Origin of the sequence: Hydrogenovibrio marinus (assembly GCF_013340845.1) — a bacterium.
In the GTDB taxonomy this organism is placed as follows: domain Bacteria; phylum Pseudomonadota; class Gammaproteobacteria; order Thiomicrospirales; family Thiomicrospiraceae; genus Hydrogenovibrio; species Hydrogenovibrio marinus.
In genome coordinates this window covers 2,419,641-2,477,311 of the sequence record NZ_AP020335.1, presented here as the reverse complement: position 1 = coordinate 2,477,311, position 57,671 = coordinate 2,419,641, and the positions used below count along the sequence as shown (strand labels likewise).

General features: G+C 44.9%; 55 protein-coding genes (2 of these 55 cut by a window edge). 34 read left to right on the top strand and 21 right to left on the bottom strand.

Annotation, left to right across the window (positions count from 1 at the left end; translation table 11 throughout):
* Positions 1-218 carry the 3' portion of a winged helix-turn-helix transcriptional regulator gene (locus tag HVMH_RS11700; protein WP_029911568.1) on the top strand. The gene continues 157 nt to the left of window position 1, outside the view, so only the last 218 of its 375 coding nucleotides appear in the window; its start codon lies beyond the left edge, outside the window; its stop codon occupies positions 216-218.
* Positions 219-259: 41 nt separating this feature from the next.
* On the opposite strand, the gene HVMH_RS11695 is transcribed toward HVMH_RS11700, so the two are convergent.
* Positions 260-844, bottom strand: coding sequence for a transglutaminase-like domain-containing protein (locus HVMH_RS11695; RefSeq protein WP_029911573.1), 585 nt, complete (start codon positions 842-844; stop codon positions 260-262).
* Between the two features lie 93 nt (positions 845-937).
* On the opposite strand from HVMH_RS11695, the gene rlmD reads away from it, so the two are divergent.
* A complete protein-coding gene (gene rlmD, locus HVMH_RS11690) occupies positions 938-2,170 on the top strand; it encodes a 23S rRNA (uracil(1939)-C(5))-methyltransferase RlmD (protein ID WP_029911576.1) in 1,233 nt (410 codons plus the stop codon).
* Between the two features lie 18 nt (positions 2,171-2,188).
* On the opposite strand, the gene HVMH_RS11685 is transcribed toward rlmD, so the two are convergent.
* The 4 genes from HVMH_RS11685 to HVMH_RS11670 all read right to left on the bottom strand — a co-directional run bounded on the left by HVMH_RS11685 (position 2,189) and on the right by HVMH_RS11670 (position 5,622).
* Positions 2,189-3,013 carry a TIR domain-containing protein gene (locus tag HVMH_RS11685; RefSeq protein WP_029911579.1) on the bottom strand — a complete coding sequence of 275 codons (825 nt, stop codon included), beginning with the start codon at positions 3,011-3,013 and terminating at the stop codon, positions 2,189-2,191.
* 157 nt (positions 3,014-3,170) lie between these two features.
* Complete coding sequence (cynS, locus tag HVMH_RS11680; RefSeq protein WP_029911584.1) at positions 3,171-3,611, bottom strand: cyanase; 441 nt, start codon at positions 3,609-3,611, stop codon at positions 3,171-3,173.
* A gap of 95 nt (positions 3,612-3,706) precedes the next feature.
* Positions 3,707-4,459, bottom strand: coding sequence for a TSUP family transporter (locus tag HVMH_RS11675; RefSeq protein ID WP_029911587.1), 753 nt, complete (start codon positions 4,457-4,459; stop codon positions 3,707-3,709).
* The gene (locus tag HVMH_RS11670) at positions 4,459-5,622 is read right to left on the bottom strand and encodes an SO_0444 family Cu/Zn efflux transporter (RefSeq protein WP_029911590.1); all 1,164 of its coding nucleotides are present in this window, start codon (positions 5,620-5,622) and stop codon (positions 4,459-4,461) included. The genes HVMH_RS11675 and HVMH_RS11670 overlap by 1 nt, the downstream gene beginning before the upstream one ends.
* A 182-nt stretch (positions 5,623-5,804) precedes the next feature.
* Here HVMH_RS11670 and HVMH_RS11665 point away from each other — a divergent pair, with 182 nt between their 5' ends.
* From HVMH_RS11665 to queF, 11 genes are all read left to right on the top strand, one after another.
* Positions 5,805-6,194, top strand: a complete 390-nt coding sequence (locus HVMH_RS11665) for a hypothetical protein (protein ID WP_029911593.1) — start codon at positions 5,805-5,807, stop codon at positions 6,192-6,194.
* 102 nt (positions 6,195-6,296) lie between these two features.
* Positions 6,297-7,586, top strand: a complete 1,290-nt coding sequence (locus HVMH_RS11660) for an efflux RND transporter periplasmic adaptor subunit (protein WP_029911596.1) — start codon at positions 6,297-6,299, stop codon at positions 7,584-7,586.
* Between the two features lie 12 nt (positions 7,587-7,598).
* Positions 7,599-10,775 carry an efflux RND transporter permease subunit gene (locus HVMH_RS11655; protein WP_029911599.1) on the top strand — a complete coding sequence of 1,059 codons (3,177 nt, stop codon included), beginning with the start codon at positions 7,599-7,601 and terminating at the stop codon, positions 10,773-10,775.
* A complete protein-coding gene (locus HVMH_RS11650; protein ID WP_029911603.1) occupies positions 10,775-12,100 on the top strand; it encodes a TolC family protein in 1,326 nt (441 codons plus the stop codon). Before HVMH_RS11655 ends, HVMH_RS11650 begins: the two co-directional genes overlap by 1 nt.
* A 150-nt stretch (positions 12,101-12,250) precedes the next feature.
* The gene (locus HVMH_RS11645; protein WP_029911605.1) at positions 12,251-13,183 is read left to right on the top strand and encodes a cation diffusion facilitator family transporter; all 933 of its coding nucleotides are present in this window, start codon (positions 12,251-12,253) and stop codon (positions 13,181-13,183) included.
* Positions 13,183-13,782, top strand: a complete 600-nt coding sequence (locus HVMH_RS11640; protein WP_029911608.1) for a YigZ family protein — start codon at positions 13,183-13,185, stop codon at positions 13,780-13,782. Before HVMH_RS11645 ends, HVMH_RS11640 begins: the two co-directional genes overlap by 1 nt.
* 193 nt (positions 13,783-13,975) lie before the next feature.
* A complete protein-coding gene (locus HVMH_RS11635; protein WP_029911611.1) occupies positions 13,976-16,072 on the top strand; it encodes a TonB-dependent receptor in 2,097 nt (698 codons plus the stop codon).
* Between the two features lie 9 nt (positions 16,073-16,081).
* The gene (locus tag HVMH_RS11630; protein WP_029911614.1) at positions 16,082-17,440 is read left to right on the top strand and encodes a 4Fe-4S binding protein; all 1,359 of its coding nucleotides are present in this window, start codon (positions 16,082-16,084) and stop codon (positions 17,438-17,440) included.
* Positions 17,441-17,712: 272 nt separating this feature from the next.
* Positions 17,713-19,245, top strand: coding sequence for a hypothetical protein (locus HVMH_RS11625; protein WP_174403350.1), 1,533 nt, complete (start codon positions 17,713-17,715; stop codon positions 19,243-19,245).
* A 110-nt stretch (positions 19,246-19,355) separates the two neighbouring features.
* Entirely contained in the window at positions 19,356-20,276 is a 921-nt protein-coding gene (locus HVMH_RS11620; protein ID WP_029911622.1) for a CHAD domain-containing protein, read from the top strand.
* 74 nt (positions 20,277-20,350) lie between these two features.
* Positions 20,351-21,193, top strand: coding sequence for an NADPH-dependent 7-cyano-7-deazaguanine reductase QueF (gene queF, locus HVMH_RS11615; protein WP_029911625.1), 843 nt, complete (start codon positions 20,351-20,353; stop codon positions 21,191-21,193).
* 26 nt (positions 21,194-21,219) lie between these two features.
* On the opposite strand, the gene HVMH_RS11610 is transcribed toward queF, so the two are convergent.
* Together HVMH_RS11610 and HVMH_RS11605 are read right to left on the bottom strand one after the other, a co-directional pair.
* Positions 21,220-25,848, bottom strand: coding sequence for a transporter substrate-binding domain-containing protein (locus HVMH_RS11610; protein ID WP_051682473.1), 4,629 nt, complete (start codon positions 25,846-25,848; stop codon positions 21,220-21,222).
* Positions 25,820-26,875, bottom strand: coding sequence for an HD domain-containing phosphohydrolase (locus HVMH_RS11605; RefSeq protein WP_332102808.1), 1,056 nt, complete (start codon positions 26,873-26,875; stop codon positions 25,820-25,822). The genes HVMH_RS11610 and HVMH_RS11605 overlap by 29 nt, the downstream gene beginning before the upstream one ends.
* Positions 26,876-27,140: 265 nt before the next feature.
* On the opposite strand from HVMH_RS11605, the gene HVMH_RS11600 reads away from it, so the two are divergent.
* Complete coding sequence (locus HVMH_RS11600; protein WP_029911634.1) at positions 27,141-28,298, top strand: NnrS family protein; 1,158 nt, start codon at positions 27,141-27,143, stop codon at positions 28,296-28,298.
* A 27-nt stretch (positions 28,299-28,325) separates the two neighbouring features.
* On the opposite strand, the gene HVMH_RS11595 is transcribed toward HVMH_RS11600, so the two are convergent.
* A complete protein-coding gene (locus HVMH_RS11595; protein WP_029911637.1) occupies positions 28,326-28,946 on the bottom strand; it encodes a hypothetical protein in 621 nt (206 codons plus the stop codon).
* A gap of 183 nt (positions 28,947-29,129) precedes the next feature.
* Between HVMH_RS11595 and mnmG the strand changes: the two genes are divergently transcribed.
* The 17 genes from mnmG to ubiA all read left to right on the top strand — a co-directional run bounded on the left by mnmG (position 29,130) and on the right by ubiA (position 43,542).
* Entirely contained in the window at positions 29,130-31,067 is a 1,938-nt protein-coding gene (mnmG, locus tag HVMH_RS11590) for a tRNA uridine-5-carboxymethylaminomethyl(34) synthesis enzyme MnmG (RefSeq protein ID WP_248618487.1), read from the top strand.
* A 15-nt stretch (positions 31,068-31,082) separates the two neighbouring features.
* On the top strand, positions 31,083-31,712 hold the full coding sequence (rsmG, locus tag HVMH_RS11585; protein ID WP_051623077.1) for a 16S rRNA (guanine(527)-N(7))-methyltransferase RsmG: 630 nt from the start codon (positions 31,083-31,085) through the stop codon (positions 31,710-31,712).
* A 14-nt stretch (positions 31,713-31,726) separates the two neighbouring features.
* A complete protein-coding gene (locus HVMH_RS11580; RefSeq protein ID WP_029911646.1) occupies positions 31,727-32,494 on the top strand; it encodes a ParA family protein in 768 nt (255 codons plus the stop codon).
* 32 nt (positions 32,495-32,526) lie between these two features.
* Positions 32,527-33,390, top strand: coding sequence for a ParB/RepB/Spo0J family partition protein (locus tag HVMH_RS11575; protein WP_029911649.1), 864 nt, complete (start codon positions 32,527-32,529; stop codon positions 33,388-33,390).
* Positions 33,391-33,604: 214 nt separating this feature from the next.
* On the top strand, positions 33,605-33,916 hold the full coding sequence (locus HVMH_RS11570) for an AtpZ/AtpI family protein (RefSeq protein WP_029911652.1): 312 nt from the start codon (positions 33,605-33,607) through the stop codon (positions 33,914-33,916).
* A 19-nt stretch (positions 33,917-33,935) separates the two neighbouring features.
* Entirely contained in the window at positions 33,936-34,271 is a 336-nt protein-coding gene (locus HVMH_RS11565; protein WP_232087839.1) for an ATP synthase subunit I, read from the top strand.
* Positions 34,272-34,282: 11 nt separating this feature from the next.
* Entirely contained in the window at positions 34,283-35,098 is an 816-nt protein-coding gene (gene atpB / locus HVMH_RS11560) for a F0F1 ATP synthase subunit A (protein WP_081822741.1), read from the top strand.
* Between the two features lie 132 nt (positions 35,099-35,230).
* Positions 35,231-35,515: a F0F1 ATP synthase subunit C gene (gene atpE / locus HVMH_RS11555; protein ID WP_024852123.1), complete on the top strand. Its 285-nt coding sequence runs from the start codon at positions 35,231-35,233 to the stop codon at positions 35,513-35,515.
* Positions 35,516-35,569: 54 nt separating this feature from the next.
* Positions 35,570-36,040: a F0F1 ATP synthase subunit B gene (locus HVMH_RS11550; RefSeq protein ID WP_029911663.1), complete on the top strand. Its 471-nt coding sequence runs from the start codon at positions 35,570-35,572 to the stop codon at positions 36,038-36,040.
* 9 nt (positions 36,041-36,049) lie between these two features.
* Positions 36,050-36,586, top strand: a complete 537-nt coding sequence (locus HVMH_RS11545; RefSeq protein WP_029911666.1) for a F0F1 ATP synthase subunit delta — start codon at positions 36,050-36,052, stop codon at positions 36,584-36,586.
* 15 nt (positions 36,587-36,601) lie between these two features.
* On the top strand, positions 36,602-38,143 hold the full coding sequence (gene atpA, locus HVMH_RS11540; RefSeq protein WP_029911669.1) for a F0F1 ATP synthase subunit alpha: 1,542 nt from the start codon (positions 36,602-36,604) through the stop codon (positions 38,141-38,143).
* A gap of 12 nt (positions 38,144-38,155) precedes the next feature.
* Positions 38,156-39,016 (top strand): F0F1 ATP synthase subunit gamma, encoded by an 861-nt coding sequence (gene atpG, locus HVMH_RS11535; protein WP_029911672.1) that lies wholly within the window; start codon positions 38,156-38,158, stop codon positions 39,014-39,016.
* A 29-nt stretch (positions 39,017-39,045) separates the two neighbouring features.
* Positions 39,046-40,428, top strand: a complete 1,383-nt coding sequence (gene atpD / locus HVMH_RS11530) for a F0F1 ATP synthase subunit beta (protein ID WP_029911674.1) — start codon at positions 39,046-39,048, stop codon at positions 40,426-40,428.
* 6 nt (positions 40,429-40,434) lie between these two features.
* On the top strand, positions 40,435-40,869 hold the full coding sequence (locus tag HVMH_RS11525) for a F0F1 ATP synthase subunit epsilon (RefSeq protein ID WP_029911677.1): 435 nt from the start codon (positions 40,435-40,437) through the stop codon (positions 40,867-40,869).
* A gap of 121 nt (positions 40,870-40,990) precedes the next feature.
* On the top strand, positions 40,991-42,364 hold the full coding sequence (glmU, locus tag HVMH_RS11520) for a bifunctional UDP-N-acetylglucosamine diphosphorylase/glucosamine-1-phosphate N-acetyltransferase GlmU (protein WP_029911680.1): 1,374 nt from the start codon (positions 40,991-40,993) through the stop codon (positions 42,362-42,364).
* Between the two features lie 42 nt (positions 42,365-42,406).
* Entirely contained in the window at positions 42,407-42,676 is a 270-nt protein-coding gene (locus HVMH_RS11515) for a hypothetical protein (RefSeq protein ID WP_029911684.1), read from the top strand.
* 2 nt (positions 42,677-42,678) lie between these two features.
* Positions 42,679-43,542: a 4-hydroxybenzoate octaprenyltransferase gene (ubiA, locus tag HVMH_RS11510; protein WP_029911686.1), complete on the top strand. Its 864-nt coding sequence runs from the start codon at positions 42,679-42,681 to the stop codon at positions 43,540-43,542.
* 14 nt (positions 43,543-43,556) lie between these two features.
* Here the strand turns inward: ubiA and HVMH_RS11505 are convergent, their stop codons facing one another.
* Complete coding sequence (locus tag HVMH_RS11505) at positions 43,557-44,054, bottom strand: hypothetical protein (RefSeq protein WP_155837680.1); 498 nt, start codon at positions 44,052-44,054, stop codon at positions 43,557-43,559.
* Between the two features lie 73 nt (positions 44,055-44,127).
* Here HVMH_RS11505 and HVMH_RS11500 point away from each other — a divergent pair, with 73 nt between their 5' ends.
* Positions 44,128-45,201: a hypothetical protein gene (locus HVMH_RS11500; RefSeq protein WP_155837681.1), complete on the top strand. Its 1,074-nt coding sequence runs from the start codon at positions 44,128-44,130 to the stop codon at positions 45,199-45,201.
* A 68-nt stretch (positions 45,202-45,269) separates the two neighbouring features.
* Here the strand turns inward: HVMH_RS11500 and HVMH_RS11495 are convergent, their stop codons facing one another.
* The 3 genes from HVMH_RS11495 to HVMH_RS11485 form a co-directional block, all read right to left on the bottom strand.
* Entirely contained in the window at positions 45,270-46,568 is a 1,299-nt protein-coding gene (locus HVMH_RS11495) for a porin family protein (RefSeq protein WP_029911694.1), read from the bottom strand.
* A gap of 98 nt (positions 46,569-46,666) precedes the next feature.
* Positions 46,667-47,146 carry a DsrE family protein gene (locus tag HVMH_RS11490; RefSeq protein WP_051623243.1) on the bottom strand — a complete coding sequence of 160 codons (480 nt, stop codon included), beginning with the start codon at positions 47,144-47,146 and terminating at the stop codon, positions 46,667-46,669.
* Positions 47,147-47,187: 41 nt separating this feature from the next.
* A complete protein-coding gene (locus HVMH_RS11485; protein ID WP_051623078.1) occupies positions 47,188-47,646 on the bottom strand; it encodes a DsrE family protein in 459 nt (152 codons plus the stop codon).
* A 219-nt stretch (positions 47,647-47,865) separates the two neighbouring features.
* Here HVMH_RS11485 and HVMH_RS11480 point away from each other — a divergent pair, with 219 nt between their 5' ends.
* Positions 47,866-48,438: an RNA polymerase sigma factor gene (locus HVMH_RS11480; RefSeq protein ID WP_051623079.1), complete on the top strand. Its 573-nt coding sequence runs from the start codon at positions 47,866-47,868 to the stop codon at positions 48,436-48,438.
* 2 nt (positions 48,439-48,440) lie between these two features.
* Positions 48,441-49,151 (top strand): hypothetical protein, encoded by a 711-nt coding sequence (locus HVMH_RS11475; RefSeq protein WP_029911705.1) that lies wholly within the window; start codon positions 48,441-48,443, stop codon positions 49,149-49,151.
* On the opposite strand, the gene HVMH_RS11470 is transcribed toward HVMH_RS11475, so the two are convergent.
* From HVMH_RS11470 to kdsB, 9 genes are all read right to left on the bottom strand, one after another.
* Positions 49,148-49,720 (bottom strand): chorismate--pyruvate lyase family protein, encoded by a 573-nt coding sequence (locus HVMH_RS11470; RefSeq protein WP_081822744.1) that lies wholly within the window; start codon positions 49,718-49,720, stop codon positions 49,148-49,150. The two genes, HVMH_RS11475 and HVMH_RS11470, sit on opposite strands and share 4 nt — an antisense overlap.
* A gap of 5 nt (positions 49,721-49,725) precedes the next feature.
* Positions 49,726-51,819, bottom strand: a complete 2,094-nt coding sequence (gene recG, locus HVMH_RS11465) for an ATP-dependent DNA helicase RecG (RefSeq protein ID WP_029911710.1) — start codon at positions 51,817-51,819, stop codon at positions 49,726-49,728.
* 93 nt (positions 51,820-51,912) lie between these two features.
* A complete protein-coding gene (locus HVMH_RS11460; protein WP_051623080.1) occupies positions 51,913-52,824 on the bottom strand; it encodes a TraB/GumN family protein in 912 nt (303 codons plus the stop codon).
* A 17-nt stretch (positions 52,825-52,841) separates the two neighbouring features.
* Positions 52,842-53,228, bottom strand: a complete 387-nt coding sequence (locus HVMH_RS11455; protein ID WP_029911724.1) for a RidA family protein — start codon at positions 53,226-53,228, stop codon at positions 52,842-52,844.
* Positions 53,229-53,348: 120 nt separating this feature from the next.
* On the bottom strand, positions 53,349-53,735 hold the full coding sequence (locus tag HVMH_RS11450) for a SpoIIAA family protein (RefSeq protein ID WP_029911727.1): 387 nt from the start codon (positions 53,733-53,735) through the stop codon (positions 53,349-53,351).
* 123 nt (positions 53,736-53,858) lie between these two features.
* Positions 53,859-56,018 carry a RelA/SpoT family protein gene (locus HVMH_RS11445; protein ID WP_029911728.1) on the bottom strand — a complete coding sequence of 720 codons (2,160 nt, stop codon included), beginning with the start codon at positions 56,016-56,018 and terminating at the stop codon, positions 53,859-53,861.
* A 23-nt stretch (positions 56,019-56,041) separates the two neighbouring features.
* The gene (rpoZ, locus tag HVMH_RS11440; RefSeq protein ID WP_024852100.1) at positions 56,042-56,266 is read right to left on the bottom strand and encodes a DNA-directed RNA polymerase subunit omega; all 225 of its coding nucleotides are present in this window, start codon (positions 56,264-56,266) and stop codon (positions 56,042-56,044) included.
* A gap of 129 nt (positions 56,267-56,395) precedes the next feature.
* Positions 56,396-57,637: a 3-deoxy-D-manno-octulosonic acid transferase gene (locus HVMH_RS11435; protein ID WP_029911731.1), complete on the bottom strand. Its 1,242-nt coding sequence runs from the start codon at positions 57,635-57,637 to the stop codon at positions 56,396-56,398.
* A 25-nt stretch (positions 57,638-57,662) separates the two neighbouring features.
* On the bottom strand, positions 57,663-57,671 hold the final stretch of the coding sequence (gene kdsB, locus HVMH_RS11430; protein WP_029911733.1) for a 3-deoxy-manno-octulosonate cytidylyltransferase. Its footprint extends 738 nt past the window's final position; the window shows 9 of its 747 coding nt (coding positions 739-747); the start codon falls outside the window, past its right edge — the gene reads right to left on this strand; its stop codon occupies positions 57,663-57,665.

Here is a 57,671-nt window from a genome sequence, read left to right as displayed (position 1 = left end):
TTCCCAGCATTACCCAGAAGATGTTGACGCAAAAACTCCGCGAGTTGGAGGATGAAGGCATTGTTTATCGAACCGTTTACCCGGTGGTGCCGCCTAAGGTGGAATATAGCTTGACCGAGCAAGGTGAAAAACTCATTCCAATCCTCAAGTCACTCTATGAATGGGGTGAAGACTATATTGTCGAAAGGCAAGCAGAAGACAAAGCGCAAACCGCTTAAACCACTGAAAGACACTATAAAAATCTACCAGGTTGGGGGTGTTAGTCCAGCTTTTCCGGGTCTATATCCGGTAAATGCGCCGCGACTTCCAAATAAGTTTGGTAGGTTGTCAGAGCTTCAACCACCTGAGGCAGAGGATCTGCATAGATTTCCGGTAAATCCATTTCGCCTGCTATCTTGATTGGAAACGCCAGTTGTTCATCCGGCGGGCAAAACTGTGCATTCACCCCCGGTTTATTGCCCCGCGCATCTATACGATACCAGCCGAAATCTTCCAGAAAAACCGCATTCAAGCCATGCAGGCAAAACGGTGGCGTTTCGTCATTGATGGGGAGTCTTTGATAGCAAAGTCCTGCCGGAATGCCATTGGCTCTGAGCAGTGCCGCCAGCAAATGACTCTTGGCATAGCAATAACCGGTGCCATATTTCAATACATCCGAAGCCTTGCAGGTGACTGGGTTGCGCTTGAAGTCCACACTATGCGCGATTTCATCCCGTACGAATTCAAAACAGGCTTTGGCAACTGCGGTGTCATCTTTCAAATGGCTTGCCAGTTGTTTCGCTTTCGCCAAAACGTCCGGGTGTTCCCAATCAATGATGTCGGTAGAGAGTAAATAGGCTTTCATGGTATATCTCGTATCTTTCGGGTTGGTTTTATCCAAAAGGGTTTGAATGTAGTTAAGTTATAATGCCCTCAATCAAAAATAAAGACAAGAATCATGATTTTAGAGCAGATAGAAGTAATTGATTTATCCCATGATGGACGTGGTATCGGTCGTGTTGAAGGTAAAACCGTTTTTATCGAGGGCGCGATTCCCGGTGATAAAGTGACGGCGAGAATCACTCAGTTACAAAAAACCTATGACGAAGCCGTGTTGGTGGAAGTACTGTCTCCGTCCGAACATCGTATTGAACCTTTTTGTTCGGTCTATGGCGAGTGCGGCGGTTGTCAGTTGCAGCATGCTGATATCAATGCCCAGCGCGAATGGAAAGCCAAGCATTTTCTGACGGCGCTCACCAAAGCGGTTGATGCCAAAAAATGCAAAATCGTCGAGCCTTTGGTGGGTGACGATCAAGCCTATCGTCGTCGCGCACGTTTTGTTTTCGGCAAGCACAAAGCAGATAAGATCGCTAAATTCGGTTTTCGTGCCAAAGCCTCCAGTGAGATGGTGGATATTGAATCCTGCCCGCTGCTCACTGCGGAAATGAACCAAGCGTTACACGTGAAACGTGAGCAATGTTTACCGCTAGCCAGCCGCGCATTGAAAGAAGTCACCTTGGTCGAATCAGTATTGCCCGGTGAACCACCGCAAATGATTTGGTCGGATGATGATTCCGTTTCAGCAGCGCACTATGCATTGAACGACCTGGTGTTTGATTTTCCAAAAGATGGTTTCATTCAGGTCAATGCCGAAATCAACCAGAAGATGGTGGCACAGGCAATGGATTGGCTCGAGTTGGAAGCAAGTAATGCCGTACTGGATTTGTTCTGCGGTGTGGGTAACTTCACGTTGCCGATTGCGCAAAAAGTATCCAAAGTCATCGGTGTGGAAGGCGACCCCAACCTGGTAGATTTTGCACAAAAGAACGCTGAGAAAAACGGCTTGTCGCAAGCGACTTTCTACAAAGCCGATTTGTTCGAGTCAGCCAAAGATTTTCATTGGTTCCACCATCAGAAGTATGACCGAGTCTTGTTGGATCCAGGCCGTCAGGGCGCCATGTCTATTTGTCAGCAAATGGGTAAGCTCAATGCACAAATTATCGTCTATGTTTCCTGTAATGCTTCGACTTTGATTCGAGATGTGCAGCTATTGGAAAAGCAAGGCTACCAATTGCGCAAAGCCGGATTTATGGATATGTTCCCGCACACATCGCATGCAGAAGTCATGGTGCAGTTGGTGAAAACCAAAAAAACTGCTAAGAAAAAATTGCCAGGTGTTTTTAGAATTTAGTAGTAAAGAGCTCGAGGTTTAAAATGTTATGTTATTCAAATCAATATTATAACCAGCACTTCGCATTTCTTGAGCCACTTTCATTTTCCATGCTCCATGGTCATCAAGGGGAATATATGCGATGCCGCTAATATCGTTAGGTTTTTCGACTTGACCTTTCACTAAAGCACAGACATTGCTTCTCCCTAATTTTCCGATTAGAAATCCGTGTTCAAAAACGACATTCTGCCTCGCTCGAGGTCGTTGTTCTCCATTTTCGAGCCCCCCAATATCACAGGGAGTGTATAAGACAATAGCAAATCCGACATTTGTGTATGATTCAATTTTCTCAATAATGGTTTTACCGGAATTTGTTTGCTCGTGAAGAATAATAGCTTTTAATCCCAAGCTTTCGATAAAACGAGCGGCATCTATTTTGGCATGCTCATCTCTACCGTGAACTATAAAAACTTCATTTTTATCCACGGATGAAGTTTGTGCTGGTGAGCTAGGATTTAGAATGCCTCCTGAAGATTTCAGGGTTTCTTTTGTAATATCTGTCACATATCTACCATTATGAACAACGTTTGTTGTTGTATAGACTGCCAATACGTTATGAGGAACATTGCTTTGTGCAATCGCTTTCAACTCTACAGTAGGTCTTTCTGAGCTTTTAATTTTTAAACTTATGATGTCCTTTCTTTTTATGTATGCACCATCTATGTAAATTTCGTTATTTTCTTTATAGGGGATAACAATGAGCTCCTTAATCTCTTCAAGATCAGGATTGTCAAACTCATAGTAATGTTTGTTGTTGCCTTTTTTGTCTTTTCCATTTGTTTCGACAATAACATGGTAATACATAGTTCATTCTCGCCTTTAATGCTTAATTGAAGAAGTGGCAGTTAATTTTAGTCGGTAAAAATATTAATGTGAGGAAAATCTGCCAGGTTGGGAGTTCGAGGAACAAAAAACCCCGCGAAAGCGGGGCAGAGCTTATGACAACTAGTAGTTTAAAGTCTTACCAAGACTTATAAGGTAGGAACTTACCGTTCATTGTTACGACCACACGGTCACCCGCTGGGTTTTCTTCTTTATCAATATGCATGCTGAAATCAATGGCGCTCATAATGCCGTCACCGAATTTTTCGTGAATCAACTCTTTCATAGTCGGTCCATAGACGCCGACGATTTCATAGAGGCGATAAATCAAAGGATCAGTCGGTACCGTTTTCTCCCAACTTTTGTGCGGAAAAGTCTGTAATGCACCAATAGCTTCCACAGGCAGTTTCAAAAATGCACCGAGTTTTTCTGCCGGTTCTGGCTGCAAACTATTCATGCCCAAGCAAGCGGAAGTGGTGAAAACTTCGCTCAACCCCGCTGCATCGGCGATTTGCGCCCAACTGACGCCCAATTCATTTTTTGCCAGAATAATCGTTTCGGTCATTTCAACTTTATTCATGGGTTCCTCCTCTGTTGATCTCAGAGAAAAAACAGCAACCGCCATACCAAGTATGACATCTATGCCAATGGCTAAAAATTGACGGGGTCATCAGCTTAGCTAAGAAGGGTTTTTGCCAGCATTGCCAAACACATCAATGCCACCAGATAACGCAAATGTGTCGGATTGACGCGGAACAAAAAATGCGAGCCTAGCCATGCGCCGATAACCTGCCCCAACATCATCACCGCGCCCAGCAGCCAAGCGATATGTCCGGCGAAGATAAACACAATTAGCGAAGCGATATTGGTAGCGAAATTCAGTGTTTTTGCCGTGGCGGTTGTCTTAAGTAACCCTTGTCCTTTTAATGACACGCCAGCCAAACTGAAAAAAGAGCCGGTGCCCGGGCCAAACATTCCGTCATAAGCGCCAATCAAAGGGAGTACGAATCGTCGGTAGGTGTTGTCCGACACTTTATGGGGTCTATCCGGTTCATGTGGAGCCTTGGCGAGCACGAAATAAACGGCGATGACAAACAGTACCACTGGTATCAACCAAGACAGGAATTGTGTATCAAGAAACTGGATGATGAGGGTGCCAATAGCAGAACCGATAAACGCCGTCAGCATCAAGGGTCTTATTTGCTGCCATGTCACGTGCTGGTGTTTGAGCATCATGTAAGTTGCAGTGGCAGTGCCCATTGAGGCTTGGAGTTTGTTGGTGGCGAGAGCACTTAAGGGTGGTAATCCGCTGACAATCAATGCTGGTAGCGTTAGCAAGCCACCGCCGCCAGCAAGGGTATCGATCATCCCTGCCAGTAAAGCGATAGCGAATAAAAAGGAGACCAGCTCCAGTGAGAGTTCGGGCATTAGCGCAGGATTTTGTTACGAATCGCCTGAATACCGAAGGCGAACAAAATCACCACACTTACCGCACTGACCCAACCTGGCAGAAATTCATGGCTGTGCATCAATTGTTGATGGAAATCCAAGTGCCAGTCACGGGCAATCCAGTCCACAATAACCCCCAGTGCAATACTGCTGATTGCAAGCGTCGCCACGTAAAGTTTCATGGCTTGGCTTCCCAATTCCTGTTTCAGGATACCCAATGTCGCGATATTGGTGGACGGGCCTGCCAACATAAAAATCAATGCCGCGCCCGGGGATAACCCTGCCAACATTAAGCCCGCAGCCACCGGCGTTGATGCTGAAGCACAGATATACACCGGGAAACTGGCAACGAATACCAGCAAATAAATCCACCAAGTGTTTTGGTACTGCAATAAGAAATCATTAGGAATAAAGGTCATCACCAATGCAGACAAAATCAGACCGATCAACAGCCATTTTTTCATGTCGTCCAGCATTTGCGTAAAGGCATAATGCACCCCTTGCAGAATGGTCATCTTTGCTGCGTCATCAGGTTTTGATGTGCCACAACAACTGCTGGTTTCTTGCTCTTGCGAGCAGCAACTGGTGTCTTTTTTGACCGATTCTTGGGCACTGCTTGAGCAGCAGCTGGTTGTGGCGTTTGATGCAGGTTTGTGTGCTTCATGTGAACAACAACTTGTTCCAGATGGCTGAGGGGTTTTGGTATCTGTTCCGACGTCTTGGGTGGTGGATTCGTGCTTGGCGAACCAACTGATGCTCAGTCCGGTGACCAGCGCGGATATAATGGCGGAAATCGGACGAATGATTGCCATAAACGGACCGAGTAAGGCATAACTTAAAGAAATGGAGTCCACACCTGTTTCCGGTGTGGATACCAGAAAAGCAGCAGTCGCGCCTTTAGAGGCTCCGGATCGGTGTAATTGGGTAGCCACCGGAATGACTGAGCAAGAACACAATGGCAAGGGCGCACCGATCAAGGCGCCTTTGACGACAGGTGTCGCGCCTTCTCCAGACAAGTGTTTTGCTACCCATTTGTTTGATACTTTCGCTTTGATGACACCTGCAATCAATAAGCCAAAAATTAGCCAAGGCGCAGCAATGGAAAGGGTCTGCCAAAGATTTTCCCAAAAAGAAATTAACATAGAGAACCTGTAAGAAATTGTTTGAAAATCAGGTCTTATTCTACGCCGCTAACAACAAAACAACAAGTGAGAATCATTTTTGTTATTAAAAAATTCAATGGGTTGGTGGTTTATTTTTAATTGCAAAATATAAGCATTCTCTTAAAATTGAACTTATGAAAAAGCGACTAAGACATTATTTCATGGCCTATATGGTTCTGTTCTCTGCCCTGTATTCTCATTGGGCGGCGGCTATCCCTTTGCCTGAAAGCGGTCAGAATGTCGAAATCTCAATGCATCATAATATGAATCATCAAGGCATGATGATGGGTGATATGACGATGTCGGGCTCTATGCATATCGTTGCGATGACTCAAGATTTGCCAAAAATGTCCTATGCACATTATTGTCCTTATTGCCACGGTCCCTGTGATTACGATATGGATACGTGTCATGTTATCTATCCTGTCGCTGACCTGGTGATGCAGGAATTCCATTTTGCCGTGCCATCTGAGATGCCGGTTTTCGCTTTGCAAACAACCTTACCGGTTGCGCCTACCAGCAAACACATCCGTCCTCCAAAATTCGCCTGAATTCGCTTCACTGTGCCTTTTGAACCCTGTTTAAGCGTTCAGCACACAATCGTTTAGTCAATTTTTATACTTTCGAGAGACTCTCGAAAAAAGGTGAATTCTATGAAAACTCGTAGACAATTTCTTTCCGGCATGATTTCAGCGGTACTGAGCGGCGTACCTGCATTGGCGTTGGCGGATACTGCCGACGGCAAAAAACTCATGACCCTATCGCCAGGCAAAGGCGATGACAAGATTCTTTATAAATATGTTTGTCCGATGCATCCGCAGATTGTGCGCGACCACCCCGGTACTTGCCCTATTTGTGGTATGACGTTGGTGAAACAGGCTTTCAAGGCATCTGAAGAAGCTCCTAAGATTTTCGCTGGGCAAGGCGGGGCTTCCGGTACGAAACAAGGGTTTGCCATCCGAACCACCAAAGTACAGAAAACCACGCTTTGGAAATATATTCCGACATTCGGAAAAGTCGTGGCAGATGAAAGCAAAGCGGTGCATATTCACCCAAGAGCATCAGGCTGGATTAGCGATTTGGCGGTGCGAAGCAATGGTGAAAGCATCAAAAAAGGTCAGTTGCTTTATCGTATCTATTCCCCGGAAATCGTATCCGCCGAGCAGGATTTGTTGCTGGCTGTACAGAACCGTAAACGCATCGGTCGATCCGCTGATTCATTGGTGCAGTCCGCTGAAATCCGCTTATCGCTCTTAGGGCTGGATAATTCCGTCATCCGTAAAATCGAAAAAACCGGAAAAACTATCAATCAGGTACCGATTTATGCGCCGCAGGATGGTGTGGTATCGAGTCTTATTGTGCAGGACGGCATGTATGTACAACCGCAAACCGAGTTGATGAGTGTCGCTGACTTGTCGAGTGTTTGGATAGAAGCCGAAGTCATGCCTTTGCAACAAAGCTGGATTAAAGATGGTTTGACCGCGGACATTTCTACAGAAGCTTATCCGAGCCGCAAGTGGGAAGGTGTGATTGATTATATCTACCCGGTGACGGATGTCGCTTCGCAAGCTTTGAAAGTGCGTCTTCCAGTGGAAAACAAGGATTTAGCGCTTAAGCCGAACATGTTTGTCAATGTGGCGATCTATGGTGGACCGAAACACAATACCTTAGCCATTCCGCTTAGCGCTGTGATTGACGATGGTCATGAAAAACGCGTGGTGAAAGAGCTGGATAATGGCGAGTTCCAAGTGGTGAAAGTCGTCACGGGTATGGAAACGCAAGGCATTGTCGAAATCTACTCCGGCTTGGATGAAGGCGACCGTATTGTGGTTTCCGGTCAGTTCCTGTTGGATTCTGAAAGTCAGATTCAAAGTAACCTCAGAAAATTGATGTCGACTAGCAGTGCGTCCGAGAAGCCGGCTCACACTGACCATCAACATTAATCGGGAGGTTTTATGATTAATAAAATAATTGCCTACTCGATTCAAAATCGGGTGCTGATACTGTTGTTGAGTGTCGCAGTCGCCATAACCGGCTGGGTGTCATTTCAAAAAACACCGTTGGATGCGATTCCTGATTTGTCGGATGTTCAAGTCATCGTCAAAACACCTTATGCGGGGCAAACGCCTCAGGTGGTGGAAGATCAGGTCACCTATCCGATTTCCAAGTTGATGATGTCCGTTCCTAAAACCAAAGCGGTTCGTGGCTATTCGTTTTTCGGCGACTCGTATGTTTATGTGTTGTTTCAGGATGGTACCGACCCTTATTGGGCGCGTTCTCGTGTTCTGGAGTATTTGAGCCAGGTTAAGGGGGCCTTGCCAGCCGATGTTCAGCCGACCCTTGGGCCGGATGCTTCTGGTGTGGGCTGGGTGTACGAATATGCTTTGGTCGATAAGACACACCACCATGATTTGTCGCAACTCAGAACCTTGCAGGACTGGTTCTTGAAGTATGAGTTGCAATCGGTGCCTGGCGTGTCGGAAGTCGCTTCTGTCGGCGGGATGATCAAGCAATACCAAGTCACCATTGACCCTAATAAACTTCGCGCCTATAACCTGAGTTTGCAACAGGTGGAAAAAGCCATTCGCAACTCAAGTGTTGAAATGGGGGCGTCGGTCATTGAGCAAGGCGAAGCCGAATATATGGTCGCGCTCAAAGGCTATGTCACTAAAGTGAGCCAGTTGGGTGACGTGCAGGTTGGAATTTTCTCCAAAGATAAAACGCCAGTGATGTTGAAGGACATCGCGCAGATTAAACTGGGGCCACAACCGCGTCGTGGTATTGCTGAACTGAATGGGGAAGGCGAAGTGGTTGGCGGCATCATTGTGATGCGTTCCGGTGAAAATGCCTTGAAAGTGATTCAAGCGGTTAAACGTAAGCTTGCCGAGTTGAAGCCGGGGCTGCCAAAAGGCGTGGAAATCAAGGAAGTTTATGACCGCTCCGGTTTGATTAACCGCTCGGTAGACACCCTGAAAGACAAGCTGATCGAAGAGATTCTGGTGGTTGCGCTTATTTCACTGGTGTTCCTGATGCATTTGCGTTCGGCGCTGGTGGCAGTAGTTTCCTTGCCTTTGGGAATTCTCGGTGCGTTTATCATTCTTGAAAAACTGGGGGTTTCCGCCAATATCATGAGTTTGGGGGGGATTGCCATTGCCATCGGAACCATGGTCGATGCCTCTATCGTGATGATTGAAAACGCGCATAAGCATCTTGAGGCCTATCATCGTGAAAACGGTGAGGTTGCAAAAGGTGAAGTGCACTGGCAGTTGATTTTGGATGCGTCGAAAGAAGTTGGTTTGCCATTGTTCTTGTCATTGCTGATTATCGCCTTGAGTTTTATTCCGATCTTCTCTCTGCAAGAGCAAGCAGGACGTTTGTTCACGCCATTGGCTCTGACCAAAACGCTGGCGATGGCGGTGGCAGCCGGGTTGGCGATTTCTCTGGTGCCGGTGCTGATAGGCTACTTCGTGCGTGGCAAGGTTCCACATGAAACGAACAACCCGATTAACCGTGTGTTGATTGCAGGTTATCGTCCATTGTTGGATAAGCTATTGCACTGGCCGAAAAGCGTGTTGGCGGTGTCTTTGGTACTTTTCGTCACGGCATTCTACCCTTGGCAAAACTTGGGCTCAGAGTTCATGCCGGAACTGGAAGAAGGCGACTTGTTGTATATGCCGACTACTCTACCCGGGTTGTCGATTGGCGAAGCACAAACGCTTTTACAGGAAACGGATGCTTTGATTAAAAGCTTTCCGGAGGTGAAAAGCGTGTTCGGTAAAATCGGTCGTGCGGATACCGCAACTGATCCCGCGCCTTTGACGATGATCGAAACCACCATTCAGCTCAAGCCTAAGTCAGAGTGGCCGCAGGGTATGACCTTGGAAAAACTGATTACTCAGTTGAACGACAAGGTGAAATTCCCTGGGGTGACGAATGCTTGGGTACAACCGATTAAAACCCGGATAGACATGCTTTCCACCGGGATAAAAACACCGATTGGTATCAAGGTCGCCGGTGACGACTTACACCAAATCGACAAAATCGGTCGTCAGTTGGAAGCGGTATTGAAGCAGGTGCCAGGGACTTTGTCGGCCTATTCCGACAGGGCGGAAGGCGGTCGCTACATGGATATTCTGCCAAACCGAAAAGCCATGGCGCGCTATGGTTTGAGTATGGCAGAACTGGCGGATATTCTGTCCACTGCAGTGGGTGGTAAAGTGTTGAACACCACCTTGGAAGGGCGTGAACGCTACACCATGAACCTGCGTTACCCTCAAGTCTGGCGAGACTCTTTGCAAAAACTACAGACTTTACCGATTGTCACACCGAAAGGTCAGCAATTGGAGTTGGGTCAGGTGGCTGATGTGGTCGTTAAGCTTGGGCCTCCGATGATCAAATCCGAAAACGCCCGTTTGAACGGTTGGACGTTTGTCGACTTGAACAAAGGGGTGGACTTAGGCGATTACGTTGCGCGTGCGCAGAAAATCGTCGAGCAAAAGGTCAAACTGCCTGCCGGTTACAGCATCAGTTGGACAGGGCAATATGAATATCTGCTCAAAGCGCAGAAATCACTTGAGCAAATTGTTCCTCTGACGCTGTTGATCATCTTCCTGTTGCTTTACTTCATTTTCAAAGATGTGGTTGAGGCGGCGATGATTCTGCTGGTGATTCCGTTTGCCCTCTTAGGGTCGCTTTGGTTCCTGTGGGGATTGGGCTTCGCTTATTCTGTCGCGGTTGCGGTCGGGATGATTGCCCTTGCCGGGGTGTCCGCCGAGTTTGGGGTGGTGATGTTGTTGTATCTCAAGCAAGCGATCAATCATGCGAAAGAAGCCAATCAATTGAACTCGATTCAAGACCTACGTGCTGCGATTATGCAGGGTGCGGTGCAACGTGTACGACCTAAAGCCATGACCGTAGCTGTGATTGTCATAGGGCTGTTGCCAATCCTGTTTGGTGAAGGCACGGGTGCGGATGTGATGAAACGTATCGCCGCACCGATGATTGGCGGCATGATTTCTGCGCCAATCGTGTCGATGATTTTGATTCCGATACTCACCTATTTGCTTTATCGCAGACGACTGTTTGGCAAACATGCCAACAATATTGCTCCACAAAAAGAGGAGACACGTTAATGAAAAGTTTATTGAAACAAGCCGTACATACGGTGGCAGTCGCTTTGATGTTGGTTGCAAGCTCGGCCTTTGCCGAGCCGCAAATGGCGGTGACAGCGCCGGAAAAAGTGCTGCAAAAAGATGCGCAGTTGATGCAGTTATACCAAACCGCTTTAAGCAATAACCCCAACCTAGCAGTTTTTTCGGCACAGGCGCAGGGGGCGTTGAGCCAACAGAAACAAGCGGCATCCTATGAAAAACTTCAGGTTCAGCTGCAATCAGAGTTGAGTTATGCCTGGATGAAGAAAAAGGACTTCGGGCGTACCGCCAACCAGTTGAAGGCAAGCTATCCTTTGTATCAACCGGATAAAACCGATTTGACGCAAGTGGCGACTTTTCAACATGATGCGGCGCAATGGCAGCTTGAATCCCAAAGACAAAAGCTGATGTTGCAACTGTCCGAGCTTTATTACCGCTATTGGTCGCAGCAGGCGCAAGTGGACTTTTTGGTCAAAGAGCAAACGTCCATTTCTTCAATCATGACGCAAGTGCGTAAGCGCTTTCAGGTTGGTTATCAAGATTTGAACGATATCGCCGAGATTCGCGCAAGGCTGGATAACAACCGTGCTGATTTGCTGGCGGCTAAGCAGGCGTTGGCGATTACCGAGTCGGATTTATCTGCTCTAGTTGGAGAATCGGTCGATTTGCATCGAATGAAGATGCCGGAGGATTTGCCGAGTGATACTTTGCTTAATAGAGTGTCGTCCAGCCAGAAAGTAGATGCCAAAATTCAACCGGATTGGTTGTTGCAGAATCCACAGGTGAAAGCTTTGGAGCAACAGATCATGGCAGCTAACCGACAAGTGGATTATGAAAAAAACAAGAATGGTGTTCAGCTAGATGCCTTCGGTGCTTATGTGTATAACGATAGTGATGGCAATTACTACGATGATATGCAAGGTGTCAAAGGCGGCTTGGAGTTGAAGTATCCTTTGTACCTCGGCGGCCGAACCGATGCTGCGGTTTCCAAGTCTCGCGCTCAAGTGTCTGCGGCACAAGCGCAGAAACGTCAATTGGTGTTACAACTGGAGGCAACCATCAGAAACAGTTTGCTCAGTTATCAAGCCGGTGTTGAACGCCTTGCTGCTTTGAAAGCAGCACTGTCATCCAACCAAGAAGCGGTAAAAGCCACAGAAAACGGTTTGCGCACCGGCACGCGGAATATTCTCGACTTGCTCAATGCGCAACGTAGCTTGCACAAAGCTCAACGAGATGTGCCTTTGACCAAAGCGAAGATTTGGCAAAGCTGGTTTGAGTTTTATGGCGCTTTGGGCTTGTTGAAATAAGTTTGAACGCGTAATTCCGCTTAAGCAGGAGTAGTCTACTGTCTTAAAAAAACAAAAAACTGCCCGGAAAACCGAGGTGCCGGGCGGCTTTTTACGTTAAAATAGGCGATCTTGATAATTTAACGTAATGAATGATTTTTCCCTGTAGCCATGGACAGAACCTTAGAAGTTGAAAAGAAAGCCATCAAACTTGTAATGATTGGTGACGTCGTGATGGCGGTGCTGGGTTTGAGTTTTTATTATCTGACACATTCTCAGGCAATCTTGATGGATGCTATCTATCCGTTCATTGACATGACTGCGGGGTTATTGACCTTGCGCGTTGCCACCCTGATTTCCAAGCAAGCCAATCAAAACCAGCCATTCGGCTATGCCATTTATGAACCTTTGCTCAACTTCATCAAAGGGATCATGATTCTGGTGGTGGTCATTTTCGCGATCTATGCATCGGTGCACGCCCTGTTAAACGGTGGACGTCATGTTGTGGCGGATATCGCTGTTTTCTATGCCGTTGTGGCGTCTTTGCTCGGGTTTGTGCTGTCTTATTTCCTCTACCGTATGAACAAGAGCGTTAAATCCGATTTGATTGAGGTCGATTTGCAAGGTTGGCTAATCGGCGGCGTGTTGAGTTTAGCGGTTGGGATTTCCTTTGGGTTCTCTATGTGGCTGGCTGGTACCGAATATAAAGATTGGGTGCCATATACTGACCCGATCGTTATCCTCATGTTAGTTGTGGTGATGCTGCCATTGCCGATTAAAGTCGTGAAAGAAAACGGCTTGCAGTTGATTGGTCGCTTCGAGAACTCCGAGATTTCCAATGATATTGAAGAGTTGGTGCGCCATGAATTGAAAGAAGATCGTTTTATCGGCTTCGAGAAACGCTATCTTCAATTAGGTCGTTCCATTTATGTTCAGCTTTATATTCAAATGAAAGCGGACAGTGACTTCAATTTACAAGAAGCGGATTTGTTCCGTACCCATCTTTACCATAAGTTGAAACAACGTTATGAATACCTCGCGGTGGATGTTATTTTCACTGCCGACCCTGTGTGGGCGAAGCGTAGCGTTGGAGACCCTGAGTAATGTCCTACCCGGTGCCCGCCGAGCTGACGCACGCGGAAATCGAAATCAAAAAAAGCCGTTTCATCGCCTATGCGCAAACCATCGAAACCCGTGAACAAGGCATGCAATGGCTAGACGAAATCAAAACACAATATCCTGATGCACGACACCACTGCTGGGCTTATTTAATAGGCAATCCTGCCTGCGCTTCGAATGCAGGGATGGGCGATGATGGCGAGCCTTCCGGCACTGCTGGCAAACCTATCTTGAACGTGTTGCAACACAAAGGCGTGGGCGATGTCATGGTCATCGTTGTGCGTTATTTCGGCGGTATCAAACTCGGTGCCGGCGGGCTGACCCGTGCCTACGGACAGGCGGCACAAGCGGTGATGGAAATTCTGCCTATCATTCAGCAAGTGGAAATGGTGTCGATAGAAGTGACCTGCGATTTCGCTTTGGAAAAGCAGGTACGCCACTTTTTGGAAGAAGCCGAGGGCAAGTTGGTTTCTGTCGATTACGCTAATCAAGTCACACTTCAATTACAGCTCCCTTTGGAGCATCAAGCAGCATTCTGCCAGCGATTGGAACAAAATCGCTGCACCTATCGTTTACCCTCGTAACGCATTTACATTTTTCCTAGCGCGCCAAGTCTAAAATCTGCCAGGTTGGGGTGCGACAATTTGTCACATTGTCTTGGTTCTAAGCCTCCCGTAAGATTCTCCACAATTTTTTTAAGGAGTTATTCCCCATTTTCTAAATCGAAGGTTTGGAAGTGAACAGAGGGAATGCATGAAAATCTTGGGAGGACAAAATATGCCTAAATTAAAAAAACTTCCCCTTGGAATCTGCCTAGCCATTCTATCCATGTCGGCTAAAGCGGAGACTTCATTGGATGCGGTTACCGTCACGGCGACTAAGCAAGAAAGAAAAGCGTTGGATGTTTCTCAAAGTGTTGACGTGGTGAAAAGTGAAACCATTCAGAAGAAGAACGCACGAAACATTAACGACATCATCAAAACCATGCCGGGTGTAATTGCTGTCAGCAAAAACGGTGGTTATGACTCGCGTTTAATTATCCGTGGTGCCGGATTGAAAGCGCCTTATGGTGTGCGTGAAATCATGGTGTTGCGCGATGGTGTGCCGATGACTGATCCGGACAGTTTTACCCGCTTTGATTTTGTCGATATTGATGACATCAGTTCGGTAGAAGTGTTCAAAGGCCCCGGCTCTATTGAGGCGTCTAATGCCAGTGGCGGCGTGTTGGCAATCAACTCCATTTCCGTATTTGATGGCACCAAAGACTATGTGAAGTTGGGCGCGGGTAGCGAGACCAGCCGTAATGCTGCGTTGCACAAAACTTGGGAAGCCGGGCAAAATGATAATATCTCCATCCAGTTGTCGCGCCGCCAAGCGGATAATAATTGGCGTCAGTGGAACCAGTTCGATACCACGCAGTTCTCCATAAAGGAAGGACATTTCTTCAAGGGTGAGTCGACGCTTGAAACGGAATTGAGCTATCAGGAATCCAACCTTCAGCTACCGGGGTCATTGAACGCGGCGGGTTATGCAAAATATCTGCAAAGTGGTCAAACGTTAAATGACAAAGCCAATACCGGATCGGCGTTTTCCAAAAGCGCTCGTGACAGCAAAACCTTGTTTTTCAATACGCGATATAAAACGAAATTAAGTAAAACGCTGGAATTCAAACCACAGTTTTATGTCAACAAATGGCAGCATTTTCACCCAGTAACGGGCATCATCAACGATGCGAAAGACAATTATGTGGTGGGTACGGATTTGATGTTTGACCGTAAGCATCAACTGTTCGGTCACGACGCGAGCCAGGTGTTTGGGGTGACGGTGAGAGGGGATATCCGTAACCAAGGTAAGAAGTATCAGTATCGTGACACGGTCATCAAGTTTGGCAGAATTGTTGATGTCACTTCTGATGCGAAAGGGACATTGGCCAGTGTTGAAGACTCTTCCAACCTGTTGAGTGGTGCTTACTTCCAACAAACCTTCTCTCCTGCGGAACGCTGGCAAATGGACTTGGGTGTGCGTTATGACCACTTGAATATGGACATTTCCGGTGATGAGTACTGGAAGTACGATTATGCCGGCGCTAAGTATGTTGCGGGGCAAGGTCATTATACGACGCGTGCAAACTATGACTTGTTTGCGCCAAAAGCATCGGTGAACTATGAGCTTGCGAAACTGTCGCGTTTGTATGCAACGGTGAGTGGCGCACAACAAGCACCAACGGAAAGCGAGATCAGCAACAACCGATCTTATGGTCATGCGACCAATCTTAAAGCTTCAACCGCAGTGCAATATGAGGTGGGTTATAAGCACAATGCTCAGAAGTTGCAGACAACTTTTGCGCTTTACCAAATTGACCTGACAGATGAAATCGTTGGCGTCAAAGATGGCACTACCACTTACTATGTGAACGCCGGTAAGACCCAGAAAAAAGGTGCCGAGTTGAATGTCGGTTACCAAGTTTTACCCTCAGTCGGCATTGGTGGGACGGCCGCGGTTCAGGATTATCGCTATCTGAAATATCAGGACTCGGGTGCCGATTATTCAGGCAACCATGTGCGATTCATTCCTGAGCAGCAGTATTCGATTTTTGCCAATTATCAGCATAAAGGGTATCAAGCTCGCGTAGAGGGCATGGCGTTCGGTAGTTATTACATCGATGATGCCAACACTGAGAAATACAGTGGTTATAACATGGTGACGAATATGATGGTCGCTTACCGCCAGAAGGCGCATTTGTTCCAGCTAAACGTCAACAATCTGTTTGATATGCGTTATGCGGAAGAAGTGTCTAAGGATAGTCGTGGCAGCTACAGCTATACGCCGGGAGCGCCGCGCAATATCCAGTTCAACTACCGTTATCAGCTCTAGGAGACGATTATGTTGGCGAATATGTTGAACTGGCCATTGTTAGGCACGATTTATCAATCTCCTAAATTGCTGAACTTGATGAGAGTGTTGGTATTACTGCTTTTTGTCAGTGCGGTGTATTTCGGATTGACCTATCCTGACGAGTCGCAAAACCCTTATACCGCAGCGGTGTTCTGGTCTTTGTTTTGGCCGTTTTTCTTGATCTTGTCGATGGTGACCTTGGGGCCGGTTTTCTGTTCGGTTTGTCCGCACAGTTTCATCGGTAAATATCTAAACCGAATCGGTCCGAAAAAACTGATGCCGAATTGGATGAGAAACCGCTGGTGGGGTTTTGGCTTGCTGTTGCTGAGTTACTGGGTGCCGGTATATGTTTTCCCGGGCTTCCTGAAGTCTCCTTTTGTCAGTGCTATGTACTTTCTGGTGCTGACGATTATCGCGTTTGCAGGATTCTACCTATATCGGAACATGGACTATTGCCGTTATGTTTGTCCGATTGGTTCGGTGATTAAATCCTACGGAAAAGTGGGATTTTCCAGCCTGAAAACCGATCAGAGCAACTGTAAGACCTGCCGTAGTTTTGACTGTGTGAAGTCTTGTGAATGGAACCTGAGACCTTATTTGTTTGAGAACAAAAACAATATGCAGGATTGTACCTTGTGTATGGACTGCCACCATGCCTGTGACTCGGTGCAATGGAATTTGGGAGCGTTTGCCAAACAAGTCAGCGAGCCGGTAAAACAGCTCGATAGAATGACGATTTGGGTGTTCATTTCTCTGTTGGCGGTGATTACCTTTACCATGCGCTTTCACCATGCGCTGGGGCACAGCCCAATCAAGAGCGAGTTGCCTTGGGTTCAAGCAGGTCAATGGTTGGAGACTTTCATGCCCGCAATTCCGATGGTTGATTGGGTCGGTTTCGCTGCACTGGTGATGGCGGTGGTCATGACATTTGGTATTGTTCTGGGCAGCTTTTTTGTCACCAGTAAATTCACTAAGGTTAGCTATGGTCGTGTTTTCGAACATGCTGGCTTGGCGCTTGCGCCGTTGATGTTGATTGGTGCACTGAGCCATATCGGAAGTTTTTTCTTTTTGCACTATGCGTCTGATTTGGGGAATGCCTTCTATTGGTTGCTTGGCTCGGATTCGACCATGCATCCATTGGCGTCGCGTAGAGATGCCTGGGTGCATTTGTTTGGGTTGTTTCATTATCTGGCGGTTTTTGTAGCGGCTTATGTGTTGGTGAAAAAGCTCAAGCAGCTTCAACTGACAACCGGCAAGCTGGTGGTGGCGACTTTGACTTCCGGTTTGATTATCTGGGCTTATCTGGGCTTGGTTATCTTGACTCAGTGGGCAATGACACTGCGCTAGCCTTTCTTTTTTCGCGCCGTTGTGGCGGCGCGATTTCCCCTTCTTTTCTCTGTCATCATTTGTCTGAATCCGACACTTAAAATCTGCCAGGTTGGGTCGATTATTGCTGAATCTTCTTAATGGTGAAAATCTGACATTTTTATGATGTTTTTGTGATGACCTCAAGGATTGAATAGCATCTTCCCAAACTTTTCATTAGAATGTGTTTTTTTCTAAATTCGTATATTTACGAATCATAAAAATATAATTTTCTACTAAGGCGCACAGAAGATATGGAAAACAGAAGACTTTATGATGTAGGTGGCAAATTGATTAAATTTGCCTGGGCAGTAGAGATACTCGCCGTTTCGATAGGTCTTTTAATTTCCATTGTTGTGTCTTATTCCGTCTATATGCAGCTCAATGCGCATGAGCGTGAAATGTCTGCTGGCAACATCTCGACGATTCTGGTGGCCGGGCTACCATTTGTGTTGGTCGCTGTGGTTGAAGCGAGCAAGATTCCTATTGCCACGGCGATGATGTATGCCCGCCATTTTGCTTGGCGTCTAGGCTTTTTCATCGGCGTCATTATGCTGGCCACCATTACCTTTGAAACCATGTTGAATGGGTTTGAGCGAAACTTCTCAAACCTGACCTTGGCGATAGATGACCAAAAGAATGCGTCCCTGCGGTTGGATGAAAAAATCAACAGCTTGAACCAGCAAAAAGACAATATCAACACCGTTCATATCGATACCATCGACGCCAATTATCGTCGAGGTGTGTCCAACGCCAACCGTTATTTCACGGAAAACCTGGCGTCACAACGTAAAACGTTGGAACAACGTCTGGCAGAAATTGATTCGGGTTATAAAGATAAAATCGATCAGGAAATTGCAGATTTGCAGAATAAAGAAGCTCAGGTTTATGAAGACTGGGATAAAGAGCGTGATGCCTTGCAACAACGCATCCGTAAAATGTTGAACCAAAATTTGGCGGGTTCGTCGGAAGAGAAAGCGCAACTTGAAAAAGAAGTGGCGGACCTCAAAGCCGAGATGAAGCAAAAGATGGCGGAAGCGACTTTTCTGACACGTCAGTCGGTAGAAGACAAGTACCGCGCCTTAATCGATAAAAAAGAGAAGCGTCTGTACCAAGTCAGCGATTTCTCCAGCGGGAAAGATGCACTGAAAGAGCAAACCGGTACCGAAGAAATGCTGCAAGGGCAGTTGAAGACGATGGGCATGACTTATCAGAAACGTATCGACACCATTCATCACCGCATCGACTTTTTGTCGAACCGTTTGAAACAACGTTCGGAAGAAGATGAGGCATTGCGAGCGAAATATCGTCAGCAATATCAATCTTTCACAGATGAAGCGACACATACCAAAGACAGCATTATCCAACGTGCGTTGAAAGAGAAGAAAAACCAGCTTGAAACCTATGAAGAGATTCAACAAAAAGTCAAAGAGATCGACGGGGAGATTTTTGGTCTGCAGCAACAGAAGTTGGAAATTGATCATAAGATCAACACGCTGATTACCCAAAACCAAATTTATCGTGTTGCGGCCTATATCAACGGCAACGAGTCGGCACGTGATGTGCCGAAACATTTGGTAGGGTTGGTTGCATTAGTTTGGTTCACTTCTCTGGCGTTTATCTGTTCGGTCACGGGGGTATTCCTAGCGATTGCCGGTATCTACTTACAACGTACTTATGGTGCGCCGGGCAGTCGCCCTGATATTGAACCGGAAACGCCGACACTAGCAGAAGTGGAGCATGAACGAGCAATGCACACTCCTAATGGAGTGTTGAGTCCGGCGTAAAGGCATTCATCCATAGAGAAAAAACATCAGCTGCGATAGAAAATTTCATTTGCTTGTCAAATAGGCTAGGCATAATATGCAACTCTAATAACAAGCAATAGCCGGGCTTTATGGAAACCATTTCAAAAGATTTCACCCGTCGGGTTTTTAAGAACTTTGGCTTAAAATCTAAAGCTTCCGATGAAATGGCAGTCGCCTTTATGGCGGCTGTCTGTCAGGAAGTGTCTGACGTGTTGGCATTGGCAAAAGATGTCGACAATCGTGAAGCGCCAAAATCCATTCATGCCATCCGCGTAACTTTCAAACGCCTACGCGCCTACTGGCGACTCATCTCCCCTGCTATTCCCAAAGAAACATTTAAAGCGGCAAACGAGCGTATTCGCCAGACGGCGAAACGGTTAGCGCAACATCGTGATTTGCAGGTGATGTTGGAGTCACTTCTGCAAATTGAGTCCTTGATGCTGGAAGGTGGTGTTTCCGCTAAAACACAAGCCTACTTAGACAGATTGAAATCAGACTTTGAGTCGCAAATCGCCAAGCAAGTTGAAGTCTTGCCGGAGATAGATTGGAATGTGGTCGAACAAGCCTTGGAAGAAGAGTTAGCGGCTTGGCAGGCACTTTCGATTGAGCAGGATTTCATGCAGACCTTGAAGAAAGGGTTTGAGATGACCTTATCGGCTTGCCATCGTCATGCGCTGGCGGGCATCGCTGTGGGGGCAACGGCTGAAGAGCGTCATGAATGGCGCAAGTGGGTCAAGCATGGTTACTACCAGTTGAAGCTCCTGAAGTCGCTTGGAACGGACAAGGGACAAAAGGTCGTACGAAAACTTGACCAGTTAGGCAATCTGCTTGGCAAAGAACATGATTTTGAGATTTTGTATCTGCATTTGAGAACCCTAAAAAAAGACCTGAAAGGGGATGAAAAAGGGCTGGATGCGCACAAAGTCTTGCATAAATTCACCCAAAAACGTTTGGCTCACCTGAAAAAACAAGTCAATCATCTTCACAGCGAACTGCTCAAGTCCTGGTAGTGTGGGCAGGCGAGTAGCTGGTGACTCGGGTATAATATTGCGCATCCCCTGTCTATTCAGAGCAAAATAACCCCATGTCCGACCACAATGAAAAAAACATCTCAACTGCACAACAGAGCCTTTTAGGGCAAAGCACGCCTTATTGTCATAGCTATGACCCAACGCTTTTGTTTCCGATTCCGCGTCAAGAAAATCGTGACGAACTTGGCTTTGATTTACAAAGTTTGCCGTTTGTCGGTTTAGACATCTGGACAGCCTATGAAGTTTCTTGGCTCAATGCCAAAGGAAAGCCTCAGGTCGCCATCGTTGAGTTCGCTTTTTCTGCCGATGCGCCGAATTTGATTGAATCAAAATCCTTCAAATTGTATCTGAACTCCTTCAATGGCACGCGTTTCGACTCGGCAGAAGAGGTCATTGCCTTGTGGGAAAAAGACCTGTCTGCTGCGAGCGGTGGTGAAGTGTCTGTAGACATGCGTTCGGTGGACGCTGAAGAGTATTTGGGTAAGCTACCGGGTGAGTGTCTGGATGATTTGGATATCGAAGTCGATGCATATCAAGTATCCCCCGATTTGTTGGTATGTGAATCAGAAGAAATCGTCAGTGAAACACTACATAGTCATTTGTTGAAGTCGAACTGTCTGGTGACAGGACAGCCGGATTGGGGCTCTGTGGTGATACGTTATGAGGGCAAGAAAATTGAGTGGGAAGGTTTGCTCAAATACCTGATTTCGTTCCGAAACCACAACGAGTTCCATGAGCAATGCGTCGAGCGTATCTTCACCGATATCCAAAAGCGTTGCCAGCCTGAACATTTGACGGTCTATGCACGCTACTTGCGTCGCGGCGGGTTGGACATCAACCCTTATCGTTCAAATTTCGAAGATGAGTTTGATTTGACACGATTAAGCCGCCAGTAATCAAAATCTGCCAGGTTGGGGTAGGCCTAACGTCGGGAGCGGTTGGCGGTGGTTTGTTGAATCAGTGTGGTTAACTCGGTAGACAACAAACCGAATTGTTTTAGCATCTGTTGCATGCCACCGATATCGAAGCTGTCGACCTTCTCTTTCAATTGCGAAGAGAATTGGATGAGCTCAGGCACGTCAAACAGTTCACCGACTTCGTTTGCATTTTCCGCAAATGCTTCAAAATCTTCAAAATTGTTGGTTTTCACCGCACGTTGATGTTTAGGCTCCAGTTGATCTTCCAATGCTTCGTTTAAGTCTTGCAGGCGACTGCGAGCGGTGTCCGAAAGTGTTAGCGGTTTTTTGACTTCGTCATTATTCACTTCAATTTCGTCATACGCCAAATACTGGCAGAGCATGTTAAATAGGTCATGTTTTAAAACAGGTTTACGTAAATAGCCGTCGAAATGTGCGCGTTTGGCTTTTTCGAATTCGTCCTGCATGACGGATGCGGTGAGTGCGATGATTGGAATTGCTGGTTTTTCGGCTTTGATACGTTGTGCGGCTTCATAGCCGTCCATCACGGGCATGCGAATATCCATCAAAATCAAATCGAAATCTTCTGCCATGGCTTTGTCGAGGGCCTCTTGGCCATTTTGTGCCTGAGTAATCTGCACTTGGGTATCAATGAAGTTCTGTGCAATCAGTTCGCGGTTATCGGCGATGTCATCGACAACCAGTATTCTGCTGAATCGGAAATGGATACGATTCAAATTGAGGCGATTTGCCATGTATTGCGGGCTGTGAGTGGAAGCGATGTCCATTTGATGTAGCAAGATTTTGAATTTGGAACCTTTGCCGGCTTCACTTTCAACCTGAATTTCACCTTCCATCATTTCTACCAAACGTTTAGTGATGGATAGTCCTAATCCGGTACCGCCGAATTTACGGTTGTCTTGCCCGGACTGCTGCTCGAAGACGTTGAATATACGAGATTGTTCTTCTGCGGGAATACCGATACCCGTGTCTTCCACTTCAATCAACAGGTCAAGTTTGCTACGAGGTTGGTCGAGGTTGATGGCGCGTACCGAGAGTTTGATATAGCCGGACTCGGTGAATTTGACGGCGTTGCCCAGTAGGTTAAACAGCACCTGACGCAGACGAACGGAGTCTAACAGAATCGCTTCTGGTAAATCCGGCGCGACATCCATGAACAGATCCAAACCTTTTTGTTGTACGTTCATTGAGAAAATATCGGCGATTTCTTGGAATAGGTCTGTCGGGTTGGTCGCCTGTTTGTCCAGGGTCATTTTGCCGGCTTCGATTTTCGACAGATCCAGAATGTCGTTGATAAGCATCAGCAAGGTGTTGCCCGCCGACTGAATGGTGCGGATAAACGATTTGAGGCGGGGCTCTTTGATTTGGTCGTTGAGCAGCTCGGTAAAACCGATGATGGCATTCATTGGCGTACGAATCTCATGACTCATGTTGGCGAGGAATTCCGTCTTCGCTTGGTTGGCAGATTCCGCCAACTCTTTGGCGTCATTAAGCTGCTGTTCCATATGAATACGATCGCTCAGATCAACATAGATGGAGAGCAATGCTAATTGATTTGCATAATGAATCGGCAAAATGGACACCATCATTTGTACGTCGTTACCATTAATGTCTTTTATGGGCACGATACGCTGTTCGATTTTGCCATAGGTGTTGAGCAGTTCTTCGATTTCTTTTTGTTCTTCAGGTCTGCTGTAGTAGTCGCTCACCCTTTTAGTGTTCGGATCGTCGACATCAATTAGATAGTCTTTTTTTGCTTTTCGGTTTGCCGAGAGCAGATTCCACTTGTAGTCATTGACCTTGATGATCAGTGGAACACTGTCAATGATTGCCTGAACCTGCTCTTGGTTGCGTTTAATCGATGCCTCAAGCGTTTTTTGTTCTGTCTGGTCACGCCAGGAAACATAAATGGCGGGATGTCCTTGATATTGAATAACGGTCAGGACGACATCTACCCAGAATTCTTCTCCGTTTAGTTTGCACATCATCCAATCTATACGGATTGTGCCTCGGTTGAAGCATTCTCTGAGAGAGTAATTGATTTTATCTTCGGAAAGAATGGTATCAGGTTGGTACTCTGGCGACCAATCCATCGGCGTTGTGCCAAGCAATTGTTGTTTGGTTTCAAGTCCGAGCAATTCCAAAGCGGCATGGTTACAGGAGACGAATTGTCGATTTTGGATAATGAGATGTGCATCGGCAGAGGTTTCAAAGAGGTTCTGGAAGTTTTCCTTTTCGATTTGAAGATGGTCTTCAGCCAGTTTCCGCTGAGCGATTTCTTTTGATAGTTTCAGGTTCCAGTAAATGATGAAGCCAAGAATTGCCAAGAAGATAATGATGATTCGGATAACCATCCAGTAGTCGACTTTGGAGGCGAATTCGATTTTTGTCCAGTTATTTAAAATCTTAGAGCCGGACTCTTCCGTGACTTGTTTCATTACCTTATTGAGTAAGCTGAACAGTTCCGGCTCGTCTTTCTTGATGAACAGGGTGAGCTTCATCACCACGGGGGTTTTGCCAACAATTTTGAGGGTATTCAGCCCTTTTTGCTTAATCAAGTAACTCGCTTTGGGGAGTGACATGACTGCAGCGTCGAATTTACCAATGGTGACACCTTCTAGTGCCTCGTCTGGTGTATTGACTTCAATGAAGTTTTGGTCGGGAAAGTCTTTATAAATCGCATGGGTATAACCATAGCCTTTGACCAAGGCGACCTTTTGGCCTTTCAACTCTGACAGGCTGTTGATGAATTGCGTTTTGCCATCCATAACAATGACAATAGGGCTGCTTAGGTATGGGGTAATTGGATAGTAATTTTTGCTGAGGATGGCATCATCTATATCGCCCGAAATAATATCGACTGATTTTTGTTCAGAAAGCTTGAGTGTCTGCTGCCAAGAGGCTACGTGCTTTGGTTGAATCTTCAAGGGTACTTTACGTTCAATGGCTTTAAGGTTGTCGGCGACGATACCGATATATTTGCCGTTTTGGTCGAAGGCATCATAAGGCAACCAATTAGGATCGCCAGCAAAAGTGACGGAAGGATGTCTGGATAACCAAGCCGTTTCCGCATCGGATAATTTTAGTGCTTTCAAGTTGAAAACAGTTTGATCTTCGGGTTTGCTGAGCCACTGATCGAAAATGTATTTTTTCTCAATGGGTGACATGTCGTTCAGTACTTTGTTGATGATGGAGACCAACTCTGGTGCATCTTTACGAACCATGAAGTGCAAAGTTTGAGGTTCATCCCGTGTGGATGCGAATGGATGAATGGTGGAAATACCTTCTTGCGCCAATTTGTAAGACAGAACGGAATAGGTGTCGTAGAGAATTTGTGCTTTGTTCTGAATGACCGCATCTACCGCTTGGTTTAGATTGTCTGTTTCCAATAGTTGGATGCGGGGAAATTTCTTTTTGAGCAGTTGTATGGTGGCGTAATCTTTTGGAATGGCCAACGTCTTACCGTTCAAGTCACTCAGCGTTTTTGCTTTTAGGTCATTGCGAATAAAGAAATAGTTAAGCGTTTTAAAGTAGGGGAGAGAAAACAGGGCAAACTGTTTTCTGTCTTCGGTTTTATTCGCGGCCGGAAGTAGATCGACTTTTTTATCCTTCAACAAAGAGAGGTTGTGTTGCCATGCCCCTGTTTGTATATCGAACTTCAATCCGGTTTTCTTACGGATGAGGTTTAAATAATCATTGGCGATACCCTGATAATTGCCTTGCGAACCAGTGAAGTCGAAAGGCGCCCAATCAGCTTCCCCCGCAACTTTAATGACAGGGTGTTTTGCCATCCATTTTTGCTCTTCAGTGGTGAACTGGTATTCACTGGAAGCCAGAAACCATTTATTGAGAATAACGTTCTTGTCAATCTGAGGAATGTCATCCAATGCCTTTTGCATGATTGAAGCCAATATAGGCAGTTTTTTGCTGATGGCAATGGAGGTATTGGTTTGGTAATTACTGATTTGCGAGACGATGAATAGGTTGGTCAGGAAGTTTTTCTTTATTAAATAAGTGGCAACGGCGATATTTCCAGCATAGGCATCCACTTGTTGCGTACTGACCGCTTCTAGTGCCTCTTTATTGGAGTGCATTGGAACCACATGAATTTCCGGGTAGTGGCTTCTTATCCACTCTTCCAGATAAGATGCGCCATTCAGTGCGAGGGTTTTATCTTTTAACTGGGCTAAGCTTTTAATTGAGCTACTGGTAGAGACCACTAAGGCTAATGGCATAGTTGTATAGGGTGTGGTGAAGCTGAAATAGGCTTCTCGTTGTGGGGTCTTGACAGCGCAGGAAAGTCCATCCAGTTGTCCTGCTTTTGCTTGCGCCAGAATATCCGACCATATTCCAGTTTTAACGTGGATGGTTAATCCAGTTTTTTCAGCAATCACTTTTAGCATGTCAGCCGCGATGCCTGCATGCTCTTTTTTCTCATCAGCAAATTCAAATGGCGGCCAATTGAAATCTCCGCCCAAGTTGACGACAGGATGCTCTTTTATCCAGTTTTTTTCTTCTGTGCTAAGTTGTAATGCTGCTTGCGCATGAAAAGAGAGGAGAAAAAGCCAGGTAAAAAAACCGACTTTAAGATTGTGCAATTGCCTTAAACTCATCCAGATTCTCGGCAAAGACTTCAGTTAGTTTAGGGTCAAAGTGCGTGCCACTGTGATCTATGATGTATTGGGTAGCGTCTTCTAAGCTCCAGGCCTCTTTGTAAACGCGTTTGTGGCTGAGGGCATCAAACACGTCTGCCACTGCAACAATACGTGCGTAAATGTGGATTTCATCACCACTCAATCCTTGAGGATAGCCCGTTCCATCCCATTTTTCATGGTGTTGGAGCGCGATGATTTCAGCCGCCTTCATGAATTTACGTTTAGAAATACGCATTACTTCTGCGGCACGAGTCGTGTGCGTTTTCATGATTTCAAATTCTTCTGTTGTGAGTTTGTCAGGCTTGCAAAGAATATGATGTGGAATGGTGATTTTACCGATGTCATGCATTGGAGCGGAGTGGAATATGATTTCGACATCGTCCGACGACAAGCCTGGATAGTATTCTGCCAGCAATCTTGAGTATTGTGCCACTCGGCGAATATGGCGTCCGGTTTCATCCGAAGTAGCTTCCATGAGCTCAGTAAGCACATAAATCATTTCTTTCTGATTTTCTTCCAGCTCGGTCATGAAACGTTTTTCTTTGCTAATCAGGCTGTTTTGAAGCGCGATGTTGTGCTGTTTCAGTAGCTTTTTCGCAGTGAAGAGTTCAAGGTGGTTTTTGACACGGGCGATAAGTTCTTCGGCGTGAAAAGGTTTGAGTATGTAATCGACAGCACCCAGTTTGAAGCCTTGACTAATGGAATCGATATCGACTTTTGCGGTTAAAAAAATCACCGGAATGTCGGAAGCCATAGGGTTTCTTTTCAGGTGAGAGCAAACTTCAAAGCCGTTGAGGCCGGGCATCATAATATCGAGCAGAATCAACTCGAAATCATTTTCTTCCACTAAAGCGAGGGCTTTTTCACCATTTAGAGCGAAAGAAAATTGATAATTGCCTTCTTTTAAAATATTCATGGCAACCTGAATATTTTCAGAGACATCGTCGACGATAAGGATGTGGTATCGATCTTTCATGAGGCTCATCTTTGCTCTTCCTAAGCAGAATGTTTCCTAAAATCTGTGTCTCGGATACGAAATTATTCACAGCGTGAATGCGAAATCTTTCGTATTGCTATGGGCAATAATCAATTAAATCTATAAAAAATTCAAGTATTTCGACTCTTTTTTACAAAGGATTCATATATTTGGTTGCTAATGACAGGCGCACTATTTGATGTATAATGGATGCATCTTTAAGGTACGGTACTCATGACAAAGTTGTTGGGTAGCTATTATGCAAGGTGTGTAGATGTTTTTTTTCGATAGAGCTTTTCGTTCGTTTTTTATTGGTGGCAGCCTTTTTTCTGTAGTGGCGATGCTTATCTGGTTTGAGCAATATCCAATTGCATCAAAGCAATTTTCCACGCTTATGCCTATGATGTGGCACGCTCATGAAATGGTATTTGGTTATGCTTTGGCGACGGTGACGGGTTTTTTATTGACGGCGGTGATGAATTGGACAAGAGCTGAGTCAGCTTCCGACCATCGCTTGGCGCTGATTTTTGGTTTCTGGTTGGCTGCAAGGCTCGGGTATTTATTTGATGCGCCAATCATTTGGGTAGCTCTTTTTGATATGGCGTTCAATGTTGGGTTGCTACTGCACTTTGCCGTACCTGTGGTGCAAAAAAAGTTGTGGGCGCAAAGCGGGTTGAGCGCAAAGTTCTTGCTACTGATTGTAGCCAACGGTTTGTTTTACGCCAATGTTTTAGGCTGGACAGTATTCAGTCAGTTAAGTGCAATATTGCTTGGGTTGTTTTTGGTGTTGGCAATCAATTTGACCATGATGCGACGCCTGCTGCCGTTCTTCACCGAGAAAGCCTTAGGCTTGCCTGAGCAACAACAGTACAAGTGGTTGGATTTATTCGCACTGGTTGGTTTTTTTGCATTGATGGTAGTCGTAATTTTTTGGCCGGGGCACTGGAGTGTCACCATCGTCGGGTTGTCATTGTTTATTGCCCATTTCATTCGCCTTTGGCGTTGGTACCGTCCTGGAATATGGAAAGTGGTTTTGCTGTGGCCGTTATTTGTGTCTTATGGCTTTATGACCCTAGGAATGTTGATGTTTGCCGCCGTGCCTATCGGATGGATTAGTTTGTCGTTAGCCATTCATGCATTGGCGGCTGGTGGAATCGGCTTGCTTTGCTCGGCGATTATGGCAAGGATTTCTTTGGGGCATACCAATCGAAATGTCTTCAACCCGCCGAAGGGTTTGGTGTGGGTTTTTATCAGTTTGGGTGTGAGCGCGGTTTTCAGGGTGATATTCCCTGTTGTTCTCCCAGAGCAAGCAGTGCTTTGGGTTCATATTAGCCAGTTAGGCTGGGCGTTAGGGTTTTTGTGGTTGAGTGTGCTTTACTGGCCGATCTTGACTAGACCAAGCCCGCCAAAAGAGACGGGCATTTTACTTTAGTGGTCAAACATCGGTTTAGAATTGTGATCAGTTCAGGTGACCAATCGTACCCAAAATAGCGTTGATTTGTGCTTTTTCCGGGCGGTAGCTTCTAGGGGCGTCCTGTAAGCTTCCGTTGCTCAACGAGCCGGCACAAGTCAGGCGAAGGATGCCAGGGTTTTTGTCGGTCGGCTTCAAGTAAATCATCACCGTATCCATGGTTTCCACTCTATTATTATCGTCACTGGCAATAGTCAGTTGCATCGGGTTGAGCTGTACATCGGACAGAACGCCGTTATTAGCTTCTGCAAAGAACACTTTGCCGACGGTTTTTTGGTTTTGCGCAACCATTTCACTGCCGATTCTTACTTTGGACACAATAAATTGATCGGGGAAGATCCTTTGTTCGTGATCTTCCACTTGATTGACTTCAAGTTCACAATGCTGATCCAATCGGCTGAAACTGCTTCTTGTTGTGACTTTTCCAAACTGAATGAACACACGCGTCGCATTGGCTGGCACAGTAAGGGTTTGGTTGAGTTGAAAGCTATCTTCCGCTTGAACATCCATAACCGATTTGGGCGGTGTAAGAGAACAAGCGGTTAGGCCTAAGCCTAAAATAGCTGCCAGTGAAACAAGCTTAAATGGTGTGGATTTTGATACTATCATGGCAAAACTCCTCGACACGAGCAATTTAAGTGTTTATTATCTCCGACTTTTTTGGCGCGGAGTGGTTTTTTTGTGAAAAAAGACTAATAACGAATGTGCTATAATTAACTGTTTTTATTAATGATTTATGATTTTAACGCCGATGCCTCGAGTAAGAGCGTTAAGATAGTTTGGAAGTTTGCTATGAGTGGCCAAAAAGGAAGCACATCAAATCGTTCTATCGATAAGGATATGACCCACTACGACGTGATTGTCGTAGGGGGTGGTCATGCCGGTACGGAAGCGGCTTTGGCTTCTGCAAGAATGGGGGTGAAAACCCTATTGTTGACCCACAATATCGACACTTTGGGTCAGATGTCTTGCAACCCGGCGATTGGTGGAATCGGTAAAGGGCATTTGGTTAAAGAGGTGGATGCTCTGGGTGGTGCGATGGCTCTTGCGATCGATCAAGCAGGCATACAATTCAGAACCCTGAATGCTTCCAAGGGGCCTGCGGTACGCGCGACTCGTGCGCAAGCGGATCGTGTACTTTATCGCCAGGCCATTCGTTCCCTATTGGAAAACCAGCCTAACTTATATATTTTTCAGCAGCCGGTTGAAGATATGCTGATTGAGGGCGACAAGGTTGTTGGTGTCGGCACTAAAATGGGATTGTGGTTTTATGCGCCGCAAGTGGTGTTGACTGTCGGGACTTTCTTGGCAGGAAAAATTCATATTGGACTACAGAATTATGAGGGTGGTCGTGCGGGTGACGAACCGGCGAATCGCCTTGCGGCAAAACTGCGTGAATTGGATTTGCCAGTAGGACGCCTAAAGACGGGTACGCCGCCGAGAATTGATGCGCGTACTGTTGATTTTGACGCGATGCAGATTCAACCAGGCGACGATCCGATGCCTGTGTTTTCTTTTATGGGAACGCGCGAGATGCATCCGCAGCAAATGCCTTGCTATATTACTTACACCAATGAAAAAACACATGATGTGATTCGAAATTCATTGGACCAATCTCCTATGTACTCTGATGCCGGAGAAATTGACAGTGTTGGTCCGCGTTACTGCCCTTCCATTGAAGATAAGGTGATGCGTTTTGCCGATAAAGACCGTCATCAAGTATTTATTGAACCGGAAGGTTTGACATCCATCGAGCTTTATCCAAACGGTATTTCCACTAGCTTGCCTTTTGATACCCAGATGCAAATCGTGCGTTCAATGAAAGGGATGGAGCAGGCGAGAATCCTACGCCCTGGTTATGCGATTGAATATGATTATTTTGATCCAAGGGGCTTGAAGCCAACCTTGGAAACCCGTGCGATTAACGGTTTGTTTTTTGCTGGACAAATCAACGGAACGACAGGTTACGAAGAAGCTGCCGCACAAGGGTTGTTGGCGGGAATGAATGCCGCCAGAGCCGCACAGGAAAAAGATCAGTGGACACCGCGCCGAGATGAAGCCTACATGGGTGTGCTGGTTGATGATTTGATTACTTTGGGAACTAATGAACCTTACCGAATGTTCACCTCTCGTGCCGAGTACCGTTTGATGTTGCGTGAAGACAATGCTGATCAGCGTTTGACGGAAATCGGTCGTGAATTTGGCTTGGTGGATGACGCACGCTGGGCGGCGTTTGAGCAGAAGATGGAATCCATGGATAAGGAAATCGAGCGTTTGAAACAAACGTGGATTTACCCTCATCACGCAGAGGCGAAAAAAGCAGAAGCTTTGATGGACTTGCCTTTGAGCAAAGAGCAAACATTGTTTGAGTTGCTGAAACGTCCTAATGTGCGTTACGACGCTTTGGCGACGCTAGAAATGTTCGGTGAGACGGTTGATGATCCTCAGGTGGTTGAGCAGATTGAAATCGAAGCGAAATATTCGGGCTATATTGAGCGCCAAAAGCTGGATATCGAAAAGCTCCGTCGTTCAGAAGAAGTGAAAATTCCAGAAGACTTGGATTTGGACAAAATTTCCGGGTTGTCTAACGAAGTGAAGCAAAAGATTCGCGATCATAAACCGGATACGATTGGCATGGCATCGCGTATTTCAGGAATTACGCCGGCGGCGATTTCTATTTTGCTGATTTATATTAAAAAGCACCGCCAAGCGGCAAAAACGGTTGCATAGGTAGAAAAAGAATTCATGTCTCAATCCTATTTTGATCAGCTGGCTGAAGCTTATGAAGCATGGGGGTTGGAACCATCTCCCCCAACCTGGCAGAAATTGGTCGACTATTTGGCATTGCTACGCAAGTGGAACAAGGTTTATAACTTGACGGCGATTCGTGACGAGCAAGAAATGTTCGTTAAGCATTTGTTGGATAGTTTGGCAGTTGCGCCTTTTATTGATAGTGAAAGGTTGATAGATGTCGGTACCGGGGGTGGTCTGCCAGGTATTCCGTTGGCGATATTGTTTCCAGAAAGGCAAATTGATTTGCTGGACAGTAACAGTAAGAAAACCCGTTTTCTGATTCAGGCGAAGGCTGAGTTAGATCTTCAAAATACTCAGGTATTCCATATGCGAGTAGAAGATTATCAGCCGGAAACTTTATATGACGGAGTCGTCTCTAGAGCGTTTGCGTCTTTAGATGATATGCTGCACTGGACCGGGCATTTACTGAAAGAAAATGGCTACTGGTGGGCAATGAAATCACAGAAAACACAAGATGAGCTAGCGCAATTACCTAATTTTGCTAGAATAACGCAAGTTTTCGAATTGCAAGTGCCTCATTTGCAAGCAGAAAGAACCCTAATTCAAGTGCAGAAAATTTAGAGTGTCTAGGTGATATGAGTCGGATCATTGCAATCGCTAATCAGAAAGGCGGCGTCGGAAAAACGACTACCAGTGTTAATTTGGCAGCTGCATTGGCGAGAATGAAAAAGAAGGTTCTGCTAATCGATATGGATCCGCAAGGTAACGCCACAGTTGCTATTGGCGTTGATAAGGATGAGATAGAAGTCTCAGCTTACGATCTCTTGCTTGGTGAACTGAAAACCAAAGATGTTATTCTGCCAACCGAAATCGAAGGACTGGATCTCATCGGTTCTAACAGCGAATTAACCGCTGCCGAAGTTGAGCTGATTGAAGAAAGCAAAGGTCCAAAACGTCTACGTAAAGCTCTCAAAAAAGCCGTTGATCATTACGACGCTATCATTATTGACTGTCCTCCAACCTTAAATATGCTGACATTGAATGCCTTGACCGCGGCTGACGGTATTGTTGTGCCTGTTCAGTGTGAGTTCTTTGCGCTGGAAGGCCTATCGGCGCTAATGGATACCATTGAAGCGGTGCAACAGGACTTGAACTCGGATTTACATATCGACGGTTTGTTGCGCACTATGCATGACCGTCGTAATAACTTGGCGAATGATGTATCTAATGAGTTGGTGGCGCACTTTGGTATGAAAGTGCTACAAACGATTATCCCGAGAAATGTTCGGTTGGCTGAGGCACCAAGTCATGGTGAATCAATTCTGGACTACGATATTGGATCAAATGGTGCAATTGCTTATTTGGCACTGGCGAATGAGTTGATCCGAAAAACTAAGATTTAAAAGTTTCATTAACGGAAAAGCGGACGAAAAAGATGGCAAAGAAAAGAGGAATGGGACTAGGTGGTGTTCGTGCATTGTACGGCGCTAAGCAAAAAGCGGAATCAAATGTTTCGGACCTACGCATCGAAAAAGTTTCCATTGATCATTTAAAGCCGGGGGTTTATCAGCCACGTTATAAATTTGATCAAGAATCTTTATCCGAGTTGGCGGATTCAATTCGTTTACAAGGTATCGTTCAGCCAATTGTTGTCAAAGTGTCCGATGAAGACAATACCTACGAAATTATTGCGGGTGAGCGCCGCTGGCGTGCTGCCAAAATTGCAGGGTTAACGTCTGTTCCTGTTGTTATCCGTCAAGCTGACAATCAAGCAACGCTGGCAATGGCGTTGATTGAAAATATCCAGCGTGAAGATCTAAACCCTATTGAAACCGCACTTGGTCTGAAGCGATTGATGAAAGAATTTGACCTAACACAGCAAGCTGTTGCAGATGCTGTAGGGCGTTCGAGAACAGCTGTGACCAATCTATTGAGATTGTTAAAGCTTCCAGAAAAGGTACAAGAGTGGTTGCATAATGGCGATTTAACCATGGGGCATGCTAGAGCTATTATTACCCTGCCGGAAAATTTGCAGCTGGAGTTAGCGCAAAAGTCTATCGCCAAGAATTGGACAGTGCGAGATATGGAGCAGGCGGTTCAAGCTATTCTGGTGCCTAAAAACTTGAAAAAAGCGAAGAAGCCTCAGCTTGCTGCACACTACCTTGAAAAGCAGGAGCAGATTTCTGAGAAGATGGCGACCAAGGTTAAGATTAATCATGGCGCGAATGGCAAAGGAAAAATCGAGCTACCCTTCTCTTCCGAGGAAGAGTTGCAGCGTTTGCTTGAACACTTGAGCTAAGCAAAGGTGCGAAAAGATAAATGATATTAATGACACTAAGGTGTGTTTGAGCATATTTAGTGTCATGAGTCATTGTTATAACTATATCTAGTGGCTTCATAAAAATAGTTTGAATACTACTAGATTTTAGTTATAGAAAAAGCTATCATTTCAAGCCGTTTTGATTTGGATATTGGCACTGAAATAATGTGTCAAACAGAGTTAGAAATTTAACGTGAAAACAGAAGAAAAAAGAGTTGAAGAAACCTCTTCCTCGAAGCAAAAACCTGCGTTAAATTTTTTGCTGATGGGTGCCGGGTCAGTGTTTACCAGCATGATTGTTGCTGGTTTCTTGGTTGGATATGTATTTGACCAATTGTTCAATACGACGCCATTGTTTTTGCTAGCTTGTGGTGTATTGGGCTTTATCGGCGGCATTATGAAAATTCATAAGCTGCTTGGAAAAATGGATTTAATGGAATTGCCTGAAAAGCTAAAAGAGACAGGTGATTCAAAAGTGGAAGAACAAAGCAAAGATGCAAAATAGGAGCATGTCTCAATCTTTGATGATTCAAGGATTGATTGGACTGGTAGTTTTGGTCGCTTTTGCTTTTAAAGGACTTTGGGCTTCTGCGCTTTATGGGTTGTTTATAGGGCTAGTGAATGTGGTTCTTCTGGGGTGGACTTTCCAGAAGGCGAATCAGCGCGCGGCAGAAAACCCAAAAAGTGGAATACTGATTTTATATCTTAGTGCGGTTATTAGATTCGTTCTTTTAGCTGTGTTATTTGTATTAGGGCTGTCGCTCCTGAAACTTGATCCAATGGCGGTCGTTTTAACCTTTGTGTTAATGCAGGCTGGCCAAATGTTCAATTTGAAAGGCAAGCGGCGTTTGACTGACTAAGGAGAAAGACCTTGAGTACTGAAAAAATGGGTACTGTCGAGTATATCCAGCATCACTTGACCAATAATCATATTGGTGAAGGTTTCTGGACATTTAACCTAGACACTATCGTTGTAAGCTTATTGTTAGGTGCGTTGATTATTTTTGTAGCAGCACGCCTTGGAAAAAGATTAGAAACTGGCACGCCAGGTGGATTCCAAAACTTTGTAGAAAGTATTTTGGATTTCGTTGCGACCAATGTCAGAGATGCTTTCCCTGGTCACAATCCGTTGATTGCGCCACTTGCATTGACCATCTTCCTTTGGGTATGGTTGATGAACTTCATGGACTTGATCCCTGTTGATTTACTTCCTTATTTGTATCAAATCGTTACTGGTGACTCTCATGCTCACTTGAAAGTTGTACCAACAACTGATTTGAACACAACTTTAGCAATGTCTTTCACCGTATTCGTTTTGATTTTGTTCTACAACATCAAAGTAAAAGGTGTGGTTGGTTTCATCAAAATGTTCCTATTCCACCCATTCGGTAAGTTTTTTGTTCCTGTAAATGTCGTTATGACGTTTATCGAAGAAGTGTCTAAGCCACTATCGTTGGCGCTGCGTTTGTTCGGTAACATGTTTGCGGGTGAACTCGTATTCCTATTGATCGCTTTGATCGGTGGAACTTTGGCAGTAGGTGCTGCTGCTTTATTCTGGGCACCATTACAAGCTTTGCTAGATTTAGGTTGGTTGATTTTCCACTTGTTGGTCATCACCCTTCAAGCCTTCATCTTCATGGTGCTAACAATTGTTTATCTTGGAATGGCGCACGAAGACGACCATTAACAAGTTAGGCAAGAAAGGAATATAGAGGCTGCACATTAAAGTCTCTAAAGGTTTTAAGCAACCTACCTGTCAAACCAATAGGTAAACCGCTTTTTATTTAACTATTAACTTTAACTTTAAGGAGTAAACTAAATGGAAGCTCAATTTATTGCGGACATTTATGCTGCTACGGCAATTGGTGTTGGTGTTATCTTGGCTGCTGCTGGTCTAGGTTCAGCAATTGGCTGGGGTCTAATCTGTTCTAAGACGCTAGAAGGTATCGCGCGTCAACCAGAAATGCGTCCTGCTTTGATGACTAACATGTTTATCTTTGCTGGTTTGATGGAATCTTTCCCATTCATCATCCTAGCATTCGCTATGTGGTTCTTGTTCGCTAACCCATTCGTTGGTGCTATGAAAGCTGCTTTGGGTGCATAATCCAAAGACTTTTTATACCCATAATTTTTAATAACGAATGGCGAGGTAACCACCGTGAGTATTAACGCAACGCTTCTCATCCAAATTATCGCTTTTGCGCTATTGATTTGGTTTGTGAACAGAGTGCTGTGGGGGCCGCTTTCAAAGTTAATGGAAGATCGTCAAAAGCGTATCGCTGATGGTCTTTCTGCTGCAGAGAAAGGTAAGCATGAGCTTGAATTAGCTGAACAGAAAGCAAAAGAAATTTTGAAGGATGCTAAATCTCAAGCTCAGAACGTACTAAGTCAAGCTGAAAAACGTGGTTCTGAAATCGTAGAAGATGCGAAAGTAAAAGCTGCTGAAGAAGCTGACCGTATCAAAGCTGCCGCCCAAGCAGAATTAGAGCAAGAAGTAAGTCGTGCTAGAGAAGAGCTTCGTAAAGAAGTTTCTGGACTAGTGGTTGAAGGTGCAGAGAAAATTCTTAAGAAAGAAGTTAACGCTGCAGCACACAACGACATGCTTGAAGCCTTAGTAAAATCAATCTAAGGAAACTCTATGGCAGAATTAATAACAATTGCTAGACCCTATGCTGAAGCCGTTTTTGCGGTAGCGAAGGAAGAAGGTAAGTTAGATGCTTGGTCTGAAAGCCTAGCAAATCTAGCCGCAATTGTTTCTGACGAGACAATGCAAGCTTTTATGGCGAATCCTGAAACTCAGGATTCTCAAGTATCTGAAGTATTCACCGCGGTTTTGGGTGGAAAAACAGATAAAGAGCTAGATAACTTACTGTCTGTGATGACTGAAAACAAACGTTTGCAATCATTGCCTTTCGTAGCTGAATTGTTTGAGGACATGAAAGCTATCGAAGATAAAAAGGTGAGAGCAACGGTTATTTCAGCACGCGCAGCAACGGTAGAGCAGAAAAAGAAATTAAGTGCTGCTTTAAATGCTAAGTTTGATGCCGAAGTTGAGATTACTTACGAAGAAGATTCTTCATTGATCGCCGGCATTAAAATCATCGTAGGTGACTGGGCTATTGACGGCTCAGCACTATCGCAGTTAAACAAACTTGGCGCAGCAATCGCCCAATAATGGAGAGGAACACACATGCAATTGAATGCCTCTGAAATTAGCAGCCTGATCAAAGACCGAATTAAAGGTTTTGATGGCGCAGCAGAGTCTGGCAGTGAAGGTACGGTCGTTAGCATTGCTGACGGTATCGCACTTATTCACGGCGTATCAGATGTAATGTATGGTGAGATGGTTCAGTTCGATGAGAACACTTTCGGTATGGCGCTTAACCTTGAGCGTGACTCTGTTGGTGTTGTTGTATTAGGTGAATTCGAACACATCTCTGAAGGTCAAAAAGTGACTTGTACTGGTCGTATTCTGGAAGTTCCAGTTGGACCAGAAATGATGGGTCGTGTTGTTGATGCACTAGGTCGTCCAATCGACGGTAAAGGCGCTATCGACACTAAAGTAACATCACCAATCGAGCGTATCGCTCCTGGTGTAATCGACCGTAAATCTGTTGATCAACCAATGATGACAGGTATCAAGTCTATCGATTCAATGATTCCAGTTGGTCGTGGTCAGCGTGAGTTGATCATCGGTGACCGTCAAACTGGTAAAACAGCGATCGCGATTGATGCAATCATTTCCCAAAAGAACACAGGTGTTAAGTGTGTTTACGTTGCAATGGGGCAAAAAGCTTCTACTGTTAACAACGTAAGACGTAAGTTGGAAGAAATGGGCGCGATGGATAACACTGTTATCGTTGCAGCTAACGCTTCAGATCCTGCGGCACTTCAATACATGGCTGCTTATGCAGGTTGTGCGATGGGTGAATACTATCGTGACCGTGGTGAAGATGCTTTGATCATCTATGATGATTTGACTAAACAAGCGCAAGCTTACCGTCAAGTATCTCTACTATTACGTCGTCCGCCAGGACGTGAAGCTTTCCCAGGTGATGTATTCTATCTACATTCACGTTTGCTAGAGCGTGCTGCTCGTGTAAGCGCTGAATACGTAGAAAAATTCACTAATGGCGAAGTAAAAGGTAAGACTGGTTCTTTGACTGCTCTACCTATTATTGAAACTCAAGCAGGTGACGTTTCTGCTTTCGTACCTACCAACGTAATTTCGATTACAGATGGACAGATTTTCCTTGAAACAGGTTTGTTCTCTCAAGGTATCCGTCCTGCTGTTAACGCTGGTTTGTCTGTATCCCGTGTTGGTGGTGCTGCTCAAACTAAAGCAATCAAGAAATTGGGTGGTGGTATCCGTCTAGACTTGGCTCAATATCGTGAATTGGCGGCATTCGCTCAATTCGCATCTGATTTGGATGCAGCGACTAAGGCTCAGCTAGAACGCGGTAAGCGCGTTACCGAGTTGATGAAGCAAAAGCAATATGCTCCGTTGACTATTGCTGAAATGGCTACTTCTCTTTACGCAGCTAATGAAGGCTACCTTGATGATGTAGAAGTCGAAAAAGTATTGGATTTCGAAGCAGCGCTTCACGCGTTCATGAACTCCGAACATGCTGACCTAGCCGCTAGCATCAATGCTAAAGGTGATTGGAACGACGACATCGTTGCAGGCGTAAAAGCTTGTATCGAAGCTTTCAAAGCTAACGGCGTTTACTAAAAGGGGTAGTCCATGGCAGGCGGTAGTAAAGAAATACGGGCAAAAATTGGTTCCGTAACAAATACCAAGAAAATCACAAAAGCCATGGAAATGGTGGCTGCTTCTAAAATGCGTAAAGCGCAAGCTCGCATGGAAGCAACTAAGCCATACGTTGAAAAAGTGAAAAGAGTGATTGATCACGTTGCGAGTGCACATCCTGAGTATAAGCACCCTTATACCCAAGCACGTGAAAACGTGAAGCGCGTTGCGTTGGTCATGATCTCTTCTGATCGTGGTTTATGTGGTGGTTTAAATTCAAACTTATTCCGCAAGGCCTTACCAGCATTAAAACGCTGGCAAGAAGCTGGGGTTGAAGTAGAACTAGCACTGGTCGGTAATAAGGCGCAGACATTCTTCCGCTCTTATGGTGGAAATGTCGTTGCAACTGTTTCGGATTTAGGCGATGCCCCACACTTTGAAGATTTAGTTGGAACCATTAAAGTGGTTTTGGATCGTTTTGAAGATGGTGAAGTCGATGAAGTTTATTTAGCTTCAAATGAGTTTGTAAACACCATGTCTCAAAACCCAACCATTGAAAAATTGATTCCGATTCAATCAGAAGCACCTAGCGAAACGCATTGGGATTATCTGTATGAACCTGATGCAAAAGCAGCATTGAACTTGTTAATGCGTCGCTATGTGGAAGGCACAGTTTTTGGTGCGGTGGTTGAGAACGCAGCATGTGAGCAAGGTGCTCGTATGATCGCGATGAGAAATGCGACTGACAACGCTGGTGAGATGATCAAGGAATTGAAGCTTGCGTACAACAAAGCACGTCAGGCAGCAATTACTCAAGAACTGGCTGAAATTGTTAGTGGTTCATCCGCAGTATAAGTTTGAAAGATTTCAATAAAAGGTTAAAGATTATGAGTGGAAAAATAGTACAAGTAATCGGCGCGGTTATCGACGTCGAGTTTAAAGGTGCTGATTTACCAAAGATCTATGACGCTTTGAAAGTTGAAGAACTAGGCTTGACGCTTGAAGTTCAACAACTAATCGGAGACAACCAAGTTCGTGCAATCGCGATGGGTTCATCTGATGGTCTTAAGCGTGGTATGGCTGTTACCAATACTGGTGAGCCAATCTCAGTACCAGTTGGTAAAGCGACACTAGGTCGTATCTTCGACGTTCTAGGTAACCCAATTGATAATGCGGGTCCTGTTGACGCAGAAGAGAAAAACACAATTCACCGTCGTGGTCCTAAGTTCGACGAACTAGCAGCTTCTCAAGAATTGCTTGAGACAGGTGTTAAAGTTATCGATTTGATCTGCCCATTCGCTAAGGGTGGTAAAGTTGGTCTATTTGGTGGTGCCGGTGTTGGTAAAACCGTTAACATGATGGAATTGATCCGTAACATCGCGATTGAGCACTCCGGTTACTCAGTATTTGCTGGTGTAGGTGAGCGTACTCGTGAAGGTAACGACTTCTATTATGAAATGGAAGAGTCTGGAGTATTGGATAAAGTTGCTCTAGTTTATGGTCAGATGAATGAGCCACCAGGTAACCGTCTACGTGTTGCTTTGACTGGTTTGACTATGGCTGAGTACTTCCGTGACGAAGGTCGTGATATCCTGTTCTTCGTAGATAACATCTACCGTTATACGCTTGCTGGTACGGAAGTATCTGCATTACTAGGTCGTATGCCGTCTGCGGTAGGTTATCAGCCAACTCTTGCAGAAGAGATGGGGATGATTCAAGAGCGTATTACTTCAACTAAAACTGGTTCGATCACTTCGATCCAAGCTGTATACGTTCCTGCGGATGACTTGACTGACCCAGCGCCAGCAACAACATTTGCTCATTTGGACGCGACTGTTGTATTGAACCGTGCCATCGCTGAAACAGGTATTTATCCTGCGATCGATCCTCTAGATTCAACTTCTCGTCAGCTAGACCCACAAGTTGTTGGTCAAGAGCATTATGATGTTGCACGTGGTGTTCAGCAAACTCTTCAACGTTATAAAGAGTTGAAAGACATCATCGCGATTCTAGGTATGGATGAACTATCTGAAGAAGATCGTGCAGTTGTAGCGCGTGCGCGTAAAATGCAACGTTTCTTCTCTCAACCATACTTCGTAGCGAAAGTTTTCACTGGTGAAGATGGTCGCTATGTAGCTCTAAAAGACACAATCCGTGGTTTCAAAATGATTCTTACCGGTGAGTTGGATCATATTCCTGAGCAAGCATTTATGTATGCTGGGGATATTGATGAAGTTTTAGAGAAAGCTAAAAAATACGAAGGTTAATTGATTATGGCAGTCTCAATGCAAGTCGATATTGTAAGTGCAGAAGGATCCCTTTTCTCCGGTAAGGCGGAAATGGTTTTCGCACAGGCTGCCAATGGTGAGGTCGGTATTATGCCTCACCATACCCAGTTTTTAAGTCCGTTAAAGCCTGGACAAGTTCGTGTTGTTAGCGGTGATGAAGAAGATTTCTTTTACATCAGCGGTGGCATTATCGAAATACAGCCTTCAGTTGTTACTATTTTGGCAGACACGGCCATTCGTGCTGAAGATCTTGACCAAGTTGCGGCTGAAGATGCAAAACGTAGAGCTGAAGAAGCGATGGACAAAGCAAAATCCGATACGGATATTGCTCGTGCTCAAGTGGAATTGGCAGAAGCGGTTGCGCAAATTCAGACTATCAGCAAATTGCGTGATCGTCTGCATAAAACTGGGTTGGCATAATTGTTAATCTAAGTGAAAAAAGCGCCTTTTGGCGCTTTTTTTATACCTGTTAAAATCTCTTTCATAGCATTCTGTATAATAGGCTCATTTAATTAAGAAATTCTCCTATACAGGAAAGTCTATGCCGTTAAAAGTTATTATTCTTGCTGCTGGCAAAGGCACAAGAATGCGCTCAAAACTCCCCAAAGTTCTTCAACCATTAGCAAGCAAGCCGTTACTGGATCATGTCGTTGCCACTTCAGAAAAGCTTAGAGCCGACAACATATTGGCTGTGATCGGTCATGGCGCAGATCAAGTAAAAGAAACCATTCAATCAGTGCACTTGAACTTTGTTTTGCAACCACAACAGCTAGGAACAGGTCATGCCGTACAGCAAGCAGTAGATCATTTTCAGGATGAAGACGATGTATTGGTTTTATATGGTGATGTCCCGCTCACAAGAAAAGAAACTTTAGAAGGTTTGTTAGGACAGTTGAATGACAAGGCCCCCTTAGCTTTGCTGACGACAAATCTAGAAGATGCGACTGGATACGGACGTATTGTTCGTAATGAACGCCAACAGGTAACCGAGATTGTTGAAGAAAAAGATGCCTCAAACGAACAGAAGCATATCAAAGAAATCAACACCGGCATCATGGCGGCAAAAGGAAAGTGGCTTAAACAATGGCTTTCAAACCTTTCAAATGACAATGCTCAGGGCGAATATTATTTAACGGATATTATTGCTATGTGCGTGTCGGATGGTTTTCATGTTGAAACAGCACAGCCTGCTAGCTTGATGGAAGTGCTAGGTGTTAACAACAAACAACAATTACAGGATTTGGAGCGTCAATATCAACGTGCATTGGCTGCTGATTTGATGGAACAAGGCGTGACGCTGATTGATGCTGAACGGATTGATGTTCGCGGAGAATTGGTTGTTGGGCAAGATGTTGAAATTGATGTTAATGTCGTTTTTGAAGGTAAGGTCAGCCTGGGTAGTGGCGTAAAAATTGGCGCTAATTGTATTATTAAGGATTGTGCGGTATCCGATGGCGTAAAGATTGAAGCATTTTCTCATTTAGACAGTGCTGAGATCGGTGCAGACTGTGTGATTGGACCTTATGCACGTATTCGACCAGGGACTGTCTTGGCGGAAAAAGTGAAGATTGGCAATTTTGTTGAGACCAAAAAAGCGGTTATTGGTTACGGTTCAAAGGTCAATCACTTGAGTTATGTTGGCGATACGTTGATGGGGCAGAACTGTAATATCGGTGCAGGAACCATTACCTGCAACTACGATGGGGTTAACAAGCATTTGACTAAAATTGGAGACAACGTATTTGTGGGCTCTGATACACAACTGGTTGCCCCTGTTGAAATTGAGAGTGATGCGACTATCGGAGCAGGTTCAACCATCACAAAAACCGCACCATCTGGAGAACTAACGCTTTCACGATCAAAGCAATTAACCATTAAAGGTTGGCAGAAGCCAATCAAAAAAGAGAAGTCATAAAATCTGCCAGGTTGGGGTAGCTGAACGACAAAGGGAGCAGTAATGATTTATCGAGAGATCCTTCCGTCTCAAGCGGATTTGTTTCAAAGCATCATGAAGGACAATCAGTGGGAAATGGTTTCCCAAGATGGTGGTCAAAGTGAGTTTATCGGTTGGGCATATATCATGCATTGGCGATGTACTGTTGAAGGTGAAGAAAAGGCTGCAGAGGTTTGGCTTCATTTCTCTGAAAACCAAGGTGTTCAGGCATCGCACTTAGAAATGAATCCACAGGCAAAACCTTTGATAGATGCACTATTGTCTGAGTGGTAACAATGCACTTATTGTCTAAGAAAACCTGGCTGATTTTTATACAGTTGACGAGACTGGATCGACCTATTGGTACTTATCTTGTTCTTTGGCCAGCATTGTGGGCACTTGTGCTTGCGGCAGACCACTTACCTTCCATTGGCCTTGTCATTATTTTTACTCTTGGCGCATTTGCAATGCGATCGGCCGGATGCATTATCAATGACTATGCGGATCGCCATTTTGATGGTCATGTGGAGCGAACCTGCAACCGTCCATTGGCGGCGGGACTGATTACTGAAAAACAGGCGTTAGGTTTTTTTGTTACCCTGTGTTTACTCAGTTTAGGGCTAGTGCTACTACTGAATAAATTGACAATTATCCTGTCGATTGGCGCACTGATTCTGGCTATGCTCTATCCTTTCATGAAGCGTCATACCTACTGGCCTCAAGCCTTTTTAGGTGCAGCATTTGCCTGGGCGATTCCAATGGCTTTTGCGGCGGTACAAAATGACGTTCCTTGGCAAAGTTGGATTGTTTTCCTAACCATTATGATCTGGGCACTGATTTATGATACTGCCTATGCGATAGGCGATAAGGAAGATGATTTAAAGATTGGCATTCGCTCTACTGCCATCCTGTTTGGTGAACATGTTCGTTTCTGGATTGGCTTCTTCCAGTTGATTATGTTTGGTTTGCTGATTTGGATTGGTGAGCTATTTGATCTGGCTGGGGGTTATCATGCAGCTTTGTTGGTAGTGTTTGGGTTATTCATGTACCATCAGCGTTTATTGGCTCGAAACGATCCTAAAGCGGCGTTTGATGCTTTTTTAAACAATCATTGGGTTGGGCTGGTGCTACTTTTAGGCACAGTGTTCGATAAGTGGTAAGCAAAAGCCTTTGGCTACTGTAGGGTACCAATTTCAGGCGCTTGATGAATGAAACTGTCAAATTGCCAGTCAGCTTTGGCGACGGATTGTTGAATGATCGTTAGAAGCGCTTTGACAAAAGATGGTTGGTAACTGAGCGCGATGCCGGATCCTTCTTCTGGTTCGAGAGCCAATTGAGGCGCATCAGTATCAAACCCTTTGAAAGTAATCTTGCTTAAAAGGATTGGCGTTTCGCCTAGTGGAAAATCGGCAACTTCAGGTGGTTCATATGGCTGATTAAATTGGCTGTCATCAAGGGGTACTGGCTGAACTACCTCAGTTTGCGCGTTTTCACTAAAAAGGGTTTCGCCTGTTTGTGGATGCTGACCTTGTAGCGCAGGTAGCAGTAATTTTAAATAACGGCGAGTCAACCATGCATGGAATACCTGTTGATCATCAGTGTGAATCTTAAGCAGGATTCTGTCTTCTATCGGGAGATAATGCGCTTGTATTTGTTTAATTTGATTGGACATAGTTAAGGTGTTTGTTTTTGTTAGAAGCATTATAACCTTTTTCAGCATTTGTCTGATATGGTCGCCTTCTTGTTTGGCGTATACTGATACTCGAGACAGCAGTGAGCAACCGGCATCCATTTCCTCAAATCAGCAAAATAATACAGCAGCCCCTTCTTCAGATACCGTCACCAAAAAGGCCTCCTCCCAATCGGATAATAAACAATACCTATTTGAGGGTACTTCTAGCCCATTGATGAACTCGACATTTAATTACTTAGACAAGATTCAGGGCTGGTTGGGTGGTTACGTCGAGGATTTGGGAGAATCTGCTGATGCATTCTTTGGTTCGGATGAAGATTTTGACCGAACGCAAGGTAGTCGTTTGGATATCATGACGCCCCTGACATTCCATGCCAATGGAAAAGTCGATACAAGGGTGAAGTTTCGTGCAAAAGTCGCGTTGCCAAGAACCAACAAGCGCTGGAATATGATTGTGCAGTCAGCGGAGAATTCTATTCAGGATTATTCAAATTCCAGTTCTGATGCGAATATTTCGGGCACTACCTCAGCATCGGCAACCGCTAATAATGATACGGCAACAGCAGTTGGATTGCGTTATATGTTGGAAGTAAAAGACTATACGTCATCGTTTATTGGCTTTGGTTGGAACTTCAGAGGGATCTCTCCCGACCCTTATGCACGTATCAAGGGAACCTATAAATGGCAATTGAGCGATAAAATCTATAGCCGGATGGTGCAAGACCTGTTCTGGGAAAGTTATGATGGGGTTGGACTGACGTCTAAACAAACCTTTGACTATCAATTTAACCAAGAGAATTTATTTCGTTCCGAAACGCAGGGAACTTGGTGGGATAAAGAGCAATTCTATGAATTGCATCAGACATTTTATTTCTATCAGACGATGAATGTGCACCGAGCAGTGGCCTATCATGTTGGGTGGGACTGGGATACCAAAAGTGTTGGACCTCACTTAACGTCATACCATGTTGGGTTCAATTGGCGAGAACGCATTTATAAAAAATGGTTATTCTTTGAGATTCAACCACGGGTGGATTTTAGTCAGGATACGGATTTCCGCCAAGCTGACCCAAATATTACCTTTATGCTAGAAGCGCAGTTTTATGATAGAAAGTTTGAGAAGTAAAAAAGCCTGCTACCAATGGAGATAGAAGTAGCAGGAAAGGGTTAAGAGACAAGCATTAAAAATAAAAGTTAGAAAACAACTCTTAGCTCTAGTCCAATACGATTGTCTAGAGAATCCAAGATTTGATGCACAGGTGCTGCTGATGGTGCGCCAGGAGCTTTAATATCACGAATCTCGTAGTTCGCAATTAATGTCGTTTTCTTGTTTAGGAAGTACTGGGCACCGACTGTAGTTGTCGTGAACTGTCTTTCTTCATCGTTGTTGGTACCTGTTTTAGCGTTGGTTTTGGTTCCGCTATCCAAGTAATCATAACGAAGGTTCAACTCAAAGTTCGGCACAACACGGTATCCTAGGTCAACATAGTAACCATTGGCTGCCTGATCAGGTTGAACGCTAAAAGTTGCACCATCAGATGGTAGTCCAGCGCCCTTGGTTCCGCCGTAAATCATACCTTCGGCTGTAATATATTCAGCTGCTAAACGATATTTTCCGTCGAAATAAGTTGTACCAAGACCCGAACGAGTACGATTTTTTTCCGTACTGTCGATAGTGCGCTTACCATTTTGTGACCAAGCATAAAACTTCAAGCCATGTCTGCGAGGACCTTTAGAGTTGCCAAAGACCTTTTCGGTAGAAAGATATAGATAAGTATCTTTGCCTTTGTTGTTGTCAACTCTTGCCAAGCCATTGCCGTTACCAATCATCACGGCATAACTGGTGTCCCAGCCTTTTAGGTTGAAGCTGTCGAAGACTTCAACGCCTGTATCACGGAAGGCACCAACAGGGCCGTTGCGCTGAGTATCGGCAGTTGAAGTGTCAAAAAAACGTTCAAGTAATAGTCGATCAACCACATTTGTAAAGTTGATGTAATTGTAGACGCCAATCGCTTGCATGGCTTTTTCAGAGCCAGGTGTTTTGAATAAACCAACACGAATGCGTGCACCAGGAATATGATTGATGGTGACACTGGCATCAGTCAGCTGACCTTGAGAAGCATTTTTACCTGTGGTAATCCCGTTGTTACCGAATTCAGCTAATAGGAAATAGTTGATTTTAGGATCTAGTGGAAAGTTGTTTCCTCTCACCCCAATACGAGCACGCTTAACGTTAAAACTACTAGATGAAGACAGTTGTGGTGCAATTTGGTTGAAGGCAGCAGATTTCCCTTTGTAAGGTCCAGCTTTTAATTTGGTGTCATCAGTTTGTTGGTATTGCAATTGGACAAAGCCCCAAACTTTTGCACGAGGTGCCTGGTTGGTTGGCTCTGTTCCTTGTAGCATCAACCAATTGGAAGCATGAGCTGTTGTCGAAGCTGTTGCTGCAAGTAGAGCGAGTGGAAGTACTTTTTTCATAAATTGTGTTTTCATAAGTATCATCTCTTTTTAAATTTACTTTTTCTGAGATAAAGTTCTCCTGATGTTGCTACAAACAGAGCAACACATTAGTGACGATATCTTGCAATGAGTTAAGGTCTTAGGTAGGCATAGCCTTGTTGTTGTAAGCGAACAAGCTCAGCAACTCCGCTTGGGACAACATCTTTTGAATCCACATCGTAAAGGTCTTTTTTATAGTCCACAGCCTTGCCTTTAAGCGTGTTGGCACAAACATCAAATTGCACGCCTTGCATTTTTAAAGCGTCAATTTTTTGCTGCATTTCAGATGTCGCGTTTGCGGTACGAAATTTTGGATGTGTCTTTAAGGCTTTAGGAAGTAGCAGTAAAGATAATCCATTTCCGTGTAGAACCACTTTGACAGTAATGTGATCCGCGCCAACGGCATTGATGTTGTTTTGAATGTTATGCAAAACAGTTGCTTGGTGCTTTGGGTCATCATAGTTAATGTGATAAACCACTTTCTGATCACCATAACGGTCGTTTGCAGAAGTTTGTCCTGACATTGCTAGGCCGGCAATCAGTAATCCAAACATCAATTTAAAAAATTTCATTTTGTTGAACATTGCTTGCTCCTAAGATTAAATTATTTTTTTTATGGTTTAAGGATTTGGTAACCAGCAGCATTCAGTTGCAGGATTCTGCCCGCGCCAGCCGGAACCATCTGTACGCCTTGAATGATTTCTGGGGTATAACCAAGCTTTTTCGCGAAGTTATTCAGTGTGTTTTGACATGCACTGAAACGAACGCCTGCACTCATCATTGATTTGATGCGAGATGTGTTTACATTGCCCTTCATCATTAAACGTAAGCCTGGACCAAAAGCGACTACTTCGATATCAACATTCTCAGGGCCGTAATATTTCATTAGGTTGCCAGCAACATTGAGAACCAAAGTTTGCTTAAAAGGGTCGGTGTCACTGATTTGCAATACCACTTTGTGGGCGGCAAAGGTATCAGGTAGCGGGGCTTCTTGTTCAGCAGCCATCGCCAGCGGCGAGAGTAGCAAGCTGAATAGCCAGCCCAAAATAAACGAACGTGTTAAAAATTTCATCACCACAATTTCCTTCTAGTTGAATTTAAAACTTTGAGTACTCATGGCAATAACGGGCGGGGAGAGCCGTTTATTCCACTTTGTTCCACTGCAATTTTCTATGGATAAATCAGCGTCATTTATTTAAGAAAATCATTATTTTCTTATATTTGAAATATCGCTTGTACTCGGATTTTTTTTTGCCTAAGATGGAAAAAGGAAATTTTTAAAGATATCAAAATGATAAGAACTTGGATAAAGCAAAAAAGTAATCAAACCAAGCTGCATGCGGTTTTGGAGTCGCATTATGCGAACCTGTACCGTATAGCTTTTGCTTGGTGTCAGGATGGTTCGCTTGCTCAGGATTTGGTGCAGGACACCATGTTAAAGTCTTTACAAAAAGCAGAAACCATTACCAGCTTTGAGAACATTGATCGATGGTTATGCAAAGTGATGCATAATCTGTTTTATGATAATTGCCGCCATAATTCACGTTGGCAGCAAGTCAATGTTGATGACTTTTCGGAAGAGTTACAGTCTGAATCCATTGAGGCGCTGTATATCAAAAAACAGACCATCCAAAATATTCATGATGCGATAGGGTGTCTACCTGTCGATCAAAGAGAAATTATTATTCTGGTTGACCTGCAAGGCTACAGTTATCAGGAAGTGGCAGAGGTCATGGAAATACCAGTGGGAACCGTTATGAGTAGGCTTTCCAGAGCACGTGACAAGCTGAAAAAACTGGTAACAAGTGAGAAATATATTCCGCATTATCATCATAATGTGGTGAGTCTTAAGAAGAGTAAATAGACATGAACGCGCTTGATAAATTTACTGTTCAAAATCTGCATGCCTATATTGATGGAGATCTTTCTTCAAAAGAAAAAAATGCATTTGAAAAGGCGATGCGTTTAGATGATGAATTAAAAGAAGAAGTCTGTGAACTGAGAAAGATTAAACAGCAGATTTTGGAGCATTACCAAAAAGTTGAAATTCCACCTATGCCAGAACTTGATGTTCAATCTTCAAAAGGCTGGGGTTCACGCTGGGCAGTTGCTGCTTCGCTGACCTTGGCATTTGGTTTGGGATTTGTCGTGTCTCATCAGACAGGACAGCTTCAGGATGCGAATGCGGCGTCGAATTTCGTGGCGGATAACTTTGCGCCTAAAAAAGTTATTTTACATATTGATTCAGATAAGCCTGCTCGTGTACAAGCCTTGCTACAAACCGCAAATGAATTATTGGAAAAAACAGCTACAACGACTTCAAAGCCCCAGGTTGAAATCGTCGCAAATGACCATGGAATCGACTTGTTCGATCAGAAAAACAAAAATCGAGCTGAAATTATCGAGATGCTGAAAAAATATGACAACCTTAAGTTGCTTGCCTGTAAGCGCGCTTTAGAACGTCGTGCTGATTCAGGGCATCCAGTTAAGCTGATTTCAAATGTTGAGTCAGACCGTACCGCAGTTGACGAAATCGTCGATAAAATGCAGCACGGATGGAGCTACCATAAGTTTTAATCAAATAGCGGTAAGCTGTTGGGTAAAAACACCTCAGTTAATAAAAGCGAATTCCCTTTTTTAGAGAATTCGCAACGTCTCGAAGCTAATCTATTCCCTTTTTTCGAACTAAAAACGGCCTTGGTATCAAGGTAAGGCCATATTTTTCGTTGGTTTTGGCATTCGAATTCTGAACGGGAATAATGGTTTTTGATATCCTTTGCGAACAAAACATGCCCTAATGGCGTATGCCCCAATGTCTTTAGTGAAAACCATGGGTTGCCCGGCTGAAAGTTGGGAATGATTGTTCTGGCATAAACCAGCGGTAAGTCGCCACAGGTAAGCGTCACTATTCTGATCCACGCCTTTTCTCCAGCTACCATTTTTAAACGTTGTTGCTCGTCTGGTAGTGGATATTCCAATTTTTCCGACAAGATTGTGACCGACAGTTCAGGACACTTTTGTCTTAACTTTGCAGTTAGAGAAGATGGATCAAACAGCCAGTCTTCCAAGTTTCTGGTTAGCAACATCCTGTGTTTTAATGGTTTTGCAAACCACTTAGGGCTGAGGGTTTTAGAAGAGTATGTCATAAACTCTAGGCTCTCTGGTAGGCCAGCCGTTCGCCATGCCAGCGGGTTTGTAAGACGGTGATTTGTTCATTGGTTGCACCATCTAAAAAAGTTTCCGCCAAATGCTTTGCGGTGGCAATCCAGTCTTGGTCGCGTTTTAAATCTGCAATGCGGAATTGTATGCCACCCGTTTGTCTTGTTCCCAAAATTTCTCCTGGTCCACGAAGCCTTAAATCTTCTTCTGCAATTCTAAAGCCGTCATTGGTCTCTCTCATAATATTTAAGCGGGCTTTGCCTGTTTCGCTCAATGGTGGTTGGTAGAGTAATACACAATGGCTTTGCTTGGAACCACGCCCCACACGTCCTCGAAGCTGATGTAGCTGCGCTAATCCAAGGCGCTCAGCATTTTCGATAATCATCAGGCTGGCATTCGGCACATTAACCCCAACTTCAATGACTGTGGTGGCGACCAATAGATCAATCTCATGTTGTTGGAATGCATTCATTACTGTCGCTTTTTCTTCACCTTTTAGTCGGCCATGAATCAGTCCAACTTTTAAATCCGGCCAATTGTCTTTGAATTGCTGCGCGGTCACTTCCGCAGCCTGTGCATGCAATAATTCAGACTCTTCAATTAGAGGGCACACCCAATAGGCCTGCACGCCTTGTTGGCATTGAGCCACCAAATGTTCCATCACTTCAAAGCGTTTTGCATTACTGAGCACAGCAGTTTCAATTGGTTTTCTCCCCGGCGGTAATTCGTCAATAATGGATAAATCAAGGTCGCCATAAGCGGTCATGGCAAGTGTTCTGGGGATAGGCGTAGCGGTCATAATCAGTTGATGAGGATGACTTTCATTGTCTGAAGACGCATTACCTGTTTTGCCCTTTTCATGAAGTGCAAGCCGTTGATGAACACCGAAGCGGTGCTGTTCATCAATAATCACCAAGCCCAAGCGATTAAATTCAACACTTTCTTGAAACAGTGCATGCGTTCCGATAATGGCTTGCGCCGTTCCAGAAGACACTTTTTCAAGCATCAGTCTTTTTTCTGCGGATCTCATTCTGCCATTCAACCAAGCGATGTCAATGCCGAGTGGAATTAGCCATTCCATGAAATGATTGCGGTGTTGTTCTGCCAGAATTTCAGTAGGTGCCATGATAGCGACCTGATAGCCAGCTTCGGCCGCTTGAATGGCGGCAAGTGCGGCGATGACGGTTTTACCAGAACCAACGTCTCCTTGAACAAGACGCTGCATTGGGTGTGGCAATGCCAGATCCTGTTGAATTTCATTCAGAACACGTTGCTGTGCTTGAGTGAGTTCAAAAGGGAGGTCGTCTAGCAGCGCTTGGCTTTTTTTACCCACCGCAAAAACAGGCGCATCATATTTTTTTTCCGATTGACGCATCAGCAACAGGCTCATTTGCGAGGTCATGAGTTCTTCTAAAATCAGGCGCTTTTGGGAAGGATGTTCAAATTGTTTGATTTGAAAAAGATCATCTTCCGGTTGTGGCTGGTGCAAAGTCAGCAGTGCTTGATTGATGGCGGGGAGTTGGAGCGAGTCCAACAATTCATTAGGAATGCCTTCGTCTAATGGATATTGTTTCAAAAGAGCAACAGCTTGCTTCATCAACTTTAGTAAAGAGGGTTGCCCTAGCCCTTCTGTCGTCGGGTAAATGGGGGTTAGCGTATCTTCCAAGGCAGGCGGTTTGTCTGCGCTAAAGAGTTCGTAAGTTGGGTGAACCATTTCCAAACCAGTTGGCCCAGAACGAACTTCACCATAAGCTCGAAGGATCTGTCCTCGTTTAAATTGTTGCGCCTGACGGTAATGAAAGTGAAAGAAACGGCAGGTAAGCAGATTGCCTTCGGTATCCACAATTTTGACCAGTAAACTGGTGTTGCGACTCTGAGTAAGGTGCTGGCTGATGATTTCGCCTTCTACAAGCGCTTCTTGACCAACGAAGAGGTTGGATAAAGGTGTTAGTTTGGTTTTATCTTGGTAGCGTAGCGGAAGATGAAACAGTAAGTCCTGAACTGTGTGAAGCCCGAGCCGATGGAGTTTTTCGAGTTGTTTTTCACCAACACCTTTTAAGGATGTCAGGGTTTGTTCAGCAAGCATAGGATTTTCTTTAATTAGGACATTGGCATTCTACCAAACTTAGGCGTAGAGAACCTAGCAGGCAGAGGAGTGATTAACCCAATCTGGCAGATTTTACGATTGTTTTGGTGGTTTGAAATCAAGCTGCTGAACCTGGTAGCCTTTGCGCTTGAGTTGTTCCAGCAAGCCATGTTTACCGACAAGGTGGAGTGTGCCGACTAGGATGAATTCTGTGGGAGGCGTGTGAATCATGTATTCGATTTTGGGCAACCAGTTTTGATTACGCTCAACAATGATAGAGTTGTAGATGGATGGAAAGCCCGTTTCAAAAGGTTTGAGTACGGTGCGGTCAAACCCTGCAACATCACCAGCACGCCAAAACTGCTTCATTGAACTCATGATTTGACCAAGGTGGGTATTTTCTTCGAGTGTATGAAGAATCATGGCATTTTCATGACCTTCTCCCATTGAACTCATAAAGAGCAAATGTTGTTTGGGCGTTTCCAGCGCCAAAATCGGTTTTTGGTGTTGAATCGCTTTTTCAAGAAAGTATTTGTCAACGCCGGTACCCGCTAACCCTAATCGTTTCATTTCAAGCAGGGTGAGGTTCATGGACATCAAACTTGCTCGATAATTGCGGATTTTATTGATATCGACGCCGTAGTTTTTAAGCTGCGATGTCAGTTTTTTGTATACCGAGGGAGAAAGATGTTGCTGTAGCGTTTCGCCATAGGGATAGCGCATTTGCATCAATAAGTGCTGTTGAAAGCTTGGCGTTTGAGTTTGGCGTAGGTCGACTTCGAAAACCAATGCTTTTGCGCTGTGGTAAGCGAACTCATATTCCTTGGGAAGTGGATAATCCGATTTAGCGAGTAAGTGAATGGCCCCGCCTAAGTAAATCACGCGGTTGTCTTTTGAGACTTTCCATACAAAAGCTTTTGCCCAAACACTATTGGCGGTGCCGAGTAGGCACGCCAACAGTAGCCATTTGATAAAGAGATGGTTAATTCTGGGCAGGAAGCTCACGAAGTGCTCGCTACCGTTTAGTAGGCGCTCAAGTACATGACGCCGTCCATTTCGACATCCGTACCTTTTGGAAGCTCTTTAACGCCAACGGCAGCACGTGCCGGATAAGGTTGCTCAAAATACTGTGCCATGATTTCATTGACCGTCGCGAAGTGGCTTAAATCCGTTAAGAAGATATTGAGTTTGACGATGTCTTGCAAGGTGCCCCCAGCGGCTTCACAAACAGCACTTAGATTTTTGAAAACCTGATGAATGCGTTCTGAAATATCCCCTTCTTTGAGTTCCATGGTTTCTGGAATCAGTGCAATTTGCCCGGATAGATAAACAGTAGAACCGGTACGAACTGCTTGAGAATAGGTGCCGATAGCCTGAGGTGCTTGATCGGTTGCAATAACTTCTTTCATGAAATGTCCTTTATCAATCGTCACACCACTGGTTTGAGTGGTATTTATAAGGTATTCATTCTAGCGAAAATCTGCCAGGTTGGGTAGTGCGACCTTCTTTGGGTTTAATCTCTGGTTGTATTAATCGGTGTCATGTAGCCACTGAAGGGCGACATCTTTGTCTTCAAAAAATTTGGCTTCTCCGCCAATAAACCAAGAGCCGATTTTAGCCGCCCATTCCTGCCATTTCTTGTTGCCATAGATGGCGATCTTTTCAAAAGACTTGCCATGCGTCATGCCCAGATTGAAATCATCCCAAGCGGCGTGCAACTCCCAGCCTCGCAACTCGGTCGCGTCAACAAAAAGATTGATTTTCGGCTGTTCTATGCCTTCAATAGCATGATTCAGCATCGGAGTGATAAGTTGATAATCTTCGTGAGTCAGTTTTCCTTTGGCAGTCAAGGTCATGAAAAACTGATTGTCGATTCTGGCAATGCCGACTGAAAGTCCGTGAATTTCTGTTGTCATCATGGTCTCCTTTGAACAAAGTTCCGGTGGTGATAAAACAGGAGGTTTTATTATAGAAGACAGCAGTTTTTAGCTTCAAGCCAATAAAAATGAATGAAAAATGACGTTTTGAATACGGAAGAGTTAAATTCGATGAATCTTTTCGACGATTGGCAGGCGTTTTAATTTACGCATGATATCAGCCAAATGCTTACGCGTGCGGACGCGAATGACGATATTCATCAAGCTGTAGGTTTCGTCTTTATCCTCGGAGCGCACGCGGTCGATATCGGTTTTCATTTCAGCGATCTTGCTGGCAACGGTCGCCAAGGCGCCGCGTCCGTTCAGTACTTCAATCTGTAATTCAACATTGAATGTTTGGGTGATGTTTTCTTCCCAATGAACGTCAAGCCACTTCTCTGGATGGTTTTTGAAGTTTTTGACGTTAGGGCACTCTTGGCGGTGAATCACCAGCCCTTTTTCGGCGCTGATAAAGCCAAGAATGTCGTCTCCTGGAATCGGGTGACAACAGTTGGCGTAATTGACGACCATCCCTTCTGTTCCGGAAATAACCAATGGCATTGCCGGATCGATTTTCCCTTGATAGTGGAAGATCGAGTCTTCGGTACCCAGTAACAGGTCATGGATTTGTTTGGCAACCAGATTAGCCAGTCGTTGCCCTAAACCGATTTCTTCCAACAGATGATCCCAACTATTGAGCTTAAGCTCTTCGACTACTTTTTGTTGAATTTCTTCTGTTAGCTCTTGATAAGACATATTGAAGCTGCGTATGGCTTTTGTCAGTAAGCGTTTTCCAAGGCTCGCGGCAGACTCTGTTTGCTGCGTTTTGAGGAAGTGGCGAATTTGAGAGCGTGCTTTCGCCGTGGTGACAAAATGCAGCCATGCAGGGTTAGGTTGTTGTTCTTGGCTTCTCAAGATTTCAACGGTTTGCCCGCTTTCTAAGTGAGTTCTCAAAGGTACCAGTTTTTTATCGACACGACAGCCGACAGTCGAGTGTCCGACGCTGGTATGCACGGCGTAAGCAAAGTCAACGGCAGTAGAGCCAGCAGGTAGTGTGACGATCTCGCCTTTTGGTGTAAATACATAGATGACATTCGGGAATAGGTCGATTTTCACGTTTTCCAAGAAATCGAGAGAGTTCCCCGCGCTTTGCTGGATTTCCAACAGGTTTTTCACCCATTCCTGTGCTCGGATTTCTACGGCGTTTAGGCGATGGTTCGTGGCTTGACCTTCTTCAGTTTGATCGTTTTTGTAAATCCAGTGGGCGGCAATGCCATGCTCAGAGACTTCGTGCATTTCCTTGGTACGAATCTGAACTTCGATATAGGCGCCGTAAGGCCCAAACAGCACCGTGTGCAATGACTGATATCCATTAGATTTTGGAATGGCGATATAGTCTTTGAAACGACCCGGGAAAGGCTTATAAAGCGAGTGGACACTACCCAGTACACGGTAGCATTCGTCTACGCTGTTCACCACTACGCGGAAAGCGAAAATATCCAAAATTTCATCAAAGCTAAGATTTTTATATTTCATCTTTTTGTACAGGCTGTACAAATGCTTTTCACGCCCGACGACCTGTGCAGGAATCTTATCGTCAACAAGACGGTTGGTGATAGCTTCACTAATCTGGTTAACAACTTCATTTCGGTTGCCTCGCGCTTTCTTCACTGCACGTTCCAGTACCGAGTAGCGGTTTGGATACATGGCCTTAAAGCCCAAGTCTTCCAGTTCAATACGGAAGGCGTTAATCCCCAATCTGGCAGCAATTGGCGCAAAAATTTCCAGAGTTTCTCGGGCGATACGTCGTTGCTTTTCCGGGCGCATGACGCCAAGGGTTCGCATGTTGTGCAGGCGATCAGCGAGTTTGATCAGAATGACGCGTATGTCTCGCGACATCGCAAGAATCATTTTCCGGAAGTTTTCGGCTTGTGCTTCCTGAGGGTTGTCGAATTCGAGCTTTCCGAGTTTGGTCACACCATCGACAATTTCGGCAACATTATGACCGAATCTTTGTTCAATATCGTCTTTGGTAAAGGGAGTGTCTTCTACAACATCGTGAAGAATTGCTGCGATGAGACTTTCGCAATCAAGTTGGATTTCGGCAAGAATTTCAGCAACCGCGACTGGATGCCAGATGTAATCCCCGCCGGACTTTCGAGTTTGCCCTTGATGGGCTTCAGCTCCAAATTCAAACGCTGCTTGAATTTGCTTTACTTGCCTTTTGCTAAGGTAAAGCGACGCCTTTTCTAGTAAACCATCGATGCTGGTTGGTGTTGGCATTGGAGAGAGCTGAAGAGGTCCGATTAACCGAAGTAAGGAGGGGTATCTGGATCAGACATAACCACATCTTTGTCAATGGTGTTTTCCGCTAGTTCGCGAAGTGCCATGACGGTAGGCTTGTCTTTATCCCACTCTAAAGTCGGTTCTGCACCGTTAGAAAGTTGACGAGCGCGTTTTGCACCCAAGATAACCAATTCAAAACGATTTTCAACTTGGTCTAAGCAGTCTTCTACTGTTACACGAGCCATTTTGTTGCCTTTATTCTGTGCCTGATGGAATTCTTTAACCGCAAATTTTTGCGTAAACTATTATTTTAACGAATTTGAAGAGAATTGTATATGTGATAACGACACAAGTCGTGACTTTTATGGTTTATTTTATTCTTTTGCCGGGTGCAAAGAAAGTTTTGGTGCCAGAATTTGCAAATAATCTTCCAATACATGTGTTTGATCTTGTAGCGCTTGTTTGGCAGCATCGCCCATTTTTTTACGCTCGTTATCCGCATCAATGATTCTATTAATTTCGGAAAATAGGGCGTCATAGTCTGGGCATTGCAGCAACGCATTATGTTTCCTGAGTAGTTCGGATTCTGCTTCAAAATCAGACATGTCTGGCCCGGTCAAAATAGGCACACCGCAGGCAGCTGGCTCCAATACATTGTGTCCGCCTTTGGGAACAAAAGCGCCGCCCATCACTACCAATTTAGCATGGCAGTAAAAAGGGGTAAGCGCGCCAATGCGGTCATCAATGTAAACCAAAGTCGTTGCATGAATATTTTCACCCAAACTGTGGACACTGATTTGGTTTCTGTTCAGAGGCAATGAGTTGACTATTTGAATTGCTCTTTTCGGGTGCCTTGGCACGATAACTAATAATTCGGGTCTTTGTAGTGCTAACCAGCGTTGGGTGATTTCAGCTTCTTCATTATCGTGACTGGAAGCCAATAAAACATAAGGTCGGTCAACTGGACACTCTGTTTTTACCGTTTTGGCAATGGCTGCAAATTTAAGGTTACCAACGACTCGAATGGCTTTTTCCGGTGCATGCAACTGTTGAAAATGCTTGGCTTCTTGATCGTTTCTCACCAATAAATGCGTTACCAGTGACAGGGTTTTCTCGTATGACTGTTTTAGCCATTCAGGACTGTTGAGAGTTTTTTTGGATAAGCGGGCATTCAATATGCTGATTTCAATACCATTTTTATGTGCAAGGCGATAAAGGTTTGGCCAGATTTCTGTCTCAATCACCCAAAGTTTTTCGGGCGCATAAGTTCTGAGAAAACGTCGAATTGCATAAGGGTAATCTAGTGGACAATAAGCGTAGGAAACGTTTTGCTTGAACAGGGTCTGAATGAGTGCATAGCCCGTTGGTGTGTTTGTGGTTAGCAGAATCTCTGCTTCTGGTTGTAAGCTGCGAATTAAAGGTTCCGCTGCTTTGACTTCTCCTACCGAGGCGCAATGAATCCAAATGGACGATGAGCGGTGTTCTGGTTTTTTGTAGCCGAAGCCTAAGCGTTGAAGAAAGAAAATCCATCCGCCATGTTTCTTGATGGCGTCTGAAATAATGAGGAACAGTGCCAATGGGCTTAGCAAGCGAATCAGTAATTGATAAATCAGCATAATCAGCCCATTGGGTTTTGGAGGGTTAGTGTCC

Coding starts and splice junctions, on each gene's coding strand:
- HVMH_RS11695 (WP_029911573.1), bottom strand. CDS start 844: ATGAAAGCCTATTTACTCTCTACCGACATCATTGATTGGGAACACCCG.
- rlmD (WP_029911576.1), top strand. CDS start 938: ATGATTTTAGAGCAGATAGAAGTAATTGATTTATCCCATGATGGACGT.
- HVMH_RS11685 (WP_029911579.1), bottom strand. CDS start 3,013: ATGTATTACCATGTTATTGTCGAAACAAATGGAAAAGACAAAAAAGGC.
- cynS (WP_029911584.1), bottom strand. CDS start 3,611: ATGAATAAAGTTGAAATGACCGAAACGATTATTCTGGCAAAAAATGAA.
- HVMH_RS11675 (WP_029911587.1), bottom strand. CDS start 4,459: ATGCCCGAACTCTCACTGGAGCTGGTCTCCTTTTTATTCGCTATCGCT.
- HVMH_RS11670 (WP_029911590.1), bottom strand. CDS start 5,622: ATGTTAATTTCTTTTTGGGAAAATCTTTGGCAGACCCTTTCCATTGCT.
- HVMH_RS11665 (WP_029911593.1), top strand. CDS start 5,805: ATGGCCTATATGGTTCTGTTCTCTGCCCTGTATTCTCATTGGGCGGCG.
- HVMH_RS11660 (WP_029911596.1), top strand. CDS start 6,297: ATGAAAACTCGTAGACAATTTCTTTCCGGCATGATTTCAGCGGTACTG.
- HVMH_RS11655 (WP_029911599.1), top strand. CDS start 7,599: ATGATTAATAAAATAATTGCCTACTCGATTCAAAATCGGGTGCTGATA.
- HVMH_RS11650 (WP_029911603.1), top strand. CDS start 10,775: ATGAAAAGTTTATTGAAACAAGCCGTACATACGGTGGCAGTCGCTTTG.
- HVMH_RS11645 (WP_029911605.1), top strand. CDS start 12,251: ATGGACAGAACCTTAGAAGTTGAAAAGAAAGCCATCAAACTTGTAATG.
- HVMH_RS11640 (WP_029911608.1), top strand. CDS start 13,183: ATGTCCTACCCGGTGCCCGCCGAGCTGACGCACGCGGAAATCGAAATC.
- HVMH_RS11635 (WP_029911611.1), top strand. CDS start 13,976: ATGCCTAAATTAAAAAAACTTCCCCTTGGAATCTGCCTAGCCATTCTA.
- HVMH_RS11630 (WP_029911614.1), top strand. CDS start 16,082: ATGTTGGCGAATATGTTGAACTGGCCATTGTTAGGCACGATTTATCAA.
- HVMH_RS11625 (WP_174403350.1), top strand. CDS start 17,713: ATGGAAAACAGAAGACTTTATGATGTAGGTGGCAAATTGATTAAATTT.
- HVMH_RS11620 (WP_029911622.1), top strand. CDS start 19,356: ATGGAAACCATTTCAAAAGATTTCACCCGTCGGGTTTTTAAGAACTTT.
- queF (WP_029911625.1), top strand. CDS start 20,351: ATGTCCGACCACAATGAAAAAAACATCTCAACTGCACAACAGAGCCTT.
- HVMH_RS11610 (WP_051682473.1), bottom strand. CDS start 25,848: ATGAGTTTAAGGCAATTGCACAATCTTAAAGTCGGTTTTTTTACCTGG.
- HVMH_RS11605 (WP_332102808.1), bottom strand. CDS start 26,875: ATGAGCCTCATGAAAGATCGATACCACATCCTTATCGTCGACGATGTC.
- HVMH_RS11600 (WP_029911634.1), top strand. CDS start 27,141: ATGTTTTTTTTCGATAGAGCTTTTCGTTCGTTTTTTATTGGTGGCAGC.
- HVMH_RS11595 (WP_029911637.1), bottom strand. CDS start 28,946: ATGATAGTATCAAAATCCACACCATTTAAGCTTGTTTCACTGGCAGCT.
- mnmG (WP_248618487.1), top strand. CDS start 29,130: ATGAGTGGCCAAAAAGGAAGCACATCAAATCGTTCTATCGATAAGGAT.
- rsmG (WP_051623077.1), top strand. CDS start 31,083: ATGTCTCAATCCTATTTTGATCAGCTGGCTGAAGCTTATGAAGCATGG.
- HVMH_RS11580 (WP_029911646.1), top strand. CDS start 31,727: ATGAGTCGGATCATTGCAATCGCTAATCAGAAAGGCGGCGTCGGAAAA.
- HVMH_RS11575 (WP_029911649.1), top strand. CDS start 32,527: ATGGCAAAGAAAAGAGGAATGGGACTAGGTGGTGTTCGTGCATTGTAC.
- HVMH_RS11565 (WP_232087839.1), top strand. CDS start 33,936: ATGATTCAAGGATTGATTGGACTGGTAGTTTTGGTCGCTTTTGCTTTT.
- atpE (WP_024852123.1), top strand. CDS start 35,231: ATGGAAGCTCAATTTATTGCGGACATTTATGCTGCTACGGCAATTGGT.
- HVMH_RS11545 (WP_029911666.1), top strand. CDS start 36,050: ATGGCAGAATTAATAACAATTGCTAGACCCTATGCTGAAGCCGTTTTT.
- atpA (WP_029911669.1), top strand. CDS start 36,602: ATGCAATTGAATGCCTCTGAAATTAGCAGCCTGATCAAAGACCGAATT.
- atpG (WP_029911672.1), top strand. CDS start 38,156: ATGGCAGGCGGTAGTAAAGAAATACGGGCAAAAATTGGTTCCGTAACA.
- HVMH_RS11525 (WP_029911677.1), top strand. CDS start 40,435: ATGGCAGTCTCAATGCAAGTCGATATTGTAAGTGCAGAAGGATCCCTT.
- glmU (WP_029911680.1), top strand. CDS start 40,991: ATGCCGTTAAAAGTTATTATTCTTGCTGCTGGCAAAGGCACAAGAATG.
- HVMH_RS11515 (WP_029911684.1), top strand. CDS start 42,407: ATGATTTATCGAGAGATCCTTCCGTCTCAAGCGGATTTGTTTCAAAGC.
- ubiA (WP_029911686.1), top strand. CDS start 42,679: ATGCACTTATTGTCTAAGAAAACCTGGCTGATTTTTATACAGTTGACG.
- HVMH_RS11505 (WP_155837680.1), bottom strand. CDS start 44,054: ATGTCCAATCAAATTAAACAAATACAAGCGCATTATCTCCCGATAGAA.
- HVMH_RS11495 (WP_029911694.1), bottom strand. CDS start 46,568: ATGAAAACACAATTTATGAAAAAAGTACTTCCACTCGCTCTACTTGCA.
- HVMH_RS11490 (WP_051623243.1), bottom strand. CDS start 47,146: ATGAAATTTTTTAAATTGATGTTTGGATTACTGATTGCCGGCCTAGCA.
- HVMH_RS11485 (WP_051623078.1), bottom strand. CDS start 47,646: ATGAAATTTTTAACACGTTCGTTTATTTTGGGCTGGCTATTCAGCTTG.
- HVMH_RS11480 (WP_051623079.1), top strand. CDS start 47,866: ATGATAAGAACTTGGATAAAGCAAAAAAGTAATCAAACCAAGCTGCAT.
- HVMH_RS11475 (WP_029911705.1), top strand. CDS start 48,441: ATGAACGCGCTTGATAAATTTACTGTTCAAAATCTGCATGCCTATATT.
- HVMH_RS11470 (WP_081822744.1), bottom strand. CDS start 49,720: ATGACATACTCTTCTAAAACCCTCAGCCCTAAGTGGTTTGCAAAACCA.
- recG (WP_029911710.1), bottom strand. CDS start 51,819: ATGCTTGCTGAACAAACCCTGACATCCTTAAAAGGTGTTGGTGAAAAA.
- HVMH_RS11455 (WP_029911724.1), bottom strand. CDS start 53,228: ATGAAAGAAGTTATTGCAACCGATCAAGCACCTCAGGCTATCGGCACC.
- HVMH_RS11450 (WP_029911727.1), bottom strand. CDS start 53,735: ATGACAACAGAAATTCACGGACTTTCAGTCGGCATTGCCAGAATCGAC.
- HVMH_RS11445 (WP_029911728.1), bottom strand. CDS start 56,018: ATGCCAACACCAACCAGCATCGATGGTTTACTAGAAAAGGCGTCGCTT.
- rpoZ (WP_024852100.1), bottom strand. CDS start 56,266: ATGGCTCGTGTAACAGTAGAAGACTGCTTAGACCAAGTTGAAAATCGT.
- HVMH_RS11435 (WP_029911731.1), bottom strand. CDS start 57,637: ATGCTGATTTATCAATTACTGATTCGCTTGCTAAGCCCATTGGCACTG.